The organism is Plantactinospora sp. GCM10030261 (genome assembly GCF_042666615.1).
Taxonomy (GTDB): domain Bacteria; phylum Actinomycetota; class Actinomycetes; order Mycobacteriales; family Micromonosporaceae; genus KBS50.
Genome location: NZ_JBHTDD010000001.1, coordinates 451414 through 508575 on the forward strand (window position 1 = coordinate 451414; position 57162 = coordinate 508575).

51 protein-coding genes (2 of these 51 cut by a window edge) are annotated in these 57162 nt (G+C 70.8%); 21 read left to right on the plus strand and 30 right to left on the minus strand.

Going from position 1 to position 57162, the window contains the following annotated elements:
- A protein-coding gene (folP, locus tag ACFQUZ_RS02255) for a dihydropteroate synthase (RefSeq protein WP_377437113.1) crosses the window boundary here: on the plus strand, window positions 1–470 show its 3' portion. The gene continues 400 nt to the left of window position 1, outside the view; 470 of the gene's 870 nt are visible here — the last part of the coding sequence; its start codon lies beyond the left edge, outside the window; its stop codon occupies window positions 468–470.
- A gap of 95 nt (window positions 471–565) precedes the next feature.
- Here the strand turns inward: folP and ndhC are convergent, their stop codons facing one another.
- Window positions 566–943, minus strand: coding sequence for an NADH-quinone oxidoreductase subunit A (ndhC, locus tag ACFQUZ_RS02260; RefSeq protein ID WP_377437114.1), 378 nt, complete (start codon window positions 941–943; stop codon window positions 566–568).
- A 178-nt stretch (window positions 944–1121) separates the two neighbouring features.
- Here ndhC and ACFQUZ_RS02265 point away from each other — a divergent pair, with 178 nt between their 5' ends.
- The 4 genes from ACFQUZ_RS02265 to ACFQUZ_RS02280 all read left to right on the plus strand — a co-directional run bounded on the left by ACFQUZ_RS02265 (window position 1122) and on the right by ACFQUZ_RS02280 (window position 6490).
- Window positions 1122–2546 carry a hypothetical protein gene (locus tag ACFQUZ_RS02265; RefSeq protein WP_377437115.1) on the plus strand — a complete coding sequence of 475 codons (1425 nt, stop codon included), beginning with the start codon at window positions 1122–1124 and terminating at the stop codon, window positions 2544–2546.
- Window positions 2547–2735: 189 nt separating this feature from the next.
- Window positions 2736–4583, plus strand: a complete 1848-nt coding sequence (locus tag ACFQUZ_RS02270; protein ID WP_377437116.1) for a 2-oxoacid:acceptor oxidoreductase subunit alpha — start codon at window positions 2736–2738, stop codon at window positions 4581–4583.
- Window positions 4576–5610: a 2-oxoacid:ferredoxin oxidoreductase subunit beta gene (locus ACFQUZ_RS02275; RefSeq protein WP_377437118.1), complete on the plus strand. Its 1035-nt coding sequence runs from the start codon at window positions 4576–4578 to the stop codon at window positions 5608–5610. Before ACFQUZ_RS02270 ends, ACFQUZ_RS02275 begins: the two co-directional genes overlap by 8 nt.
- A 151-nt stretch (window positions 5611–5761) precedes the next feature.
- Window positions 5762–6490, plus strand: coding sequence for a hypothetical protein (locus tag ACFQUZ_RS02280; protein ID WP_377437120.1), 729 nt, complete (start codon window positions 5762–5764; stop codon window positions 6488–6490).
- Here ACFQUZ_RS02280 and ACFQUZ_RS02285 read toward each other — a convergent pair.
- From ACFQUZ_RS02285 to ACFQUZ_RS02295, 3 genes are all read right to left on the minus strand, one after another.
- A complete protein-coding gene (locus ACFQUZ_RS02285) occupies window positions 6394–6639 on the minus strand; it encodes a DUF488 family protein (protein WP_377437121.1) in 246 nt (81 codons plus the stop codon). The genes ACFQUZ_RS02280 and ACFQUZ_RS02285 overlap by 97 nt on opposite strands.
- On the minus strand, window positions 6639–6908 hold the full coding sequence (locus ACFQUZ_RS02290) for a DUF488 family protein (RefSeq protein WP_377437123.1): 270 nt from the start codon (window positions 6906–6908) through the stop codon (window positions 6639–6641). The genes ACFQUZ_RS02285 and ACFQUZ_RS02290 overlap by 1 nt, the downstream gene beginning before the upstream one ends.
- Window positions 6909–7013: 105 nt before the next feature.
- Window positions 7014–7610: a TetR family transcriptional regulator gene (locus ACFQUZ_RS02295; RefSeq protein ID WP_377437124.1), complete on the minus strand. Its 597-nt coding sequence runs from the start codon at window positions 7608–7610 to the stop codon at window positions 7014–7016.
- 88 nt (window positions 7611–7698) lie between these two features.
- Between ACFQUZ_RS02295 and ACFQUZ_RS02300 the strand changes: the two genes are divergently transcribed.
- Window positions 7699–8853: an FAD-dependent oxidoreductase gene (locus ACFQUZ_RS02300; protein ID WP_377437125.1), complete on the plus strand. Its 1155-nt coding sequence runs from the start codon at window positions 7699–7701 to the stop codon at window positions 8851–8853.
- Between the two features lie 44 nt (window positions 8854–8897).
- Here ACFQUZ_RS02300 and ACFQUZ_RS02305 read toward each other — a convergent pair whose 3' ends face one another.
- The gene (locus tag ACFQUZ_RS02305; RefSeq protein ID WP_377437126.1) at window positions 8898–9944 is read right to left on the minus strand and encodes a potassium channel family protein; all 1047 of its coding nucleotides are present in this window, start codon (window positions 9942–9944) and stop codon (window positions 8898–8900) included.
- A 246-nt stretch (window positions 9945–10190) separates the two neighbouring features.
- Between ACFQUZ_RS02305 and ACFQUZ_RS02310 the strand changes: the two genes are divergently transcribed.
- The 3 genes from ACFQUZ_RS02310 to ACFQUZ_RS02320 all read left to right on the plus strand — a co-directional run bounded on the left by ACFQUZ_RS02310 (window position 10191) and on the right by ACFQUZ_RS02320 (window position 12940).
- Entirely contained in the window at window positions 10191–10421 is a 231-nt protein-coding gene (locus ACFQUZ_RS02310; RefSeq protein ID WP_377437127.1) for a hypothetical protein, read from the plus strand.
- 126 nt (window positions 10422–10547) lie between these two features.
- The gene (locus ACFQUZ_RS02315; protein ID WP_377437128.1) at window positions 10548–12212 is read left to right on the plus strand and encodes a glycoside hydrolase family 10 protein; all 1665 of its coding nucleotides are present in this window, start codon (window positions 10548–10550) and stop codon (window positions 12210–12212) included.
- Between the two features lie 185 nt (window positions 12213–12397).
- A complete protein-coding gene (locus ACFQUZ_RS02320; protein WP_377437129.1) occupies window positions 12398–12940 on the plus strand; it encodes a phospholipase in 543 nt (180 codons plus the stop codon).
- 105 nt (window positions 12941–13045) lie between these two features.
- Here the strand turns inward: ACFQUZ_RS02320 and ACFQUZ_RS02325 are convergent, their stop codons facing one another.
- Window positions 13046–13732 carry a dienelactone hydrolase family protein gene (locus ACFQUZ_RS02325; RefSeq protein ID WP_377437130.1) on the minus strand — a complete coding sequence of 229 codons (687 nt, stop codon included), beginning with the start codon at window positions 13730–13732 and terminating at the stop codon, window positions 13046–13048.
- A 156-nt stretch (window positions 13733–13888) separates the two neighbouring features.
- On the opposite strand from ACFQUZ_RS02325, the gene ACFQUZ_RS02330 reads away from it, so the two are divergent.
- Window positions 13889–14092: a hypothetical protein gene (locus ACFQUZ_RS02330; protein ID WP_377437131.1), complete on the plus strand. Its 204-nt coding sequence runs from the start codon at window positions 13889–13891 to the stop codon at window positions 14090–14092.
- Between the two features lie 171 nt (window positions 14093–14263).
- Window positions 14264–15301: a coiled-coil domain-containing protein gene (locus tag ACFQUZ_RS02335; protein WP_377437132.1), complete on the plus strand. Its 1038-nt coding sequence runs from the start codon at window positions 14264–14266 to the stop codon at window positions 15299–15301.
- A gap of 123 nt (window positions 15302–15424) precedes the next feature.
- On the opposite strand, the gene ACFQUZ_RS02340 is transcribed toward ACFQUZ_RS02335, so the two are convergent.
- The 5 genes from ACFQUZ_RS02340 to ACFQUZ_RS02360 all read right to left on the minus strand — a co-directional run bounded on the left by ACFQUZ_RS02340 (window position 15425) and on the right by ACFQUZ_RS02360 (window position 22665).
- Window positions 15425–17791, minus strand: coding sequence for a glycoside hydrolase family 65 protein (locus tag ACFQUZ_RS02340; RefSeq protein WP_377437134.1), 2367 nt, complete (start codon window positions 17789–17791; stop codon window positions 15425–15427).
- Complete coding sequence (locus tag ACFQUZ_RS02345) at window positions 17788–18546, minus strand: beta-phosphoglucomutase family hydrolase (RefSeq protein ID WP_377437135.1); 759 nt, start codon at window positions 18544–18546, stop codon at window positions 17788–17790. Before ACFQUZ_RS02345 ends, ACFQUZ_RS02340 begins: the two co-directional genes overlap by 4 nt.
- A gap of 202 nt (window positions 18547–18748) precedes the next feature.
- Window positions 18749–19216: a DUF4442 domain-containing protein gene (locus ACFQUZ_RS02350; RefSeq protein WP_377437136.1), complete on the minus strand. Its 468-nt coding sequence runs from the start codon at window positions 19214–19216 to the stop codon at window positions 18749–18751.
- A 71-nt stretch (window positions 19217–19287) separates the two neighbouring features.
- Complete coding sequence (locus ACFQUZ_RS02355) at window positions 19288–20577, minus strand: ABC transporter ATP-binding protein (RefSeq protein ID WP_377437138.1); 1290 nt, start codon at window positions 20575–20577, stop codon at window positions 19288–19290.
- Window positions 20578–20712: 135 nt separating this feature from the next.
- Complete coding sequence (locus tag ACFQUZ_RS02360; protein ID WP_377437140.1) at window positions 20713–22665, minus strand: hypothetical protein; 1953 nt, start codon at window positions 22663–22665, stop codon at window positions 20713–20715.
- Window positions 22666–23052: 387 nt separating this feature from the next.
- Here ACFQUZ_RS02360 and ACFQUZ_RS02365 point away from each other — a divergent pair, with 387 nt between their 5' ends.
- Window positions 23053–24588, plus strand: a complete 1536-nt coding sequence (locus ACFQUZ_RS02365; protein ID WP_377437141.1) for a glycosyltransferase — start codon at window positions 23053–23055, stop codon at window positions 24586–24588.
- A 33-nt stretch (window positions 24589–24621) separates the two neighbouring features.
- On the opposite strand, the gene ACFQUZ_RS02370 is transcribed toward ACFQUZ_RS02365, so the two are convergent.
- The 6 genes from ACFQUZ_RS02370 to ACFQUZ_RS02395 form a co-directional block, all read right to left on the minus strand.
- Window positions 24622–26940 carry a glycosyltransferase gene (locus ACFQUZ_RS02370; protein ID WP_377437142.1) on the minus strand — a complete coding sequence of 773 codons (2319 nt, stop codon included), beginning with the start codon at window positions 26938–26940 and terminating at the stop codon, window positions 24622–24624.
- A gap of 16 nt (window positions 26941–26956) precedes the next feature.
- Window positions 26957–29152 (minus strand): CDP-glycerol glycerophosphotransferase family protein, encoded by a 2196-nt coding sequence (locus ACFQUZ_RS02375; protein ID WP_377437143.1) that lies wholly within the window; start codon window positions 29150–29152, stop codon window positions 26957–26959.
- Window positions 29153–29192: 40 nt separating this feature from the next.
- The gene (locus ACFQUZ_RS02380; RefSeq protein ID WP_377437144.1) at window positions 29193–31196 is read right to left on the minus strand and encodes a DUF5941 domain-containing protein; all 2004 of its coding nucleotides are present in this window, start codon (window positions 31194–31196) and stop codon (window positions 29193–29195) included.
- Window positions 31193–31939, minus strand: coding sequence for an ABC transporter ATP-binding protein (locus ACFQUZ_RS02385; RefSeq protein WP_377437145.1), 747 nt, complete (start codon window positions 31937–31939; stop codon window positions 31193–31195). Before ACFQUZ_RS02385 ends, ACFQUZ_RS02380 begins: the two co-directional genes overlap by 4 nt.
- On the minus strand, window positions 31940–32752 hold the full coding sequence (locus ACFQUZ_RS02390) for an ABC transporter permease (protein ID WP_377437147.1): 813 nt from the start codon (window positions 32750–32752) through the stop codon (window positions 31940–31942).
- 264 nt (window positions 32753–33016) lie between these two features.
- Window positions 33017–34384 (minus strand): L-serine ammonia-lyase, encoded by a 1368-nt coding sequence (locus ACFQUZ_RS02395; protein ID WP_377437148.1) that lies wholly within the window; start codon window positions 34382–34384, stop codon window positions 33017–33019.
- A gap of 306 nt (window positions 34385–34690) precedes the next feature.
- Between ACFQUZ_RS02395 and ACFQUZ_RS02400 the strand changes: the two genes are divergently transcribed.
- Entirely contained in the window at window positions 34691–34894 is a 204-nt protein-coding gene (locus tag ACFQUZ_RS02400) for a PspC domain-containing protein (RefSeq protein WP_377437149.1), read from the plus strand.
- 46 nt (window positions 34895–34940) lie between these two features.
- Here the strand turns inward: ACFQUZ_RS02400 and ACFQUZ_RS02405 are convergent, their stop codons facing one another.
- The 7 genes from ACFQUZ_RS02405 to pdxH all read right to left on the minus strand — a co-directional run bounded on the left by ACFQUZ_RS02405 (window position 34941) and on the right by pdxH (window position 42249).
- Window positions 34941–36926, minus strand: coding sequence for an arabinofuranosyltransferase (locus ACFQUZ_RS02405; protein ID WP_377437150.1), 1986 nt, complete (start codon window positions 36924–36926; stop codon window positions 34941–34943).
- Between the two features lie 137 nt (window positions 36927–37063).
- A complete protein-coding gene (locus ACFQUZ_RS02410) occupies window positions 37064–37885 on the minus strand; it encodes a DUF4230 domain-containing protein (protein ID WP_377437489.1) in 822 nt (273 codons plus the stop codon).
- A gap of 167 nt (window positions 37886–38052) precedes the next feature.
- The gene (locus ACFQUZ_RS02415) at window positions 38053–39273 is read right to left on the minus strand and encodes an acyl-CoA dehydrogenase family protein (protein ID WP_377437151.1); all 1221 of its coding nucleotides are present in this window, start codon (window positions 39271–39273) and stop codon (window positions 38053–38055) included.
- A 53-nt stretch (window positions 39274–39326) separates the two neighbouring features.
- Window positions 39327–39635: a type II toxin-antitoxin system VapB family antitoxin gene (locus ACFQUZ_RS02420; protein ID WP_377437152.1), complete on the minus strand. Its 309-nt coding sequence runs from the start codon at window positions 39633–39635 to the stop codon at window positions 39327–39329.
- A 100-nt stretch (window positions 39636–39735) separates the two neighbouring features.
- Window positions 39736–40383: a nitroreductase family protein gene (locus tag ACFQUZ_RS02425; RefSeq protein ID WP_377437153.1), complete on the minus strand. Its 648-nt coding sequence runs from the start codon at window positions 40381–40383 to the stop codon at window positions 39736–39738.
- Window positions 40384–40468: 85 nt separating this feature from the next.
- Window positions 40469–41398: an aldose 1-epimerase family protein gene (locus tag ACFQUZ_RS02430; RefSeq protein WP_377437155.1), complete on the minus strand. Its 930-nt coding sequence runs from the start codon at window positions 41396–41398 to the stop codon at window positions 40469–40471.
- Window positions 41399–41580: 182 nt separating this feature from the next.
- Window positions 41581–42249 carry a pyridoxamine 5'-phosphate oxidase gene (gene pdxH, locus ACFQUZ_RS02435; RefSeq protein ID WP_377437156.1) on the minus strand — a complete coding sequence of 223 codons (669 nt, stop codon included), beginning with the start codon at window positions 42247–42249 and terminating at the stop codon, window positions 41581–41583.
- A 277-nt stretch (window positions 42250–42526) separates the two neighbouring features.
- Here pdxH and ACFQUZ_RS02440 point away from each other — a divergent pair, with 277 nt between their 5' ends.
- From ACFQUZ_RS02440 to ACFQUZ_RS02460, 5 genes are all read left to right on the plus strand, one after another.
- Window positions 42527–43633: a citrate synthase 2 gene (locus tag ACFQUZ_RS02440; RefSeq protein WP_377437158.1), complete on the plus strand. Its 1107-nt coding sequence runs from the start codon at window positions 42527–42529 to the stop codon at window positions 43631–43633.
- 229 nt (window positions 43634–43862) lie between these two features.
- Window positions 43863–44990 carry a phosphoserine transaminase gene (serC, locus tag ACFQUZ_RS02445; protein ID WP_377437159.1) on the plus strand — a complete coding sequence of 376 codons (1128 nt, stop codon included), beginning with the start codon at window positions 43863–43865 and terminating at the stop codon, window positions 44988–44990.
- Between the two features lie 190 nt (window positions 44991–45180).
- A complete protein-coding gene (gene sepH / locus ACFQUZ_RS02450; protein ID WP_377437161.1) occupies window positions 45181–46248 on the plus strand; it encodes a septation protein SepH in 1068 nt (355 codons plus the stop codon).
- A gap of 152 nt (window positions 46249–46400) precedes the next feature.
- The gene (locus ACFQUZ_RS02455; RefSeq protein WP_377437162.1) at window positions 46401–47444 is read left to right on the plus strand and encodes a hypothetical protein; all 1044 of its coding nucleotides are present in this window, start codon (window positions 46401–46403) and stop codon (window positions 47442–47444) included.
- 62 nt (window positions 47445–47506) lie between these two features.
- Window positions 47507–48493 (plus strand): aldo/keto reductase, encoded by a 987-nt coding sequence (locus ACFQUZ_RS02460; protein ID WP_377437164.1) that lies wholly within the window; start codon window positions 47507–47509, stop codon window positions 48491–48493.
- Window positions 48494–48782: 289 nt separating this feature from the next.
- Here ACFQUZ_RS02460 and ACFQUZ_RS02465 read toward each other — a convergent pair whose 3' ends face one another.
- The 5 genes from ACFQUZ_RS02465 to ACFQUZ_RS02485 form a co-directional block, all read right to left on the minus strand.
- Window positions 48783–49421, minus strand: a complete 639-nt coding sequence (locus ACFQUZ_RS02465) for a 2'-5' RNA ligase family protein (RefSeq protein ID WP_377437165.1) — start codon at window positions 49419–49421, stop codon at window positions 48783–48785.
- A 6-nt stretch (window positions 49422–49427) separates the two neighbouring features.
- Window positions 49428–49925 (minus strand): hypothetical protein, encoded by a 498-nt coding sequence (locus tag ACFQUZ_RS02470; protein WP_377437166.1) that lies wholly within the window; start codon window positions 49923–49925, stop codon window positions 49428–49430.
- Between the two features lie 88 nt (window positions 49926–50013).
- A complete protein-coding gene (locus ACFQUZ_RS02475; RefSeq protein ID WP_377437167.1) occupies window positions 50014–51279 on the minus strand; it encodes an MFS transporter in 1266 nt (421 codons plus the stop codon).
- A gap of 72 nt (window positions 51280–51351) precedes the next feature.
- Window positions 51352–51801, minus strand: a complete 450-nt coding sequence (locus tag ACFQUZ_RS02480) for a MarR family winged helix-turn-helix transcriptional regulator (protein ID WP_377437168.1) — start codon at window positions 51799–51801, stop codon at window positions 51352–51354.
- Between the two features lie 71 nt (window positions 51802–51872).
- Window positions 51873–53372, minus strand: coding sequence for an NCS2 family permease (locus ACFQUZ_RS02485; RefSeq protein ID WP_377437170.1), 1500 nt, complete (start codon window positions 53370–53372; stop codon window positions 51873–51875).
- Between the two features lie 132 nt (window positions 53373–53504).
- Between ACFQUZ_RS02485 and ACFQUZ_RS02490 the strand changes: the two genes are divergently transcribed.
- On the plus strand, window positions 53505–53744 hold the full coding sequence (locus ACFQUZ_RS02490; RefSeq protein ID WP_377437490.1) for a DUF2530 domain-containing protein: 240 nt from the start codon (window positions 53505–53507) through the stop codon (window positions 53742–53744).
- Between the two features lie 27 nt (window positions 53745–53771).
- On the opposite strand, the gene ACFQUZ_RS02495 is transcribed toward ACFQUZ_RS02490, so the two are convergent.
- Complete coding sequence (locus ACFQUZ_RS02495; RefSeq protein ID WP_377437171.1) at window positions 53772–54611, minus strand: DUF3027 domain-containing protein; 840 nt, start codon at window positions 54609–54611, stop codon at window positions 53772–53774.
- A 143-nt stretch (window positions 54612–54754) separates the two neighbouring features.
- Here ACFQUZ_RS02495 and ACFQUZ_RS02500 point away from each other — a divergent pair, with 143 nt between their 5' ends.
- Together ACFQUZ_RS02500 and ACFQUZ_RS02505 are read left to right on the plus strand one after the other, a co-directional pair.
- Entirely contained in the window at window positions 54755–56638 is a 1884-nt protein-coding gene (locus tag ACFQUZ_RS02500) for an MFS transporter (protein ID WP_377437173.1), read from the plus strand.
- On the plus strand, window positions 56635–57162 hold the 5' portion of the coding sequence (locus ACFQUZ_RS02505) for a futalosine hydrolase (RefSeq protein ID WP_377437174.1). The gene runs 132 nt beyond the window's last position; 528 of the gene's 660 nt are visible here — the first part of the coding sequence; it begins with the start codon at window positions 56635–56637; its stop codon lies off the right edge, out of view. Before ACFQUZ_RS02500 ends, ACFQUZ_RS02505 begins: the two co-directional genes overlap by 4 nt.

Genomic DNA, 57162 nt, shown 5'->3' on the forward strand with positions numbered 1-57162 from the left:
CCGGCGCGGGGCTGGTCTGCTCGCACGCCGGCGGCCTCCCGCCGCGTACCCGCCCGCACCGGATCGGGTACGCCGACGTGGTGGCCGAGGTGGTGGCCACGGTCACCGGACTCGCGGCGCGGGCGGTACGGCTCGGGGTGCGACCGGACGGCATCCTGATCGACCCGGCTCACGACTTCGGGAAGAACACCCGGCACTCGCTGGAGGTGACCCGGCGACTCGCGGAGTTGACTCGGACCGGCTGGCCGGTCCTGGTCGCGCTGTCCAACAAGGACTTCATCGGGGAGAGCCTGGACCTGCCGGTGGACCAGCGGCTGGAGGGCACCCTGGCGGCCACCGCGGTGTCGGCCTGGCTCGGCGCCCGGGTCTTCCGTGCCCATCAGGTGGGTCCGACGCGTCGGGTGCTGGACATGGTGGCCACGATCAGGGGCGATCGGCCACCGGCGGTCTCCCGACGCGGTCTCGCCTGACTGGGAGCCCCGACCCCTTCCTGTTGATCAAGAGGTTCGCGTCATGGGAGGGCCCGCGGACGACGCAAACCTCTTGATCAACTCGGGACAGGGGATCAGGTCCAGCGCAACACGTTCTTGCGCCAGGCGTAGAGGATGCCCAACGCGACGATCGCGATGAAGATGGCCATCTCAACCGCCGTCGTCGCCCCGAATCCCGGCCGGTCGAACACCATTGCCCAGGGGAACAGGAACACCGCCTCGACCGCGAACAGGACGTACAGGTAGGCGTAGACGTAGTAGCGGATCTGCATCTGGGCCCAGTCCTCGCCAACCGGGTCGAGACCGCACTCGTACGTGGACCGCTTGCCCGGTGGTTCCGCGGGCTGGCCGGGCCGCAGCAGGCGGTTGGCGGTGAAGGCCACGACGAAGACCGCGGCGCCGGCGAGCAGCAGCAGCCCGAGCGTGGCGTACGACCCGAGGTAGCCGGTCATGCCCGAAGCCTACCGCTCCCGGCACAGCGCGGAGTCACCCTGCGCGACCCATCAATGACACAACGATCCGTTACGAAGTTGTTTCGTCTGCCGACTAGTGCTGGATGGCAAGTATCCCCGAATAATGAGGGGCCGTGCTCGACCCGGGTGCAGGCTCGTTCAGCGTGCGGGGGGATCCATGGCAGGTGACGACGTCCGGACGGCACGCCGGCCCGGAGCGGCACGCCGGCCGGTGCCGCGCGGCCGATCGGCGGCCCTCGTCGGCGTCATCGTCGCTGGCCTGCTTGTCGGTGCCGCGCTGATCCAGCCGGTCGACACCGTTCACCTCCAGCCGGTCGCGGCACCGGACACCGCCGGGCCCGAGGGAACCCCCGAACCGGAGACGCCCACCAGCCCGCCGCAGACCGAACCGGCCCCGTCGGACACCCCGAGCACGCCACCGACGAACCCGTCGCCAAGTACGCCGCCCCCGGTCACCGAGTCGCCGACGAGTCCGCCGCAGGGTGAGCCGACCACGACTCCGCCGGTCGCCACCCCGACGACGAGGAGCCCGGTGCCGCCCCGGCCGCCGAGCCAGCCCGGCCCCGGCCGTCCCAACCAGCCCGCCCGCGGCGTCTCGGTGACCACCGACGACCTCACGCTCAGCCCGCAGTACTGGTCTGCTCCGGCGACCGTCGTCGACCTGCGGATCACCGTGGCGAACACCGGCGAGGTGGCCGAGTCGATGCGGCTCGGCTACACGATGCCCCCGGGGTTGACCGACGCCGGAACCCCCGGCTGCGCCACCGCCGGCGCGGAAGGCTGGCAGTGCGCGGCGTGGACAGTCGCCCCCGGAGACCGGTTCAGCACCCGGGTCCGGGTGCGGGTGGCCGGTGACGCGTGGCGCCGGATGCCGTTGAGTGGGTCGGTCCGGGTCAGTTCCACCGTGCCGAATGACCCGGGGGCCCAGCCTATTAGCGACGACCAGGGCTTCGCGGTCCTGTTCCCGCCCGGTCCACCGGTGCCCGGGATCTCGCTGGCCGCCAGCGAGGTCAGCTTCGACATCACCGGCCAGCCGACGACACTGGAGGTGCGGCTCGGCAACACCGGTGCCGTCGACGCGGCGGGCGCCATCGAGGTCGTGCTGCCGCGGGGCGTCACCGTCCCGACCATCGCGGCGGGCTGTGCCGCCGCCGGTGACGACCGCACCCGCTGCGATCTGGGCCCGATCGCGGCGGGCGCCACCGGCACGGTTCGGCTGCCGGTCGCCGCCACCGAGGAGGCCCAACGCAACGCTCCGCTCTCCGGCGCGGTGATCGGCACGATCACGCCACGTGTCGGCGGCCCACGGACCGTCCAGATGAGCTTCCGGATCGTCGCGGTGGCGGCGCTTGTCACCCCGCCAGCCGGCGTCGGCCCCACCGGATCCCAGGGTGCCCTGCCGTCGCTTACCAACGCCGGGGACGGGGACGGCCTGTCCAGCGTGCAGAAGACCGCGATCGCGTTGATCGGCGCGTCGGTGCTGCTGGTGGTGCTGGCCCTCGGCCTGGCCACCACCTCGCTGCGGCGGCGGATGGGCGGCGCGCCTCCCGCGATCCGCGAGGAAGCCGTTCCCAGCGAATAGCGTGATTCCAGTTACTGCTGAGCCGGGTGCGGCGCCAACCGCGCGGTATGTCCGGATAGTGACCCCCAGTCCCACCCACCTTGCCGGCGGATCCCTGGCCGATCCGACGTAGGCTCTCAAGGTGAGCAGGTTGGCCGGACGCGCCCAGGCGCGCACCCGCCGCCGGTACGTAGGGAGGGGAACGGGACCGTGACCAAGCAGGTCCGTCAACTCGACCGAGTGGTGATCCGGTTCGCCGGCGACTCGGGCGACGGGATGCAGCTGACCGGTGACCGGTTCACCTCGGAAACGGCGCAGCTGGGCAACGACATCTCCACCCTGCCCAACTTCCCCGCCGAGATCCGGGCGCCAGCCGGCACCCTGCCCGGTGTGTCGAGCTTTCAGGTCCACTTCGCCGACTACGACATCCTCACCCCCGGCGACGCCCCCAACGTGCTGGTGGCGATGAACCCGGCGGCGCTCAAGGCCAACCTGGGCGACCTGCCGCGCGGCGCGGACGTCATCGTCAACACCGACGAGTTCACCAAGCGCAGCCTCGCCAAGGTGGGCTACCAGACCGACCCGCTCGGCGACGGGTCGCTCGACGGGTACGCCGTCCATCCCGTGGCGTTGACCTCCATGACCGTCCGGGCCCTGGCCGAGCACGACGTGTCCAAGAAGGACGCGGAACGGGCCAAGAACATGTTCGCGCTGGGGCTGCTGTCCTGGTTGTACTCCCGCCCGTACGCGTCGACGTTGCGGTTCCTGGAGCGCAAGTTCGCCGCCCGGCCGGAACTGGTGGCGGCCAACGTCGCGGCGTTCAAGGCCGGCTGGAACTTCGGCGAGACCACCGAGGACTTCGCCGTCCGATACCAGGTCAAGCCGGCGAAGATGACCCCCGGTACCTATCGCAACATCACCGGCAACCAAGCGCTCTCGCTCGGCCTGGTCGCCTCCGGGGTGCGCTCCGGCCTGCCCGTTTTCCTCGGCGCCTACCCGATCACCCCGGCCTCCGACATCCTGCACGAGCTGAGCAAGCACAAGCGGTTCGGCATCACCACCATGCAGGCCGAGGACGAGATCGCGGCGATCGGCGCGGCGCTGGGTGCGTCGTACGGCGGGTCGCTCGGCGTCACCACCACGAGCGGACCGGGTGTGGCGCTCAAGGGCGAGACCATCTCGCTCGCCGTCGCCCTGGAACTGCCGCTGGTCGTGATCGACGTGCAGCGCGCCGGGCCGTCCACCGGCATGCCGACCAAGACCGAGCAGGCCGACCTGAACATGGCGCTCTTCGGCCGGCACGGCGAGGCGCCGGTCGCCGTGGTCGCGCCCCGCTCCCCGTCGGACTGCTTCCACGCCGCGCTGGAGGCCGCCCGGATCGCGCTTAGCTACCGCACGCCGGTGATCCTGCTGTCGGACAACTACGTGGCCAACGGCTCCGAGCCGTGGTTGCTGCCCGAGGTGGACTCGCTGCCCGACCTTCGGGTCGAGTTCGCCACCGAGCCCAACGGCGAGGATGGCAAGACCTTCCTGCCGTACCTGCGGGATCCCGAGACGCTGGCCCGACCCTGGGCGACCCCGGGCACCCCGGGCCTGGAGCACCGGATCGGCGGCCTGGAGAAGGCCGACAAGACCGGCGACATCTCGTACGACCCGGCGAACCACGACTTCATGGTGCGCACCCGGGCCGCCCGGATCGAGGCCATTCCGGTGCCGGACATCGAGGTCGACGACCCGGACGGCACCGCCCGCGTGCTGGTTCTCGGCTGGGGTTCGACGTACGGCCCGATCGGCGCCGCCTGCCGCGGCCTGCGGCAGCGCGGGCTGCCGGTGGCCCAGGCCCACCTGCGGCACCTGGCGCCGATGCCGGCCAACCTCGGCGACGTGTTGCGCCGCTACGAACGTGTCGTGATTCCGGAGATGAACCTCGGCCAGCTCGCCGGTGTGATCCGGGCCCGCTACCTGGTCGACGCCATCGGCTACAACCAGGTCCGGGGCCTGCCGTTCACCGCGGCGGAGCTGGAGTCCATGCTGGAAGAAGTGGTCAAGAATGCCTGAGCCCGTCGCTGTCAAGCTCACCGCCAAGGACTTCAAGTCCGACCAGGAGGTGCGCTGGTGCCCCGGCTGCGGCGACTACGCCATCCTGGCGGCCGTCCAGGGCTTCATGCCGGAGCTGAACATCCCCCGCGAGCGGATCGTGTTCGTCTCCGGGATCGGCTGCTCGTCACGCTTCCCGTACTACATGAACACGTACGGGATGCACTCGATCCACGGTCGCGCCCCGGCGATCGCCACCGGCCTGTCGACCACTCGCCCGGACCTGTCGGTCTGGGTGGTGACCGGCGACGGCGACGCGCTCTCGATCGGCGGCAACCACCTCATCCACGCCCTGCGCCGCAACGTCAACCTGAAGATCCTGCTGTTCAACAACCGGATCTACGGGCTGACCAAGGGCCAGTATTCCCCGACCTCGGAACTGGGCAAGATCACTAAGTCGACGCCGGTCGGTTCGGCGGACTCGCCGTTCAACCCGCTGTCGCTGGCACTCGGCGCGGAGGCCACCTTCGTGGCCCGGACCATCGACTCGGACCGAAAGCATCTGCAGTCCGTCCTGCGGGCCGCCGCCGAGCACGAGGGATCCGCCTTCGTGGAGATCTACCAGAACTGCAACATCTTCAACGACGGCGCGTTCGAGCAGCTCAAGGAGCCGGCGACCCGGGACGACTACCTGATCCGGTTGGAGCACGGGCAGCCCATCACGTTCGGGGCCGACGGGCAGTTCTGCGTCGTCCACCCACCGGGCGGCTTCGGCCTGGAGGTACGCGAAACCACCTCCGTCGCCGCGGGCGACATCGTGGTGCACGACGCGACGGTGGCGGAGCCGGCGTACGCCTTCGCACTGTCCCGGCTGCCCGGCTTCGACCTGCGCAACACGCCGATCGGGGTGTTCCGCGACGTCGCTCGGCCGTCGTACGACAGTCTGGTTCAGGAGCAGCTCGCCGCCGCGAAGGACAAGGCCGAGGGCACCCCGGACGAGCGGTTGTCGGCCCTGCTCAACGCCGGCGACACCTGGACCATCCTGTAAGTGCGAGTAAGGCCGCCTATCACCGCGCGGTGATAGGCGGCCTTGCCATGCTGACGATTCGGGTGTGGGTCGACGTCCGCACCGCCTCTGTCGACATCAGGGTAACGTGAAGTAGTGTCATCGTTACTCATCGAGATCGTCGGAGGCTGCGGTGACCCAACTGTCGTTGTTCGGCCCGGATGGATCCGACCCCGACCCCAAGCCGGCCAGCGATCAGGTGAACCGTCTTCGACTACTCGTAACCGTCAAGGCGGCACCCAACCCGTCCGAACGCTATGGCGAGACGGTTTGCGTGGCGGGACTCAGCCTTGACCTGCATCGCCGTGGCTGGATCCGGCTCTACCCCATCAACTTTCGTGAACTGACCGACGAGGGACGGTTCCGCAAGTACGACATTGTTTCCGTGGCAGCCAAACCCGCACGCCAGGACCAACGTAGGGAGAGCTGGAAACCGATACTGCACAGCTTGACGAACGAAGGACACCTGGCCCCCTGGAAGCACCGCAGGAAGTGGCTGGATCCACATGTCGAGGAATCGATGTGTCGCCTCAACCGAAGCTCCCGTGACGACCCATCCGCACAGTCTCTGGCGCTCGTCCGCGTCATGGACGTCAGCGGCCTGATCCTCGAACCTCATCCCGGCTGGACGCCCGAGGAACAACGGAAGATCAATCTCTACGTCAACCAACTCGATCTTTTCGCCAGCCATGACCGCACCCCGTTGGAGGCACCGCGATTCCGTTGCGCCTACCGTTACCGGTGCTGCGACCCGACATGCCGCGGTCACCGCCAAGGCGTACTCGACTGGGAGCTTGTCGCGTTACAGCGCAGGCTCGGCCGATCGGACGCCGAAGCGCTGAACAATCGCCAGGCTTCCTGAAGCACAACCTCGCGATGGCACCGATGCTGTTCCGCCTCGAAACACAACACCGCGACGCGTTCCCGATTACCTGCCGCCGCCAGCGCCGCGAGCGCGGCCTCGGATTCGGGGCGTTGCAACAAGCTGGCGAAGGTCGACCGCGCACGCATCAGTTCGGCCGCCGTGCCTCCGAAGCCCGCCGGTTACTCTTCGGGTTACCTAGCTCCCGGCGATGCTCGTAGCTGATCCCCGCCTCGGACATGGCCCGCATCAGCGCGCCCTTGCTGAGACCCGGCTTGCGGGAGATCGCGTTCAACCGCACATCAACCAATCGGGAGACCCCCGACGCAACCAGGTAAGCCGTCAACTCTTCGGCCGTTCGCCCCTCGTAACCGACACCGGTGAGGCCGACCGGTCCGTCGAAGGCGTCATCAAGCATGGCGTCAGCCTCTCACGGCTCATCACAGCAGTACGAGGAACCTCGCGGAACGAGGACCAGGAAAGCACCGGAGCGAGGGTGGTGGAGAAGCGCCAGGCCGCGTCGTCAGGAAGCGACGCCCTGGACGCTGTCGATAAGCGCGGTAATGGCGCGGCGAATGCGGTCGTCCGCCGCCGGGTCGGTGCCATCGGTGAGTGCGACGTGCTGGAGAACGCCGATCACGGCCAGGGCCAGCGCTTCGGGGTCGGCGCGTGACGATATCCGCCCGTGCCGTCGTTCGGCGGCCAGGTAGTCGACGGTGGCGCGTTCCAGCGGGCGCAGGGCGGCGGTTCCCGTGCCGAGAACCGCTTCGACCGCCGCCACCAACCCGGGGCGGGCGGCGAACAGCCGGGTGACGGCCAGCCGGGTGATCGGTGGCGTGGCGAGGACGGCCTCGCCCAGATTAGCGGCGACGACGGCGGTGCCGGCGCGCTCGGGCAGCCCGGCCGCCGCGGCGGCGATCTGGAAGCTCCGGTCGACCGCGTAGCCGATCAGGAAGTCGTCGACGTTCGCGAAGTGGGTGAACAGCAGTCCCGTCGCGACGCCGGCTTCGTGGGTCACGGCCCGGCTGGTGAGCTGACTGGGGCCCGCCGTGGCGATCACCCGTTCCGCGGCGGCGAACAGGTGCTGCCGAGGTTCGGTGATGGCGACTCCGCGTGGCATTCCCCGAGTCTAAGCGGCTTGCGCCGGGATGAGCAGCCGCTCATACTGCTTTGAGCATCTGCTCATTCTCATTATCGGGAGCGCACGCATGACACGAGCGGTGATCGTCGGCGCCGGCATAGCCGGGCTCGCCACGGCCCTACGACTGGCCCAGGATGGATGGGACACGCTCGTGGTGGAGCGTTCCCCGACCCGGCGCAGCGGTGGCTATCTGGTGAATCTGCTCGGTGCCGGATTCGACGCCGCCGAGCAGCTCGGGCTGGTCCCCGCCCTCTCCCCCCGCGCATTGGGCCTGTTCACCACCGTGCTGGTCCGTGCGGACGGCCGGCCGAAGCTCACGGTGCCCGCCGCGGTCGCCGAGGCGGCACTGGGCCCCCGCACCATGACGGTGTTCCGGGCGGACCTGGAGACCGCACTGTTCGAAGCGGCACGCGACAACACCGAAATCCGGTTCGGCACCACGGTCTCGGCCATCCACCAGGACGCCGATCGGGTCGAGATCAAACTCAGCGACGGCGCCACCGAGGAGGCCGACCTGCTGGTCGGCGCCGACGGCGTCCACTCCGCGACCCGGACGGCGATGTTCGGCCCAGATCACCGGGTCGATCTGCCTTATGTGGTGGCCGCGTTCCCGCTCGCGCACCCGGTGGCGGCCGTGCCGGAGTCCGCCGCCACGACTTTCATCGGTCCCGGACGCACGGCGGCGGTGGTCAACCTGGGCCCGCACCGGTCCTCGGCCTTCTTCACGTACCGGTGCGACGACCCGACCCGGGACATGGAACGCGGTCCGGTGGAGGCGCTTCGCACGGCGTTCGGAGACCTCGCCGCGGGCGTGCCCGAGGCGCTCCGGCACCTGGAGACCGACCCGGGCAGCGCCTACTTCGACCGGGTCAGCCAGGTGCGCGTGCCGCGCTGGAGCACCGGCCGCACGGTGCTTCTCGGCGACGCCGCCTGGTGTGTCACCCTCTTCGCCGGGCACGGCGCGGCCCTGGCGCTCGCCGGCGCCGACCAACTCGGATCCGCCCTGCGACGACACGACGACATCCCGTCAGCGCTGGCGGAATGGGAGACCGGTCTGCGACCCGAGGTGGTCAAGCGGCAGGCGCTCGCCCGTCGCGGGATGTACCAGTACGCGCCACCGAGCCGGTTCCACGTCTGGATGAACGACGTGACAATCCGAGCGATCACCCTCCCCGGCATCCGCGGCCTCGTCCGACGCGGCATCGAGCGGCAGAACCGCTGAGGTGCACACCTGGGAACCGGGACACCTCCAGCGACGGCGCTGCGTCAGCGGTTGTTCGGGGCCAGGCCCGGCCCCGGCGGCGCGCCGGTGGCGGCCGGATCGCGGTCGTCCCGGACATAGACGAGCATGTCGCCGGTCTCCACCTCGACGCCCTCCGGGTCGGCAAGCGGCACCACCTTTCCCCGGCGAACCAGCGCGATGACAAGTGTGTTGAGTTCGCGCGGGCCGAGCCCGACCTCGTGGCGCTCGGCCGACCGCATGGCCAGCGCCATCCCCTGACCCGGGGTGAGCAGGTCCTCGACGACGTCGATCAACGGTGGCGCGGAGGTCGACAGGCCCAACAGCCGGCCGGCGGTGGCGGACGAGACGATGACGTGGTGGGCGCCGCTCTGCTTGAGCAGCGGGGCGTTCTCGGCCTCGCGGGCGGCCGCGATGATCCGGACCTGGCCCGCGGTGAGCTGCCGGACGGTAAGCGTGACCAGAACCGACGCGTCGTCGCTGTCGGTCGCGATGATGACGGTCTTGGCGGACGTGACGTGCGCCTGCTTGAGCACGCCGGACCGGGTGGCGGACCCCTCCACGGTGACCAGCCCCGCCGCGGTGGCCTGCCGGATCGCCGACCCGCTGCTCTCCACCACAACGATCTTGCTCTTGTCGAAGCCGGTCTCCAGCAGAGCGGAGATGGCGCTGCGGCCCTTGGTGCCGTAGCCGCAGATGATGACGTGACCCTTCAACTTGCTCCTCCAGCGCGACAGGCGCAGCCCGGTCCGGTACTGCTCGGTCAGCACCTCCAGGGTCGTACCGACCAGGATGATCAGGAACAGCACCCGGGCCGGCGTGATGACCAGCACGTTCACCAGCCGGGCCGACGCCGAGGCCGGGGCGATGTCGCCGTACCCGGTGGTCGACAGCGACACGACCGCGTAGTAGAAGCAGTCGAGCAGGTCCACGCCGTCCCCGTTGACGTCCCGGTAGCCGTCGCGCCCGATGTAAACGATCGCGACGACGAGCAGGACCAGCGCGATCGCGGCGCCGATCCGCAGGGACAGCGCGCGCAACGGGCCGCGTCGCACGGCGGGAAAATGGATCACTGTCGATCCTGCTCAACCCCGGCCCGTCGGCACACGACCCACACGATAGCGGGTGGCCATCGAGCCTTCCCGCCCGAACGCATGAATCCGTGATGTTCGATTCATTTGAACATCTTTCGGTACCTGAAAACTTTCTCGGAATGGTTGTGCGGCGCGCCGGCGAGCCGCAGGCTGACTCACCGGCGACACTCGGAGCCGGGACCCGGGATGTTGCGACGTCCTCCCCCGTCTCTCCCGGAGGTGCCGGTGAACGCCCGCCTCGACGTCCCCGCGGGGACGATCGTCACGCTGCGCAAGAACGATTGGCGGTGCGGCGGATATCCGCTGTCGCTGCGCGTCGAGCAATTGCGACACGACCTGTCCCGGTACTACGACAACCGGTGGATCTGGGTCATCGGCCAGTCCCTCGACCCACAGGGCGCCCCGATCGGCGAGGTCAAGGTGCTGGTCCGGGTCGACGCACTGCGTTCCGCCTGACCAATTCCCGCCCAGGGCTTGCGCTCGCCGCGCCGGTTGTGAAACTTTCCTTCCTACAGTAGATCCCCCTCGGCGAATCTTGCCGATCTGCTGCCGACCCGGCCCTGACGAAGGGACGCACGTCGCATGAAGGCACCACGACTGTCCGCCGCCGCGCTCGCCGTCGCCCTGCTCGGCGCGCTCGCCACACCGACCCCCGCCGCCGCGGACCCCGGCCCCACCGGCCCGGCCGCGTCCGGCACCGACACCAGCCAGAACTGCACCACCGATCCGGCCGCCCCCAAACGACAGTTCCGGGCGATGTGGATAGCGTCGGTGGTCAACATCGACTGGCCCACCGCGGCCTCCCGGACCTCGCCCGACCGGATCGCGGTCCAGCAAGCCGAATACCAGGGCTGGCTCGACCTGGCCAAGCGACTCAACCACAACGCCGTGGTCGTCCAGGTCCGACCGACCGCCGACGCGTTCTGGCCATCGCCTTACGAGCCGTGGTCGGAGTACCTGACCGGGGTCCGGGGTCAGAACCCCGGTTGGGATCCGCTGGCCTACCTGGTCAGCGAGGCCCACAAGCGCAACCTCGAGTTCCACGCCTGGTTCAACCCGTACCGGATCTCGATGCCGGCACCGGGCGGCGCGGGCGCCGACATCAACCAACTCGCCCCCGGCCACCCCGTCCGGGAGCATCCCGAGTGGGCCGTGGCCTATCCGGTGAATGCCGCCGGTTCGCGGCTCTACTACAACCCGGGAATCCCCGCCGTACGCGAGTTCGTCCAGACCGCGATGATGGACGCCGTCCGGCGGTACGACCTCGACGGGGTGCACTTCGATGACTACTTCTACCCGTACCCGGCGGCCGGTCAGGACTTCCCGGACGACGCCACGTTCGCCGAGCACGGCGACGGGTTCGCCGACAAGGCCGACTGGCGCCGGCACAACATCGACCTGCTGATCCAGGAGATGGGCCAGAAGATCAAGGCGGCCAAGCCGTGGGTGAAGTTCGGCGTCAGCCCGTTCGGCATCTGGCGCAACAAGGCCGCGGATCCGCTCGGCTCGGACACCAACGGCTCCCAGTCGTACGACGCCAACTTCGCCGACACCCGCAAATGGGTGAAGGAGGAGTGGGTGGACTACATCGTGCCGCAGATCTACTGGAACATCGGCCTCCCGGTCGCGGACTACGCCAAGCTCGTCCCGTGGTGGGCCGAGGTGGTCCGCGGCACCCGGGTGCACCTGTACGTCGGTCAGGCGGACTACAAGATCGGTGAGCCGGGCCAGCCGGCCGCCTGGCAGGACCCGGCGGAGATGTCCCGGCATCTGACCTTCAACCGGGACCATCCGGAGGTGCTGGGCAACGTCCACTTCAGCGCCGTCCAGGTGCGCGCGGACAAGCTCGGCGCCACCACGCTGTACGCCGCCGAGCACTACTCGCGCCCGGCGCTGATCCCGACGATGAGCCATCTGCCGGCGAAGCCGCTGATCTTCCCGCTGGTCACCGCGGCCACCCGGACCGATGACGGGGTACGGCTCAGGTGGCAGCCGGTGCTCGACGGGGTGGGACCGCTCGGCACGGCCGCCTCCTACGCTGTGTACCGCTTCGACGGTCGGGTCGTGCCGGACCGATGCGGCTTCGCCGACGCCCGGCACCTGATCGCCACGGTTCGCGCCACCTCCGGCGAGCAGACGTTCCTCGACCCGACGGCGGTTGCGGGTCAGCGGTACACCTACGTCGTGCGCTCGGTGGACCGGCTCGCCAACGAAAGCCCGGTCGGTCTCCCGCACTTCGTGAACTGACCGAGAAACGAATGCCCCGGGTCGGGTCAGCGGCCTGGGGCATTCGTTCGTTTACGCACCAGGCGCGAAAAGATGGCTTCCATCGGTAGATCGTTAACTACCGATTGCCGAAGACTGGACCCCCACCGGACGACCCCGCCGGTGCAACCACAGTCCGGACCCGGACCCCCACCCCGGAGGTACCCATGCCCCGCCGGATCGCCACCCTGCTCGCCTCGGGTTTCCTGGCCCTGCTCACCCTGCTGTCCGCCGCCGCACCGGCGTCGGCGGCGGTAAGCCAGGAACAGAAGCTCTCGGTGCTGTCGAGCTGGACCCAGACCAGTGTCAGCAGCTACAACGCCTGGAACTCCGGCCGCGCCAACCAGGCGGCCTGGGCCGAGTACAACTTCGACTGGTCCACCGACTACTGCTCGTCGAGCCCGGACAACCCCCTCGGCTTCAACTTCACCCTCTCCTGCTACCGGCACGACTTCGGCTACCGGAACTACAAGGCAGTGGGCCTGTTCTCGGCCAACAAGTCCCGCGTGGACAGCGCGTTCTACGAGGACATGAAGCGGTCCTGCGCCACGTACAACTCGTTCGTGCGCCCAGCCTGCTACAGCCTGGCCTGGACCTACTACCAGGCGGTGCGAGCCTTCGGCTCCGTGGCCGTGAGCCAGGCCGACCTGGACCGCGCGGCGAAGATGAAGGCTGACGGCGAACGGCGGATGGCCGCCGCCGCGCGGTAGGGCTGGCTTTCTCCCGTAGCGTCCTGGCGGGTATGCCTCTCGGGCATGGACATGCCGGAGGGGCATACCCGCGACGTGCCTGATCACCTCCGACGGCGAACCGCGTCAGGGCCGGGTACGCGTCGTTGACTCGGGAATCGGCGCGGCCAGATGGCCGCCGAACCAGCCCGCCGCGTGCCGGGCGACCTCCTCCAGCGTGCCCGGCTCCTCGAACAGATGGCTCGCCCCCGGGACCACCCGCAGCTCGGCCCGACCCGACAACGATCGCAGCGCCCGCTCGTTCAACTCCAGAACTTCCCGGTCCAGGCCGCCCACCAACAACAGCGTCGGCGCCCGCACCCGGGTGAGTTCGGCACCGGCCAGGTCAGGCCGGCCGCCCCGGGACACCACCGCCGCGACGGCCCGGGACCGGGCCGCTGCAGCCACCAGCGCGGCCGCCGCGCCGGTGCTGGCACCGAACAACCCGATCGGCGATGGTTGCCCCCCGTTCCCCTCGGCGAGCCAGTCCACGATTCCGGACAGCCGGCCAGCCAGCAGGGGAATGTCGAAGCGCAGCTCGGCCGTCCGCAGATCGACGACCTCCTCCTCGGCCGTCAGCAGGTCAACCAGCACGGCGGTCAGCCCGTGCTCGGCGAGCGCACCGGCCACGGCGACGTTCCGGGGGCTGCGCCGGGAGCTGCCGCTGCCGTGGGCGAACAGCACGAACCCGGTCGACCGGGGTGGGGCCAGCAGGTCGGCCGGCAGCCATACGCCGGACGTCGGAATGGTGGTTTCGGTCCTTCGCGCGTCCATCTGCCACCTCCTCGGGTCGGGATACCCGAAACCGGCGCGAGCAGTCCCGTACCGCCGACCGCGACGCGTCGGGTTTGTCCGTCCGGGCTCCGGGAAGGCGCCGGTATCCGCGACCCGGGCAGCCGCGTCGCGTCGTCGACGATCGCGAGGAGCGCCATGAGTAGCACCGAACCCGGCCCGCACGCATCGCCGCAGGGCAACCAGGACCCCACCGCCGAGGGACGCGGCCGGAACCGGAAGAAGCCGGCCAGGAAGGAGAGCTGGGCGGACCGAGCCGCTCAGGCCCGCACCGCGGACGACGAGCGAGCCGTCGCCCCGCACGACAGGGCCGGCGTGCCGTCCACCGGCGATCAGCGCTGAACCCGTATGCCATATTTCGGGTCGAGATGGGCGTGGGACGCGCCGACATCGATGGATGTTCCACTAGCCTGACTCCCGGTCACGTCCATGTGGCATCCCTCGACGTGCGGCGCCGGTCACCGGCGCCCACGTCGCGAGCCGTACGGGCGACGGCCGACGGGAGGGGCACGGATGTCCTCGATCGCAGGTCCACGAACGGCGCGGCGGCTCGTCCTGCTGCTCGCCTCGGCCCTGCTCGCGCCGACTGTCATCCTGCCCCAACCAGCCATCGCCGGACCTCGGCCGGTCAGCCCCAGCCCCGCCAACGAGGGTGGCACCCCGTTGCTGCGTGACGTGCTGGAGGCGACCGGACGCGGATACGTGCGGGCCAACGCGGCTGCGGCCGCCTCTCGGACGCGCCAGCGGACCCTCGATGCCGAGCTTCGGGCGATAAACGATCGCCTAGCCGCGCTCGCCCCGCAGGTGGCCGAGGTGACCGCCGAGGCTTACCGGCTGGGTCGGATCGGACCCACGACGATGCTGCTCAACAGCGCGTCGCCGGACCAGTTCCTGGCCCGGGCCAAGAGCCTTGAGGTGTTGGCCCGACGCAACGACGCCCGGCTGAGCGCGCTGCACGCCGCCCGCTCGCGCGCCATCCGGGCGAAGGCCCGGATCGACGCCGAGGTGGCCGAGGAACAACGACTGCTCAGCGTGATGGCCAGGCAGAAGGCCGACGCGGAACAGGCCCTGCGGCTCGTCGGCGGTGAGAGCACCCGCGGTTTCGTCAGCGCCACCTCGCCGATCGCCCGGCAATCCCCGCGGGGCAGCGACGGCTCCTGGCCGCGGCAGTCGTGCACGGAGAACGACCCCACCACCACGGGATGCGTCACCCCGCGGCTCCTCTTCGCTCTCAACGAGGCCAACCGGGCCGGGTTCACCCGGTTCGTCTCGTGCTTCCGGCCCGTCGGCCCGTACGAGCACCCCAAGGGCCGAGCCTGCGACTTCTCGTCAAGCCGGCGGGGCTTCAGCGGCGACGCCGGCGGTGCCGAGCGGCTCTACGGCAACAACCTCGCCGCCTTCTTCGTACGCAACGCGGACAAGCTCGGGGTGCTCTACGTCATCTGGTACCGGCAGATCTGGTTCCCGGCCACCGGCTGGCGGTCGTACGGTGGCGCGTTCGGCGACCCGTCCAGCGACCACACGAACCACGTTCACCTGTCGGTGCTGTAACCCGAACCCGAGGTTGATCATGAAGTTAGCGGGCGTTCTGGAGATCAAAGTCGCTGCCAACTTCATGATCAACCGGGCTGGGGTCAGCTGTGATCGTGCTGGCGAAGCCCAGGATCCGCCGGATCAGGCGTGGGCCGCGCGCCGGACCGGGGCCCGACCGGGCGGCTGCTGCGGCGGTGGACCGGCCGGCGCCAGATGCGGGTTCGGCCGGGTCTCCGGCTTCCCACTGGAGATCAGCACCAGCTCACCGTGGTGGTGCAACTCCAGGGCTGCGTCACCCTCACCGTTACGCAGGGAGTAGGTCGTTTCGTCCTGCCGCACGTCGACCCGGAGCCGGAGGCCACGCCACATCAACGAGAACTCCAACCGATCGATGCGGCTCGGCAGGCGGGGGGCGAAGGACAGCATCTCGTCGTGGTCCCGCATTCCCCCGAAGCCGCCGACCAGCGCGATCCAGGCGCCGGCGAGCGACGCGACATGCACGCCGTCGCGGGTGTTCTGGTTGAGGTCGTGCAGGTCCATCAGGGCCGCTTCGCCGAGGTAGTCGTGCGCCAACTCCAGGTGGCCCACCTCGGCCGCCATCACGGACTGCGTGCAGGCCGACAGCGACGAGTCGCGCACCGTCCGTCGCTCGTAGTAGGCGAAGTTGCGAGCCTTCTGCTCCGGCGTGAACGCGTCACCCCGCCAGTGCATGGCCAACACCAGGTCGGCCTGCTTGACCACCTGCTTGCGGTAGAGATCGAAGTACGGGTAGTTCAGCAGCAGCGGATACTGCTCCGGCGGGGTGTTCGCGAAATCCCACTCCTGGAACCGGGTGAAACCCTCCACCTGCGGATGCACGCCCAGATCCTCGTCGTACGGGATGTGCATGTCCGCGGCAGCGTCCCGCCACGAGGCGGTCTCCTCGTCATCCACGCCGAGCCGCCAGGCCGCCTCGCTGTGCCGGCCGACGGCCTCCGCCGCGGCGAGCAGGTTCCGCTGCGCCATCAGGTTCGTGTAAACGTTGTCGTTCTTGACCGCGGTGTACTCGTCGGGGCCGGTGATGCCGTCCAGGTGGAACTTCCCGTACCGGTCGTGGTGCCCCAGCGACCGCCACAGCCGAGCCGTCTCCACCAGCAGCTCCAGCCCCACCTCGCGTTCGAACTCCAGATCGCCGGTCGCCTGCACGTACCGCCGGACCGCGTCCGCGATGTCCGCGCCGATGTGGAAGCCGGCGGTCCCGGCCGGCCAGTACGCGGAACACTCCTGACCCCGGATGGTGCGCCAGGGGAAGGCCGCTCCGCGTAGACCCAGCGTGCGGGCCCGGTCCTGGGCCAGATCCAGGGTGGCGTGCCGCCAGCGCAGCGCGGAAGCCACCGCGTCCGGCTGGGTGTACGTGAGCACCGGCAGCACGAAGGTTTCGGTGTCCCAGAACGTGTGCCCGTCGTAACCCGGGCCCGTCAGACCCTTAGAACCGATCGGCCGCAGTTCGGCCCGGGCACCCGCCTGGAGCACGTGGAACAGCCCGAACCGCACCGCCTGCTGCACCTCCGAGTCGCCCTCGACCCGGACGTCGGAAGCATCCCAGAAGGTGTCCAGAAACTCCCGCTGCTCGGCCAGCAGCCCGTCCCACCCGGAGTAGCGGGCACCGGACAGCGCCGCCGCCACCTGGTCCCGCAGACCCGGCAGCGACCGCTGGCTGGACCAGCCGTACGCGAGGTATTTGACCAGCCGCAGCTTCTGCCCGGGTTGGAGATCGCAGGTGACCGTGGTCCGCGCCCAGTCCTCGAAGCCCTCGGTGGTCACCGAGGTTCGCGGGGGCCCGTCGATGTCGTGGCTCATCGCCGCCACCACCCGCAGGCCGCTGGCCTTGGTGCGGTGGATCAGCAAACCGCCGTTGGGCTGGATGAGCCGTTCCTCGGCCTGCAACGGCTTGTTGAGCACGGCCGCTACCCGCGGGTCCTTGCTCTGCGGCGGCAGTTCCTCGTTGGCCACCAGTTCGGACTGCAGGATCAGCCGAACCTCCGCGTCGACCGCCTCCACCTCGTACTCGATGGCGGCGATGGCCCGCTGGGTGAACGACACGACCCGGGTGCTGCGGACCCGGATCCGCCGACTGGCCGGGGAGCACCACTCCACCGACCGGTGCAGCGTGCCGGCGCGCAGGTCGAGCACCCGCTCGTGGGCGAGCAGGTTGCCGTATCGCACGTCGAACGGTTCGTCGTCGACGAGCAGCCGGATCGGCTTGCCGTTTGTCACGTTGACGACGGTCTGACCCGACTCGGGGAACCCGTAGCCGGCCTCGGCGTACGGCAGCGGCCGCAACTCGTAGAACGAGTTGAGATAGGTGCCGGGTAGTCCGTGCGGTTCCCCCTCGTCGAGGTTGCCGCGCAGCCCGACGTGCCCGTTGGCCAGGGCAAACACCGACTCCGACTGGGCCAGCACATCAAGATCCAACCGGGTCTCCCGGACGTGCCAGGGCTCGACCGGGTAGGCGCGTTCCCGAATCATGGGGTTACTCCTTGCTCGGACGCGAGCAGCTCGGCCAGGTCCTCGACGACCACGTCCGCGCCGTGCTCGCGCAGCGCGTCGGCCTGGCCCACCCGGTCGACGCCGACCACGTACCCGAATCCGCCGGCCCGCCCGGCCGCCACCCCGGCCTGGGCGTCCTCGAAGACCGCGGCCTGCTCCGGAGCGACGCCGAACTGCTCGGCGGCGGCCAGGAAGGTGTCCGGGTGCGGCTTGCCGCGCAGCCCGCGTTCGCGGGCGACGACGCCGTCGACCCGCACTTCGAGGAAGTCCGCCAGACCGGCCGCGGCCACCACGTCGGCGCAGTTGGCGCTGGCCGAGACGACGGCCCGACGCAGGCCGGCCCGGGTCACGGCCTGGAGGTAGGCCACCGACCCCGGGTACGGCTGGACGCCGTCCGTGTGGATGCGGTCGAGCAACACGACATTCTTACGGTTACCCAGCCCGTGCACGGTGTCCGCGGTTGGCGGATCGTCCGGGGCCCCCTCCGGCAGGCTGATCCCCCGGGAGGCGAGAAAGGTCCGCACTCCGTCGGCGCGCGGTCTGCCGTCGACGTAGCGGTGGTAGTCCGGCCCCGGGTCGTACGGGACGAACGGCACGCCGGTGGCGGCGGCGCGCTGGCGGAGGAAGACGTCGAAGGTCTGCGCCCAGGCGGCGTTGTGCACCTTGGCGGTCTGCGTCAGCACGCCGTCGAGGTCGAACAGGCAGGCGGTCACGTGCTCGGGTAGGCCCAACACGTTGCACACTTAACCACGCCGGGTACGCCCGAAACGCGCGGGGCACGCCACCGAAACAGTCGGATCGACAACCGATGCCAGCGATGCTGGTCAAGCCGCCCGCGTGGCGCGCTTATCACCCCCGCGTGGCGCGCTTATCACCCCCGCGTGGCGACGCTTATCGCCCGGCGTGGCGACGCTGGCTCAGCGCGGCGACGCCGACTCAGCCCCGGTCCGTGGGGCGCAGCGTCCAGACCACTGTCATCTCGCCGGTGACGGTGCCGTCCTCCATCGCGATCTCGACGGGCACGTCGAACTCGGGCCGGCGTCCGGCGTCGAGTTCCGCCACCACATCGGCGGCCGGGCGGCCGAGGCGGGCGGTCGCCCGGACCGGGCCGCGAGCCACCTTCCGGTACGCGACGTCGGCGCGGACGGGCAGCGGCAGCGCGCGGTCCAGCAAATGACCGAAAGCGGCCAGGACGACCGCGCCGGAGGCCGACTCACCGAGGCTGAACATCGCCCCGGCGTGCGGCCCGCCGAGATGATTGTGGACGCCTGGACTGTCCGGGAGCCGGGCCACCACTCGCGCGCCATCGTCAGTGGTTACGTCGAGGAACTCAAGGCCGAGCGTCCGGGCGAACGGCACGGCGTCCAGCATGCCGGCGGCAACCTGCCGCGCGTCGATGGTCATAGCGACACGTTACTAGCGGGTAACTTCGCCGGTCAAGGCCGCCGATGGCGATCAGGGAGAGGGCGGCGCGGTCAGCGCCAGCCGACGTCGATCCGGTCGCCCCGCTCGTCGAAGAAGTGCAGCGCGTCCACGCGTACCGATACCGCCAGCCCGTCACCGGCCGAGACGGCCGGGTACGGCGCCAGCCGCACCACCAGCTCGCCCGGGCGCCGGTGGTGCCGACCCTGATCGGTCAGGACGCTCGTCTGCGCGGCGGCGGCCGGCGAAGGCTGGGCGGATCGGCCGGCCAACCGCTGCACGAGCTGCCCGAACCGGCCCCGACGGACGAACTCGTCCGGATCGGCCGGATCGGCGCCCACCTCGTCGATCACCACAGCGGTCGCCCCGATGTCCAGGAACGCGAGCGACTCGTGTCCGTGGTGCTCCAGGAACCGGATTCGTCCCCGCAGCACGTCACCTCGATGATCCGGAGGCACCGGGGTGAGCGCCTCGGCGCGCACTCCCACCACGATCCGCTCGCCGTGGTAGTGCGCCACCACCCGGGACCGGATGTCGTCCCATGGCAGGTGGATCACCTGCGAACCGAGATCGATGGCGACATACCGGTCGAGGTGGGCGTACACCGACGCCTCCAGCAGGTTCATGCGCGGGCTGCCGAGGAAGGCCGCGACATAGAGAGTCGCCGGCCGGCCGTACACCTGGGTGGGTGTGCCGACATCCTGCAGCACGCCGCGCCGCATGATCGCCACGCGATCGGCCATGGTGAGCGCCTCCGCCTGGTCGTGCGTCACGTAGATCGTGCTCACGCCCAGCTCCCGGACCAGGCCCGAGATCTCCGCCCGCAGCTCGGCCCGCAATCCGCTATCCAGATTGGACAGTGGCTCGTCCATGAGGAACAGGCCGGGCCGTCGCACGATCGCCCGTCCCATGGCAACGCGCTGCCGCTGGCCACCGGAGAGCTGGCTGGGCCGGCGGCCGAGCACCTCGCCGATACCCAGCGCCCCAGCCACATCGGAGACCCGCTCGCCGCGGTTGTCCGGATCGAGACCGGCCAGTTTCAACGGGAACCCGATGTTGTCCCGCACGCTCATGTGTGGATACAGCGCGAAGTCCTGGAAGACCATGGCGATCCCCCGGTCCCGCGGCGGCAGGTCGTTGGCGAGCGCCCCGTCGAGGAGGACGGCGCCGCTGGTCGGGTCTTCCAACCCGGCGACGATGCGCAACACGGTCGACTTGCCGCAGCCGGACGGTCCCAGGAGCACCAGGAACTCGCCGTCGGCGACGTCCAGACTGACCGCGTCGACGGCCCGCGTGCCGTCCGGAAAGACCTTGCTGACGTCCCGCAGCCCGACGGTACTCACCCTCACCCCCCGAAAAACATGTGCCGTGCCGATCCCGAATGAGAGTGGCGATCGTCACCCCTCAGCAACATCGGTCAAACGTCCCGTATCACGGGCGTAACAGGATGATGAAGCTCGCGCGGGTAGGTGGTGGCGTCAGGCGCGCGTCGTGGCGGACCGGCCCACGACCTGACCGTCCACGTCGAGCCGGTCGGCCGACGGTCCGCCCGGTTCCACCGAACCGGCCGCCGCCGGAACCGTGCCGAACTCGCTGTGCCGGATCAGGCCCGACCACTGCATGCCGCCACCGCGCAGGAAATACTCCAGCCCCGGATCCCAGGTGTGGCCGTCGGACCGCCGGTGGTAGACGTAACCGAGGGCATGCGTCCGGTAGACCAGGCCACCCGCGCGGTGCACCCGATCGATCAGGCCGCGGTCGATGGATCGTGGCACCGGCCGCCAGCCGCCCACCGCCTCCAGATCACCCCGGCCGATCAGCATCGTCCCCCCGGCGGTCACCCAGCCGTAGCACTCCGGCATCCCCGCGTCCCGCCGTACCGTCAGGTCCAGGCTCTCCAGGTAGACGAACTCGGCGCCCTTCCCCACCAGCATCGCCCCGGAGTAGTGCCGGGCGAGCACCAGGTCCCAGACGTGTTCGGGTCCGTACGTGTCGTCGTCGTCCACCTTGGTGACCAGCGAGCCGCGGGCCCGCGCGGTGGCCGCCCCGATCGCCTCGCCGAACCCGTACCCCGCCGGTACCTCGAAGATCTCCATGGGTAGCCGGCTGCGCAGCAGTCGCTCCCGCAGCTCCGGCGGAAGCTCCACGCCGTGCAACCCAAGCACGATCTCCAACGCCGGATACGTCTGCGCCTCCACCATGGCGACCGCGTCCATCACGTGCTCGAGCCGCTTGGTCACCAGGACCACGCTCACCGACGGCGGATGCACCAGGCCCGGGAACGCCCCGGCGGTCAACCGGGGAAGGGCGAGGCCGCGCGCGTGCTGGCGCAGTGCCGCCCGCTTCTGGCGGACGGTCCACACCTCCCAGTCGAAGACGTCGCTCGACGCGGTCGGCGGCGGCGCGACGACTGCCTCCCGCACCTCCTCGGCGAGCACGGCGGCGCAGACCTCCGGCAGGTCCGGCACATGAACCGCGATGCCGGCCGCCATCAACCGCACCAGCAGCGCGGCCTCGGACGTCGGGTTCCGGGCGGGCAGCGATCGGCAGGTCACATGGCTGATCTCGGCGAGTTTCCCGACCGCCTCGGCCGGCAGCACGACGTGGTCCAGCCGGCCAGCGCAGAGCACCCCATCCGGGCCGGACACCTGCCAGCCCAATCCGTCCTCGGCGGGGAAGGACAGCTCACCTGCCGGTCGCGGACCGAACGGCCCATACCGGCCGACGAGGGTGGCCTGATCGACGTCGATCAGCACGAAGCCGGGCTCCCCGACCGATGCTCGGCCAGCGGTCTCGACGGGCGCGACGCCGGCAGCCTGCCCCGTGACGCCAGCCGCCTCGACCGGCGCGACGCCGGCAGCGTCGGCCGGGACGACGGCGCCGTAGCTGGCCGGCCCGGGGGTGTCGACCGGCTCCTCACCGACGGCGGGCGGAGGCTCGCCGGGGGCGGTGAGCACCACATCGTACGGGCGGACGTCCTTGTTTTCCGGCAGCGATCCGGAGCGCGCGGAGGTGTTCAGTCCGGCCCCGAGCCAGTTCGGCCATACGTCGAACGCCGTCACGTCCGCACTGGCCGGGGTCGGCAGCGGCCGGTACGGCTGGAGCACCGGAAGGACCGCGGCGATGATCTCGCGGAGCGGGCGGGACCAGCGGACGGTGACTTCCACAGTGACCGGTCCCTCGTCCTCGTCCGGTAACCGGACCTGGTGCGCGAGCAGATGGCGCAGGGGCCCGATCCGGCCCGACCAGCCCCGTGCCGGATTCTGCCAGTCGCGCACCTGGACGGTGACCCGACGGACCTTCACCAACGCGGCGGGATCGTCGAGGACGTGCTGGAGCCAACCCACCGTGTCCGCCACCACCCACACTCGGCTGGCGAAGCTGCCGTCGCCCGGACCCACGGTCCCGGCCGCGCGAGGCAGGTGCGTCACGGCGGCGCCCACGCTGCCCGCGGGCGTCCGCCCATGAGACTTGGGGCCGGCCGTCACGCGCCAGCGATGGTAGCGGTGCGGCGAGGCCTTGCTCGACAACCCAGATCCCCTCGGACGGTCGCGGACGGTCCGCCGCCCCGGCGTGGACGCTCGGCTCGGCGTCGCCAGGATAGCGTGCCCCGCTGAACGGTCTGGCCGAACAACGCCCTCCGAGCGGTCGGCACACCTGCCTCCCGGCGGCGCATTCGGCGCGAATCCGCTCGGTAAACTGGCGTCGTGTCCAGACCTGACAGCGCTTCCCGTGCCGCCGCGCGCCCTCGGACCCGGCTCCGCCGCAACGACTGGGGGCCGCTGTCGCCAGGGCGGATCGGCCAGTGGAGTCCCACAATGTCGGTTTCGGTCATCATTCCGGCCTATAACTGCCAACCGGCTCTGGACCTCACCCTCGCCGCGCTCGCCCACCAGACCTATCCCGAGGACCTGCTCGAGGTGGTGGTGGTCGACGACAGCAGCGAACCGGCGATCGAACTGCCGAAGATCCGTCCGGCCAACTGCCGGATTGTCCGGGTCGCCGAGCACTCCACCGGTTGGGGCCGGTCCAACGCGTTGCACGTGGGAGCCGTCAACAGCACCGGCGAGATCCTGCATTGGCTGGACGCCGACATGGTGGTGTTCCCCGAGCACGTCGAGGCCCAGGTGCGCTGGCACCACACCTCCGACGAGGCGGTGACCCTGGGCTACAAGCGGTTCGTGAGCGAGGAGTGGCCCACCCCGGAGGAGGTGGCGGAGCGGTCCGACGCCGGCACCCTGGACCGGCTGTTCCGGATCGAGGACAGCGAGACGCACGACTACGTCGAGAAGATCATCGACGAGACCGACCAACTGCGGGGCGGCGACCACCTGAACTTCCGCGCCCACGTGGGTGCCACCGCCGCGCTCACCCGTAGCCTCTACGAGGCCGCCGGAGGGCTCGACACCGAGCTGCGGCTGGGCGAGGACACCGAGTTCGGCTACCGACTTACCCAGGCCGGTGCTGTTTTCGTGCCCGAGCCGGCGGCCCGGAGCTGGCACCTGGGCGCCTCACACATGATGACCAAGGGCCCGGCGCTGCGTCGCTACAACCATCCGTACCTGGCTGACCGGATGCCACACCCCCGATGGCTGCGTGCCGGAGCCAACCGGTCGTGGGCGGTCCCGCTGGTCACCGCGGTGGTGCCCGCCGACGCCGGATTCGAGATGGTCCGGGTCTGCGTGGACCGGCTGCTGGCGAACGACCTGACCGACCTGCGGGTGCTCCTGGTCGCCGACTGGGCGGAGATCACCGACCATCGGCGCTCCATCCTCGACGATCCGCTGCTGGACCGGCGCCTCATCGCCACCACCTATCGCTCGGAGCCCCGGGTGGAGCTGGTTCAGGAGGTACCCGAGACCGTATTCCCCTCGCCCTACCTGCTGCGCCTCACGCCGTACGTCGGTGTCGACGCCGACACCGTTCGCCAGTTGGTCTCGATCGCCGACGAGTGGCAGGTGGGGCTGGTACGGCTACTGCCGGTCGGTGCCAGTTCGCCGGACGAGGCGGTGAGCCTCTGGCGTACCTCGGCCCTGAGCCGGGCCGTTCGGGTACGCGAGCCAGACGAGCCACTGCACAAAGTGGTCGCCGAGGTGGCTGGCGAGCGGTGGGTCAGCGGTGCCGATCTCGGGGCGACCGACCTGCGGCTGCTGCCCGAGAAGGAACTCACCTCACCCCGCCCCCGTCTGGTCGTCCGGCCGGACAAGCGCAGCAGCCGGATCACCTCACCCGACGGCAAGACCATCCCCGTCGGTGGACTCCGCTCGCTGGCCGGTGCCACCCGGTTCGTCGCCGAGCGGTACGCGCGAGGGGCGGCCGGCCGGGTCAAGCGCCGGATCGACCGACGCGGCTGACCCGACGAACGGTCGGCGATGAGCTTGCCGCCGTCAGCGGCGGCCGAACGCCGGGCCGAGCCGCAGCACCTCCCGATCGCGGTCGGGCAGGGTCTCCAGGCGCCGTCCGGCCACCGTCACGTCGCGGGGCAGTTCCTGCCGGGCGGAAACGGTGAACGGCAGATCCACCGGTTGGACGTCGGGACATGCGTAGAGCGGCTGCCAGTCGCCGTCCACCGGGCCGTCGGAGCCCAGGTCAACGCCGACCGTCCAGCGCCGACCGGTCACCTCCACGGGCAGCACCACGTCCGGCGGCGGCAGCACCGTCGGATCGCCCGGATCGCGGGCCCGCAGCAGGATGCGCAGGTCGCGCCAGTCGCCGTGTTCCGGCAGGTCCCCGCCGAGCCGGAGGGTCGTCCCGGTCAGCTCCGCGTGGTCCACCACCGGGCCGACGGGCAGCAACCGTAGCCACAGGACGTCGTCATCGGCCGGACGAGCGGTCAACTCGACGCCGCCGGCCACCGGGTGCCGCAGGTCGGTGAATCCGGGCAGCACCGGCACCTCCGACGGCTCGCCCTCGTCGTCGTCCAGCAACACCCGCCAGCTCGTCCCCGCCTCGCCGACCAGGGTCCGCTGGCCGTCGAGCGGTCCGGCCGCGGCCAGGTCCGCCACCGGGATCCGGGCGGACCAACCGGCACCGCTCAGCTCCACCGGACAGCAGAACCCGTCGACTCCCGCCACTCGCCGCAGTCGCAGGAGCGCCGTGGCGCGAGGCCGGTCGACCTCGCCCGACACGACGAGGTCGGCGCCGTCGATCCGCACCGCGGTCACCCAGGCGCGGGGGTGCTCCACCCGTAGCCGGAGCTGACCCCCGGCCAGGTAGGTGACGACGCGGACGCCGGGAGCCACCCAGGACGCGGGCAGCACCGGCCGGGACTCGCCGGTGCCCAGCGTTCGCCGGGAGATCCCGTCCATCCGCAGCACGGCGACGTTGACGCTCCAGTCCCCGGACTTCCAGCCGTCCCGATCGCGAAGCCGGGAAGCCTGCAGCACGACCTCGAAGCCCGCCCAGCCGTACGGCACGGAACTGGGCGTCTGCGCCACTCGCCGGGGACGGACGGGCAGCGGCAGGACCCGCCGCCGGCCGCCATGTTCACGTAACCAGATCAGCTTGGGTGCTTCCCAGGGTCGGTTGGCGCCACGGGTCGCGTCGTACGCCAGGCCACGCAGGTGCAGCCCGCCGGCCTCCCAACGCACCTCGTGCAGTTCGGTGCGCACCCCGGTGGCCAGCCGGTATGCCTCCCGGGGCACCGCCGGATGGTTGGCGTCGAGCAAGGGCAGGTCCAGGTAGCGGCCCAGCCCTCGACGGGCCACCGACGGGACGGCTCCGGCCCGGCTCGCGGCCACCACGGCGACTACCTCAGGCAGCGCCCGGTGGGTGGCGAGCCGCCAGGCGACCCGCAGCCGGGGAGCCAGCCGGTCGATGACCCGGGAATCCACTCGGGACAGGAAATCCGCGGCGAGGTCCGCGAACCGCTCGCGGTAGGTGTCGTCGACGTCGGGCAGCAGGTCGAGGAACATCCGCAGGTCGCTCTGCAACGCCGTTCCGTCGTACAAGTCTTTGATCTTTGGATCGCCGAGGGCCGCGAGCGACCGGCTCGCCCGGTCCACCGCGGCGAACCGGTCGACGAGGTTGCCGAGTTCCGTCTGGCGCTGGCTGATCGACTGCTCGCTGCCCGCCTCCCGCTGCCGCCAGTAGTACACCGGAAGGTCGAGCACGTCCACCGAATCGGCGAGGGCGGACGCGGGGACCGTGACCGGGATGTCCTCGTAACGGACGCCCTCTGGGAAACGTAGGTCGTGTTTATCCCAGAAGGACCTTCGGAACACCTTGTTGCAGGCCAACCGGTCATAGACCAGGTTGCGCTGCCGAGCGAGGCTGATGGCCAGCCGGGTGGTGCGATGAGTGCCGCGATGCAGCGGCGACTGGCGTAGGCCCCGACTCGTCATCAGGGCGACGTTGCCCGAGGCGAAGTCGGAGCCGGTCCGCTCCAGCGCGCCGACCAGCACCTCGAACGCGTACCTCGGCAGCACATCGTCGCTGTCCACAAAGGCCAGGTAGTCGCCCGTGCCGGCGGCGATCCCGACGTTGCGGGCGGCACCCAACCCACGATTGGCCTGGCGGATCAACCGGAACCGGGGATCGGTCGCCGCGTACGCCGCGGCCACCGCACCGCTGCCGTCGAAGGACCCGTCGTCGACCAGCACGACTTCCAGATCGCGGTAGGTCTGGTCGCGCACCGAGTCGAGACACTCGGGCAGGTACCGCTCCACGTTGTAGATCGGCACGACCACCGTCAGCAGCGCACCCACCGATCCTCCAGCCCCGTCAGCCCGATTCGCCGAGCAACACCCTGCGTACCACCCGCTCCGCCGCCCGGCCGTCCTCCAGCGCACAGAACCGGCGCCGGAACTGGGCGCGGGCCTTGGTCGCCGCGTCGTCGTCCACCCCGTCGGCGCGGAACAGATCAACCAGGTCGGCGAACGACGTGACGACCGCGCCGGGCGGCTCGGCCGTGATGTCGAAGTACACACCTCGGGCCGCTCGATAAGCGTCCCAGTCGGGAGCATAGATGACGACCGGCCGATCCAACGTCGCGTAGTCGAACATGGCGGAGGAATAGTCGGTGACAAGTACGTCGGCGGCAAGATAAAGATCCTCCACCGACGGATGGCCGCTCACGTCGAGAATCTGACCATCGCTGGCCCGTGTTACGTCGGCCGCCTCCCGATCGTGGAAATAGTGGCTGCGCATCAGCAGTCGGCCGGCCGGTCCGAGCGTCGCGACGAACTCCTCCGGGTCGAACGGCGGACGGTATCCCGGCAGGTGTTCCCGGTGGGTGGGCGCGTACAGGACGACGTGGTCGGCCGGCCCGACCCCGACCCGGGACCGGGCCTCGGCCACCTCCGTGACGGTCGCCGTGACCAGTCGGTCGTTACGCGGGTAACCAACCTCCAGGCTCTCGTATTGCGCCGGGTACGCGCGTTCCCACATCTGCGTGGAAAAGGTGTTCGAGCTGATGCTGAAGTCCCATCGGTCGACCCGCCGAAGCAGCTTGGCGAAGTCCATGCCCACCGCACCGGTCGGATACCGCTGCTGGTCCAGGCCCATCACCTTGACCGGCGTGCCGTGATGGGTCTGGAGGTGCACCGTCCCCGGCCGCTTGACCACGAAGTCAGGAAAGTTGACATTGTTGATCAGCCAGGTTGCCCGGGCCAGCGCCCGGTAGTAGGCCGGTGTGCCGGCGACCACGTAATCGACGCCGGGCGGCAAGGTGGCGACCCGGTCCCGGCGGACCACCCAGATTCCCTTGATGTGCGGGGCGAGTTCGCGCGCCTTCTCATAGATGGCGGCCGGATTGCAGGTGTAACCCCGATACCAGTACGCGGCGTACAGGGCCAATCGCGGATCCGTCGGCAGCCGCAGCTGGGCCTGGTAGTAGGCGCGGAGGGCGGCATCCCGGTTCGGTCGCACGGGCCGCCGCACGGTTGGCTCCGCGACCGTCCGGCGGGCCCGGACGGCCGTCCGGCGCACCTTCCCCCGGGTCCGCTGGACGCTTCGTAGGGTGCTGAAGGTGCGCCAACGTCCGGCGGCTACCAGTCTGTGCTTGACGCCCTCGGCACCGCCGGGCACCGGGTAACCGCCCGGCGGCAACCACCGTCGGTAGTCCTCCACCATCCTGGTGAAGAACGCCTTCCGCATCTCGGCGGGAAGTCGCTCACCGTGGCCCAGCACGGTCAGGTAGTGCCAGATCATCCGCTGGAACATCAGCGGCCGAAGGTCGTCTGTCCGGGGAGCCCACTCGTCCATCAGCTCGAAGACCCGGCGCCAGTGCGGGAAGATCTCGAAATGGCGCTGCCCCCGGGTGCTCGTGATGGCACCCGTGCGGCGCTGCCGGTAATTGACGCAGACCCGGTCCAGCACCGTGATGCGCTCAGCGGCCATCAGCACCGGATAGGTGAACGACACATCCTCGTACCACCCCGGGCCGAACCGAAGGCCCAGGTCGACCAGGAACTGCCGACGCACCAATTTGTTCCACGCGGTGTGCAGGATGCGAACCAGTTCGGGACGCCCGCGCAGGTCCGACACGGTGTCCCCGGCACCCGACGGAAAGACCTCAGCCAGCGCGCTGGGCACAACGCGGTTGTCCCAGTGCACCCGCACGTGATCGACGATCAGGACGTCCGGCGTGGTGTCCCGCAGCCGCTGCACCACCGCCGGCAGGCAATCCGTGGCCAGCCAGTCGTCACTGTCCACAAACCAGACATATTCCCCTGTCGCGGCGTCCAGCCCGACGTTACGCGCCCGGCCGAGGCCGACGTTCTCCTCGAGCGTGATCACCCGTAACCGCGGGTCGCGGGCCGCGTACTCGGCGAGGATCTCGCCACTGTGATCGGGTGAACGGTCGTCGATCGCGATCACCTCGATGTCGGTCACCGACTGGGTGAGCATCGAGTCCAGGCACTGCCGCAGGTAACCCTGCACCTGGTAGACGGGCACGACGAAGCTGATGAGGGTCATCTGTCCGTTTCCCGGCCGCACCTCTGGCGGCCACGCTGAGTTAACCGGCCTGTTGCCGCTGACTCACTAGACTATCGTTCGCCGCTTCCCACTCCGCCGCGCGGCGGGTCCGGGCCGCCGCGGTCCAGCCGATACCGGCGCCGACCAGAAGGACGCCGATCAGGTACCCCGCCAGCACCGCGAAACCGACACTCGGCACGCCGGCCAGCAGGGTGCCGGTCAGCAGGATGATCCGCCCGTCCCAGCCCAGACCGAACGACCGCAGCGCGGGAGCGCTTTCCCGCTTTTCCAGGCGGGCCGTCAGGTCGTAGTGGTGCAGCGCCAGCGCCAGCAGCGCCAGGTAGATCAGCCAGGGCGGCACCCCGCCCCCGACACCGGCGGCGATCACGAACAGGTACTCGGCCGCCCGCAGCGCGGCGGGCACCAACCAGTCCAGCGGACCGGCGTGCGGGCCGGCGGCCGGCAGCGCCGCGGCGAGCACCGCCAACGCGGCGAGCGCCGCCCACCAGCGGGCGCCCTCCGGCTCGGCCAGGGCCGCGACCAGCAGGGCGGCGCTGGCCGCCACGGCGAGCAACGCGCCCGGCAGGGGGCCCGGTAGCCGGCGGGCGGCGGCACCGAGTGATCGGGCCACCGGGCCGTCGTCCCGGTGCAGCGACGTGTCCACGGTGCCGAGCACCGGCACCCGCATGGCCCGGGACCGCACCGCCCGCAACGCCAGGGTGTACGCCGCGGCGAGCCCACCCCACACCAGCACGGCGAGCAGGGCGATCCGCTGGTCGAACAGGGCGGCGGCGAGGGCGATGAGGGCCCAACGCTCGCCGATGGGGAAGACCACGGTGCGCTTCAACCAGTAGGTCACCGAGCCGGTGTCGGCCTGCACCCGGTTGGATGCCCGGCTGAGCCGAGCACCGAGCCCACCGGGTGCACCTGCCCCGGCGGGCCGGCGCACCGCCTCGTCGTGCAGCACCCCATACCAGGTGTCCGTCATGTGCCGGACGGTCTGCAGCGTGATCGCGGCCATCGCCAGCGGCCAGCCGTCGCCCAGCCCGGCCCGCTCCACGCCGACCGCCAGGCCCGCGTACACCACGTATTCCTTGGCCCGGTCGGCCATCGTGTCGAGCCACCCACCCCAGGCGCTGAAGTTCCGGGTGAAGCGGGCCACCTGCCCGTCCACGCAGTCCAGCACGAACCCGAGGTAGAGCAGCAGCGCGCCGATCACCAGGGCCGGTCGGCCGCCGAACGCGAACAGACCGGCCGCCACAACGGCGAACAGCACCGACACGACGGTGACCGCGGTCGGGCCGAGGCCGAGCCGGGCGGCCAGCCGGGTGACCCACGGCGACCAACTGCTGACGAAATAGGTGGTGAAGAAGTCGTCCCGTTCCTTGACGGCGAGCCGCAGTTCCGCCGGCTCGGAGGGCACCGCCGCCACCGCCGCCTCGGCGGCGCGGACCGCGTCGGGGTCGGCCGCCCGGCGCGCCACCAGCAGCCGTACCCGGTGCGTGAAGATCGTCAGGTCGGCCGTGGTGAGGGCCCTGAACAGCCGGTCCACCGGATGTTCCGGCGGGTGCCCGGCCGCGCCGGCGACCGCCCGCGCGGCGGCACCGTCGTGTCCGGCCGCGATCCCATCCGCGGCGGCGGCGAGCGTCGGCAGGTCGGCGACGCCCACCCGGATGACGCCCCCGAAGGTGGCGGTGGTCTCCCCGGCGGCCTCCGCCCCGACCACCCGGCCGCGATCCTCGACGATCCCCGGCCGGCCGGCCGGCGGCGGGTCGGGCAGGAGCAGCGCGACTGTCGGCCCGACGGGGCTGGTGGCCAGGTGACGTAGCACCGCCGTGTGCGCCACGACGTCGTCGGCACAGAGCAGCAGCGGCGCTCGTGAGCCGGTGGCCAGCCGGGCCACCTCGGCGAGATCGTCGGTGACGGTCACGCTTGTCGCCCCGGCCTGCCGCAACTGGTCGGCCAGGTGGTCGGCGAGCGGTCGCCCGTCGACCAGGGCGGAGGCGGCGGTCCCGCCTGCGGTGAGCAGGACCGCCCGGGTCACGTCCGGACCACGTTGTTGTACGCGTCGAGCGCCTCGCGGACCGTGCCGTCCACCTTGAGCCTGCCCCGGTCCAGATAGAGCCCCCGGTTGCAGAACCGGGTCAGGTCGTTCTCGTTGTGCGAGACCAGCACCAGGGTCCGCCCCTCGGCCAGCAGCCGCTCGATTGTCGCGTAACACTTCGCCCGGAACTCGGCGTCGCCGACCGCCATCACCTCGTCGACAAGCAGGATGGGATGGCTCAGCTGGGCGATCACGGAGAACCCGAGCCGGACCTTCATGCCTGACGAATAGTGCCGGACCGGTGTGTCGATGGCCGCCCGCACCTGGTCACCGGCGAAGTCGACGATCTCGTCGAACTTCTGCTTGAGGAACTGGGGCGTGAGCCCGTGCAGCGAGCCGACCAGATGCACGTTCTCCCGACCGCTGAGGTCGTTGGAGAAGCCAGCGGAAAGCTGGAGCAGCGGCGCCACCTTGCCGCGGACGGTGATCGATCCTTCGTCCGGGATGAGCACTCCCGCGATCAGACGCAGGGTGGTGCTCTTGCCGGTGCCGTTCTTGCCGATCACACCCACCGCGTCACCCGGCTGGATGTCGAAGGTGACGTGCCGCAGTGGCCAGAACTCCTCGGACTTCGGCTGCCGGCCGCCGCGGTGGATGAACATCTCGCGGATCCGCAACTGACGGCGACGGTTGCGGACGAACTGGATTCCGAGGTCGCGGGCCTCGATGATGGGCTGACTCACTCACAGCTCCTTGAGCACGGCCGGCTCAAGCCGGCGGAACACCCAGAAGCCGGCGAGCAGCAGCCCGAGGCTGCCGATCACCGACGCGGCGAGCACCCCGGTGCCGGGGAACTCGCTCGGGTACCAGACGGCCCGGAACAGCTGGAAAATGCCGACCAGCGGGTTGCACTCGTAGAGTGCCTTCACCCAGCCCGGCATGCTCGACTCCTGGACCAGGGAGAGCGGGTAGATGATCGGTGTCGCGTAGAACAGGAATCGGGTGATCAGCCGGGTGAACCGGTCGATGTCGCGGAGCAGCACGTTCAGTGACGACAGCAGCAGCGCCAGCCCGATCAACAGGGTGAACTGAAGCAGAATGGCCAGCGGCAGGGCCAACAGGTGCCAACCGAACGTGAGCTGACCGTAGAAGATCGCCACGACGATCAGGATCGGCAGGCCGGCGACGTACTCGGCAAACCGCCCGATCACCCGGCCGAACGGGAAGACCTCCCGCGGGACCTTCATCGTGGTGATCAACCGAGCCTGTCCGGTCAGCGCGTTGGTGGCCTCACCGATCGCGGAGTTGACCCACTGCCAGGCGAAGATGCCACTGACAACGAAGAGCGGGTACGACTCGGCCGCCGCCCCGAGGTGCCGGCCGGTGCCGTAGAGCACCCCGAAGACGAACCAGTAGATGGCGCCGATCGCCAGCGGTTCGATGAGGGACCAGAAATAGCCGAGTACGGATGCCTGGTATTTGACCGCCAGGTCACGGCGAACCAGGAGACGCAGAGCGTTTCGATGCGACCAGACCGCACCGACGGCGGTCGTCATCGACCCGCCTCCGCTCGGGCGGTCGGCGCTCCACCGGCGCCGAGCACCGGCAGGCCGATCCGATCGGACCAGATCACGCACTGACTCCTTCCGGCCACCACGGACGACCGCCGTGGACGGGATCGACCCGTACGGCCAAGTGCCGGTAGCGACACGGCACCTGTCGCGGGGTCGAACTCACCGGACGGGCCGCTGACGCGCTTAGGTTAGCAGTCGATGAATGGGTCGGGTAAGCGGTGCCACACGTCACGCGGGGTCGTCACCTCAGCACTCGATCACGTTGACGGCCAGCCCGCCACGGGCGGTCTCCTTATATTTGATCTTCATGTCGGCGCCGGTCTCCCGCATGGTCTTGATGACCTTGTCCAGGGACACCGCGTGGACTCCGTCGCCCCGCAGCGCCAGCCGAGCGGCCGTGATCGCCTTGATGCTGGCCACCGCGTTGCGCTCGATGCACGGGATCTGGACGAGCCCGCCCACCGGATCACACGTGAGCCCCAGATTGTGTTCCATCCCGATCTCGGCCGCGTTCTCCACCTGGGCTGGAGTGCCGCCGAGCGCCTCGGCCAGCCCTCCGGCCGCCATCGAGCAGGCGGAGCCGACCTCACCCTGACACCCGACCTCGGCCCCGGAGATCGAGGCGTTCTCCTTGAACAGCACGCCGATCGCCCCGGCCGCGAGCAGGAAGCGCACCACACCGGCCGGGGACGCCTCGGGGACGAACCGCACGTAGTAGTGCAACACGGCCGGGATGATGCCGGCCGCACCGTTCGTCGGTGCGGTCACCACGCGGCCACCGGCCGCGTTCTCCTCGTTGACCGCCAGCGCGAACAGCGTCACCCAGTCCATCACCCGCAGCGGGTCGTCGCCGGACTCCGCCGCCAGGCTCCGCCGCAGTTCGGCGGCGCGCCGACGCACCCGCAGCCCGCCCGGCAGGACACCGTCACGGGAACAGCCACGCTCGACGCACTCCCGCATCACCCGCCAGATCTCCAGCAGGCCGGCCCGCACCTCGGCCGGTGACCGCCACGCCGACTCGTTGGCCAGCATCACGTCGCTTATCGACAGCCCGGTTTCGCGGGTGACGTCGAGCAGTTCGGCTCCGGTGCGGAACGGGTGCCGGACCGGGGTGTCGTCGGCCTTGATCCGGTCCGCCCCGGCGGCGGTCTCGTCGACCACGAAGCCCCCGCCGACCGAGTAGTACGTGCGCTCCCGGATCGTCGCGCCGGTCCGGTCGTACGCCGCGAAGGTCATCCCGTTCGGGTGGAAGGGCAATGATCGGCGGCGGTGTAGCACCAGGTCACGGTCGACCTGGAAGTCGATCTGGTGTGCGCCCAGCAGATTGATCCGGCCGGCGGCCCGGACGCCGGTGAGCCAGCCGTCGACCCGGTCGGTGTCCACCGTCTCCGGCGCCTCTCCGGCCAGGCCGAGCAGCACTGCCCGATCGCTGCCGTGCCCGTGCCCGGTGGCGCCCAGCGAGCCGAACAACTCGGCGCGAACCCGCGTCACGTCCGCCAGACAACCGTCAGCCTTGAGCCCGAGGACAAAGGTGCGCGCCGCCCGCATCGGACCGACCGTGTGCGAACTCGACGGGCCGATGCCGACCGAGAACAGATCGAAAACGCTGATCATGCCGCCACTCCTCCTCGCCGCGAGGTCCACGCTGACCGGGCGGCAACCGGCAACAGTACCGGGTACCCGGTCCGGTCCCCGGCAACGCCGGATCGGTCCTGTCACCGGTCACGATGTCACCGGCCGGTCCGGTGTCACCGGCCGGGTCGCGCTGTCACCGGCGGGGGAGCTTTCCGGACGGGACGCGGGGGTAAGTACCTACGGGAGGCGCCGGCCCGAATCCGTCCCGGGACGGACGGCGGGCTGGCCGCCGGATCGTACCGTCGACTACGACAGCGGCGAGCGCCGCGGATATGGGGAGAAACTATGACACGCAAGCTGGTACGTCCGCGGGACGGTCGCATGCTCGCCGGTGTCTGCGCCGGCCTGGCCCGCCGGTTCGGCATGTCCGCCGGCATGGTCCGCCTGCTCTTCGTGTTGTCGCTGCTGCTCCCGGGCACCCAGGTGATCGTCTACCTGGCTCTCTGGATCATCATGCCGAACGAGGACCGGTACGCCGCCACCTACTGATCCGCCACGTCACGCCACCGCACGGCCGCCACCCCGGGACCCGCGCTCACTCCCGGCGGACCACGACGACGATGTTCTCCGGCAGATCATCAACCACGGCCCAGTATCGGGGGTCGAACTGTTCGGGCTGGAAGCTGAGGTTGCTCCACGCCCAGTCCGACTCGCGCTCCCGGAGCACAAAGACGTCGATGGATCCGAATCCGGTGTCGGCCGAGCGGCGGGCGAAGGCGTCGGGATCGTCGGTGTCGGCCAGCTCGCGCACCGCCTTGCGACGGTCGCTGCCGAAGGCGAGCGTGGCCGAGGCGATGGGATCCGTGTCCAGATACCCCGGCCACGGCAGGTACGCGTAGAGGCGGCTGTCGACCGACAGGGTGAGCCGTCGCGGGTCGGGTCCGAGGACGCCCTCCACCGCGTCCCGTACCTCGTAGACCGGGAACCACCGGGGGCGGTCCTCCTCCGGTGCGAACACCGGGTAGCCGCCGCCCGGTAGCGGCTCGGCGTGCGCCTGCACCGCGTACCTGCTCTCGTGTTCCGGCATCCAGGACCTGGTGAAGCCGGTGGCCGACCAGGCGAGCAGCACCGCCATCACGCCGACTCCGACAAGGCGGGGCGGGGTGATCCGCAAGGCGCGCGTCACCAGGGGCGCGACGTGCACCACGGTGAGCACGCCGGCCACCGTGAACAGCACGGAGTAGAACCGCGTCGTGTAGTGCAGGAAGCCGGTGTGGTCGGTGAGGACGTACCGCACCAGCGACAGCAGCCGGTAGGCGTAGACGGCCGCCACGAGCAGCAGCAGCGGCCGGGCCCACCACACGGTGCGGAACAGGAAGATCATCCCGATCAGACCGGCGAGCTGGAGGAGCCCGATCGGGGACACGTCGAGGAAGGGAAACAGTCCAGCGTTGATCGACGTGGACGCGTACAGGTCGGAGATCTGCTCCCCGCCCTTGGTGAACGATGTCCACACGAACGGGACGATGTACCACGACGACACGATGAACGCCACAAGTGCCGCCAGGCCGATCCGGCGCAGGTAGGCCCAGCGGTCGGGCTCGGTCCGCCAGGCGACCACCATCAACGCCACGAGACCCAGCGCGGCGTAGACCACCCACGCCTGGTAGACCACCGCGATGATGCCCCCGAGCAGGCCGGCGGGCAGCCAGTGCAGCCGCTTGGCGGGCGTACGGGCGAAGAGGTCGAGCGCCCACGGCACGAAGATCGCCAAGGTCAGCACCTCGTACGCCTTGCGGGGGTCGGACCAGGTGATCACGCCGAGCACGGTGATGGCCAGGGCGAGCCAGCTGGGCACGAGTCGCCGCCACAAGACGAATCCCGCCACCAGTGCGGCCGAGAAGAAAAGCACCTCGAAGTCCGCGAGCAGCCGCCACCCGGGCTGATCCAGCAGCACCCCCGCCCGGCCGATGAGCCAGGTGTAGAGCGGCGGGTACTCGGACGGGAGCCGGGGGTCCAGCGCGTCGGCGCTGGCGATCGTGGTGGTGTACCGGGTGGCCGACGCGGCCATCCGACCCGAGTCGCCTTGCAGGCCGCCGAACCCGAACGGCGTGCCGACCAGGGCGAGCCGCAACATCAACACCGTCCACGCCGCGGTGAGACCAGCGGCGACACCCGCCACGACCTCGCCCGACCAACGGACCGCGAGGAGCCCCAGTCCGACGATCAGACACAACGCCGCGGCGATCGGAACGCTCGACGCGCCCACCGAGAACGGGTCGCGCTCGGTCAACGTCGGCAGCCAGAAGGCGACCGGCGTGGCCAGCAGCCAGGTCAGCACGGCGATGGTCCCGCTGTTGGTCAGCCAGCGCCAGCGGGACGGCCGTCCGGTGGACCGCCCGGGATCCGACGCACCGCGCGGATCGTCCTGGTCGGCTTGCTCCCGGATGCCGTCCTGGTCGGCTCCCTTCTGGATGCCGTCGGCGGACGCCGCCCGCCCCACGCCGGTCGGCGCCTCCCGAGCCGGATCGGTATCCGTCCCGGTGATGTCAGCCTCGTCCCTGGCGACCGAGTGGGCCACAGCGATTCTCCCCGATGGCAGGCGTGACCGCGGCGGCTCGGCAGCGGCTTCCGCATGATACCGATGACCGTCGGCGCCAGCGGGCAACGGTCCGGCATCGCCAGACGTCACCGGCCGAGCGCGTCGGCGGCGGGCTGTCAGGGGGCGGCGTAGCTGACCGTGATCTTCTCGTATCCCAGGGAGCGCAGGAGTCCCTCGAGCATCTTGCGGGTGTTCTCCCGGGCCCGGTCGGCCAGCCCACTGTCCCGCGCAGCGGCGGTGATCCGCTCCTCGGCGGTCTGGTAGACCTCCTTCTGCCGGTTGGGGTCGCCGCCGAACACGTCGCCGATCCGGTTCAGCAGTCCGCGCTTCTCCGCGAAGACGTAGCTCTTCTCCAGGTCGAGGTTCGCCTTCCCGAGCTCCGGGGCGGGCAGCTTGACCTCGACACTCTTACCGTCCGCCGACTCCACCACGGCGCCCTCGGAAATCTTGGCGAAGTCCACGTACGCCTCGACGGTGCCGGCGCCGACGAACAGGGTCCGGTCGTTAAGCAGGAACTCCGGCACGTATCGCCGGTCGTTCTGCAGGTCGATGACGACCTGGAAGTTGCCCTCCGCCGCCACGTACCGGCTGAGGTCCCGGATCGAGGTGAGCAGCGGGGGCTGGCTGCGGTCGGTCTGCTCCTTGGCGAACGGGTTGCGCCAGTCCGGCCAGATTCCCGCCCCCTGCAACCCGAGCACTAGCACGAGGGCCAGCACGATGCCACCGAGCGCCGGCAGCAACCCCCGGACCCAGCTCGATCGCCCGGGGGGCGGCGGCTCGGCGGGCGGTCCGTCCGTGACCTGGTGGCCGTCGTCGAACCGGTCATCGGCCGCCGCGAGCGCGAGATCGGTGTCGTCCCGTGCCGGTGGTCGTGCCCGACCCGCCGGATACTCCGGGAACTCACGGGTTGGTTCGTTGACGTCGCCGCTCGGGACCATCGCCCTCACCGCCCTCATCCGACAGCCGGCCGCACCTGACACAAGACGCCGCACCCCGGCAGGCTCCACCCGCCGGTGATTGTCGATGTACCCGACCTGTGCCCGATTGAACCGTACAAGGCGGGTACGACACGCGCGCGCCGGGCGCGAGGTTCCACCGACCTGGTTCAGCCGAACGCGTTCACTCCGGTGAGCCGCTGGCCGATGATCAACTGATGGACCTCCGAGGTCCCCTCGTAGGTCAGCACACTCTCCAGGTTGTTGGCGTGCCGGAGCACCGGGTACTCCCCACTGACGCCGTTCGCCCCGAGGATCGTGCGGCACTGTCGGGCGATCGTCAGGGCCTCCCGGACGTTGTTCAGCTTGCCCATGCTGACCTGCTCGGACCGCAGGGCGCCACGATCGGCCAACCGACCCAGGTGCAGCGCCAGCAGCTGGCCCTTTTGCAACTCCAGCACCATGTCGGCGAGCTTCGCCTGGGTGAGCTGGAAGCCGGCCAGCGGGCGACCGAACTGGTGCCGCGTGCCCGCGTACGTCAACGCGGTGGCCAGGCAGTCCCGGGCCGCCCCGAGCGCTCCCCAGACGATGCCGTGCCGGGCCTCGGTCAGACAGCTCAACGGCGCCTTGAGTCCGACCGCCTCGGGCAGCCGGGCATCGGCCGGCAGCCGCACGTCGTCCAGCACGATCTCGCCGGTCGACGACGCCCGGAGCGACAGCTTCCGCCGGATCTCACGCGCCGTCACCCCTGGCGCGTCCATCGGTACGACGAAGCCGAGCACCCGGCCGGCGTCGTCGCCGTCCGCGGCGGCCCGGGCCCACACCACGGCCACGTCGGCGACCGGCGCGTTGGTGATCCACATTTTGCCGCCGGTGAGCACCCAGTCCGAGCCGTCCCGGCGGGCCCGCGTCACCATGCCGGCCGGATCCGACCCATGGTCCGCCTCGGTGAGCCCGAAGCAGCCGATGGCGGCACCGGTCGCCATCGACGGCAGCCAGCGGTGCTTCTGCTCCTCGCTGCCGTACCGCCAGATGGCGTACATCGCCAACGAGCCCTGCACGGACACGAGCGACCGGATCCCCGAGTCGCCGGCCTCCAACTCCTGGCAGGCCAGTCCGTACGCCACGGCGGACGAGCCGGCGCAGCCGTACCCGGTCAGGTGCATGCCGAGCAGGCCGAGCTTGCCGAACTCCGTGGCCAGCTCGCGGACGGGGGCGCGCCCATCCTCATACCAGGCGGCGACGTGCGGGCGCACCCGGTCGTCGACCAGCCGGCGCACCACGTCGCGGATCTGCCGTTCCTCGTCGCTAAGTGAACCGCCGAGTTCGAGCAGGTCGAGCGGGTCGGCCGGACCGGTGGTTGTCCGCGCGGCAGCGGAACGCTCAGTCATGCCGTCACCCTAACGACTGCTCAGCGCCAGCCACCGTTCGGAACGCCGCCCGCTCAGCCACCCATCGCCTGGGACAGGACCAGCACCCGGGCGTGGATCTGGTTGCGCTGCTGCAACGCGGCGCGTAGCGCGCGGTGCAACCCGTCCTCCAGATAGAGCCCGCCGTTCCACTGCACCACGTGCGGGAAGAGGTCACCGTAGAACGTGGAGTCCTCGGCCAGCAGCTTGTCCAGTGCCAGCTCGCGCTTGGTCGTGATGAGCTGGTCGAGCCGCAGGGGCCGGGGTGGAATCTCCGACCACTGCTTCAGGGTCAGCCCATGTTCCGGATAGGGACGCCCGTCCCGGACCGATTTGAAGATCACGGCGGTACGCTCCCCTTCCCGTCGCCGACTGGGTCAGCCTAGCGACCGGTCGCCAGGCCACACTTTGTTCCAGGATGTCAGTTTCGTTACGGCTGTTCGGTCACTCAACCGTCCGATCATCCTGGCCGGTCGGCTCCTCGACCGGCCGGCGCCACCGGCCGTGGTGTACCACCTCGGTCGCCGGCCGGCGGCCCCGTCGCAGGGACGGGGACCTGTGGTCGGGGGCCCGGTAGCCGATGGTGATGGCCCCGATCGGGGCATACCGGTCCGGCACGTCGAAGGCGGCCCGGAACCCGTCGACCCGGTCCGGCGGGATGCCGAAGAAGCACGCGCCGAGCCCCTCGTCCACCACCGTGAGCAGGATCAGCAAGGTCGCGAATCCGGTGTCGATCTGCCAGTACGGCACCGGCCACCGGCCTTCGTCGCGATCCGCCCAGCCCTTGTCCGGCTCGGCGTACCGGTCCAGGTAGGCCGACTTGTTGGCGAGCGGTACGACGATCAGCGGCGCCCGGCGCATACCGGTGAGCCAGCGGTTCTCCTCTGCCGACGGCGGGGTGGTCGCCGCCCAGAACCGCTCGCGGTCGGGCTGCGTCGACAACACGAGAAACCCCCAGCCCTGGGAGAAGCCGGCGGACGGGGCACGCAGCGCGTGGTCGAGCAGCCGATCCACCACGGCCGGGGGCACCGGCCGATCCGGGTCGTAGTTCCGCACCATCCGCCGCCGGCGGACCACCTCGCCGAACTCCACGTTCCTCCCCCTTTCGGCGGCCGGGTCGGGCGTCGGCCGGTCGAGCGTCGGCCAGGTCACGCGTCGGCCGCCGGGTCGACCCGGGTCAGGTCGCCGTCCGGATGCCCCAGCTCGCCGACCACGGTTCGCCGGGCGCCAGCACGATCACGTCCCGCCCGGAACGGAACGCGTCGGCCGGACAGGTCATCGGCTCCACCGCCACCGACCGCCGGTGCCGGGCGCCCGGGAGCGTATCGCCGGTGAAGACCTGCCACCAACCGAACGCCTCGTCCGCCCATATCGTGATCTCGTGGTCGCCGCCGGTCATGGTGACCGACGAACCGCCGTCCGGGTCCCGGTCGACATCGCCGAAAGCCATGTCGAGACGCAGGTCACCGATCCGCCGCGGATCGGTGAAGTCGTACTCGGTGCCGGCCACCTTGGCCGCGCCGATGGGCAACCCACGCCCGTCGACCAGCAGCCGGGTCCGGCCCGGGACCCGCAGCACCAGGTCGTCGACGGGGGCGGCCGGGATGCGCAGGTACGGGTGGGCGGCGAGGCCGAACGGCGCCGGAGCGGTCCCGGTGTTTGTCACCTCGTGCCGGGCCCGCAACCCCCTCGCGTCGATCCGCCAGCTCGTGCGCAGGTCGAGCGACCAGGGATAACCGGGCTGGGCCGGCAGTTCACACGCCACGGTGACCGAGTTGGTGCTCCGCTCGACCAACCGCCACGGCAGCCAGTTGACCAACCCGTGCATCGCGTTGTGCCGGTCAGGCTCGGTAAGCGGCAGTTGCCGGGACTCGCCGGCGAAGGTGTACCGGCCGTCCCGGATCCGGTTCGGCCAGGGTGCGAGCACCTGGCCGGCGGATCCGGCGCAGATCTCGTCCACCTCGTACCCGTCGAGATAGTCCACCCCGTCCGCCCGGTAACCGCGTAGCCCACCACCGATCTCGACGACGACCGCCTCCTGCCCGTCGCCCTCGATCGTCCACTGTGTACCCGACGGAGGTCGACCACCCCGCTCGACGTTGTCCATGACGGGACGATAGCGGTTACCGATCCGTACCGCTGCGTGCCCACCGGCGCCCACCCCCACCACCCGCGGCCAGCCCGCCACCGACCCACGCGAATCCGACGCCGAACGCGGCGGCGGTGATTCCGGCCCGCAGATCACCGAGCCGGGGGCCACCGGCCGCGCGGTCCCGGGATCGAGCTTCGTCACGGCGCCAGCCGCTCGACCACCCAAGCCTCCGATCCGGTACGCCGGAAGCGCAGCCGGTCGTGCAACCGGCTGGCCCGGCCCTGCCAGAACTCGACCGTCTCGGGGACGATCCGCAGGCCACCCCAGTGCGGCGGGGTGGGGATCGGCCCACCGTCGAACCGCTGCCCGGCGGTCCGGTAGGCCTCGTCCAGCGCCGCGCGGTCCGGCAGCACCCGGGACTGCGGACTGGCCCACGCGCCGAGCTGCGAGCCGCGTGGCCGGCTCGCGAAGTAGGTGTCGGTCTCCGTACGGTCCACCCGGGTGACCGCGCCGCAGACCACCACCTGCCGGTGCAGGGCGATCCACGGAAACAGCAGGCTCGCGTACGGGTTCTCGCTCGCTTCGGTGCCCTTGCGCGACCCGTAGTTGGTGTAGCAGACGAGCCCGCGGGCGTCGTAGCCCTTGAGCAGCACGGTCCTGGTGCTGGGCCGACCGGCGGCGTCGGCGGTGGCCAGCACCATCGCGTTGGGCTCGGGCAGTTCCGCGGCGATCGCGTCGGCGAACCACCTGTCGAACTGGCTCACCCAGTCGGCGGCGAGGTCGGCCCGGTCCAGGCCCCGCTCGGCGTACTCGTTGCGCATCGCGGCCAGATCCGGCGAGGGTGGTCGCGGCTCGTCCGTGCTCATCCGCCCATCCTGATACAGCGATGACCCGGCCCCGTCGCCGGTGTCGCGCCGGCGTGGCTGCCACCCCGCCAGGGCCGGCCGCGCCGACGGTGGTGCCGCGCCGCCGGTGCCGTGCCGTGGCCGCCGGTGTCGTGCAGCACACCCGGGGAGGGTCGCGGTTGTTGCCCAACCGGGGGCAAGATGTCTCGAAATACTCGCCAAGGATTGCCAGTGGAGCACCATCCGGTCACGTCGGATGACGCTCACCGCGCCGACAACGAGATCCAGGAGAGCGCACATGTCCGACTTCAAGCCGGGGCTGGAGGGCGTCACCGCCTTCGAAACCGAGATCGCCGAGCCTGACAAGGAAGGCGGTTCGCTGCGCTACCGCGGCGTCGACATCGAGGATCTCATCGGCCAGGTGTCCTTCGGCAACGTCTGGGCACTGCTGGTCGACGGTCGGTTCGGCCCCGGGCTGCCGCCGGCGGAGCCGTTCCCGGTGCCGGTCCACTCCGGGGACATCCGGGTGGACGTGCAGTCTGCCGTGGCCATGCTGGCGCCCTACTGGGGCCTGCAGCAACTGCTCGACATCTCCGACGAGCAGGCCCGTGAGGACCTGGCCCGGGTCTCGGTGACCGCGCTTTCCTTCGTCGCCCAGTCCGCGCGGGGCCTCGGCCTGCCGGCGGTGCCGCAGAAGGAGATCGACAAGGCGTCCACAATCGTCGAGCGATTCATGAAGCGGTGGCGTGGTGAGCCGGATCCGCGGCACGTCAAGGCGGTCGACGCGTACTTCATCTCGGCCGCCGAGCACGGCCTGAACGCCTCCACCTTCACGGCCCGGATCGTCGCCTCCACCGGTGCCGACGCCGCCGCCTGCATCTCCTCGGGCATCGGCGCGCTGTCCGGCCCGCTGCACGGCGGAGCGCCGTCCCGGGTGTTGAGCATGCTGGAGGCGGTCGAGCGCGGCGGCGATGCCGAGGGGTACGTCAAGGGCGTCCTCGACCGGGGAGAGCGGCTCATGGGCTTCGGGCACCGGGTGTACCGGGCCGAGGACCCGCGGGCGCGGGTGCTCCGCCGCACCGCCAAGGAGCTGGGCGCCCCCCGGTTCGAGGTGGCCGAGGCGCTGGAGAAGGCCGCGCTCGCCGAACTCCAGGCCCGCAAGCCGGACCGGGTGCTCGCCACGAACGTGGAGTTCTGGTCCGCGGTGGTGCTCGACTTCGCCGAGGTGCCGGCGCACATGTTCACCTCCATGTTCACCTGTGCCCGGATGGGGGGATGGAGCGCGCACATCCTGGAACAGAAGAAGCTCCGGCGGCTGGTCCGCCCCGCCGCCCGATACGTCGGCCCCGGTTCCCGCAAGCCCACCGCCGTCGAAGGTTGGGACGCCGTACCGCACGGGATGTGAGGAGGACCCCTGTCGGCGCCCGTCAGCCCGCCGCTGTGGCCGACGCCTCACCCCGCCGGGGCGCCTCGCGCGCGGGGTGACCGGCGGCGGGTGCGAGGATGGGGGCACGGCAACGTCGCCGGTCACCGCCCGGACCAGGGGCGCGGCGCGCGACGCCGCCGCTGGAGTCCGGGTACGCCCGCCGTGGGCCGCCGACCAGCGGTCCCGTCCGGAAGGAAGTCCGATCACCGTGGTTGACGTCTCGACCATCCGGATCCCCGACGACCTCAAGCCCGCCGACGGCCGGTTCGGGTCCGGCCCGTCCAAGGTCCGCCCGGCCTCGGTCGCCGCCCTGGCCGACGCGGCTCCCGGCTTCCTCGGCACGTCCCACCGGCAGCAGCCGGTACGCGACCAGGTCGCCCGGCTCCGGCGCGGCATCGCGGAGTTCTTCGCTCTGCCCGACGGATACGAGGTGGTGCTGGGCAACGGCGGGACGACCGCCTTCTGGGAGATCGCCGCCTTCGGGCTGATCCGCGACCGGGCCCAGCTGGCCAGCTTCGGGGAGTTCGGCAGCAAGTTCGCGGCGTCGGTGGCCGCGGCCCCGTTCCTCGGTACGCCGAGCGTCCGCAAGGCGGACCCGGGCTCCGCCCCGGCGTTGACCGCCGAAGCGGGCGTCGACACCTACGCGACTCCGCACAACGAGACGTCGACCGGGGTCGCCGTGCCGGTACGCCGGGTGCCGGGCGCCGACGAGGGGGCCCTTCTGCTGGTGGACGCCACGTCGGGCGCGGGCGGCCTGGAGGTCGACGTCCGGGAGTCGGACGTCTACTACTTCGCGCCGCAGAAGTGCTTCGGCTCGGACGGCGGCCTGTGGATCGCGCTGATGTCGCCGACCGCCCTGGAACGCGCCGCCGAGATCAAGAGATCGGGCCGGTACATCCCGGCCTTCCTCGACCTGGTCACCGCTATCGACAACTCGCGGCTGGAGCAGACGTACAACACGCCGGCGCTGGCGACGATCTTCCTGGCCGCCGAGCAGACGGACTGGATGAACGGCCAGGGCGGGCTGTCCTGGGCCGCCAAGCGCACCGCCGAGAGCGCCGCCATCGTGTACGGCTGGGCCGAGCGCTCCGAGGTCGCGGCGCCGTTCGTGATCGACCCGGCGCTGCGGTCCACCGTGGTGGCGACGATCGACTTCGTCGACGGGGTGGACGCCTCGGCGATCTCCAAGGCCCTGCGCGCCAACGGGATCGTGGACACCGAGCCGTACCGGAAGCTGGGCCGCAACCAGCTACGGATCGCCCTGTACCCGGCGGTGGAACCGGCCGATGTCGAGGCCCTCACCCGCTGTGTGGACCACGTGGTCGAGCGACTCTGAACGGACCCGGGTGTGATCCGCGCCACGCGCGCTCCTGATCGACGTACCAGGAAAGCGGTGTCTCGGCGGACGGCCGCGACATGCGGGCGCGGATCCCCCCATCGGTGGTGAGACCGGCGTACCGTGTTCGGGAACGCCCGGGTGACCGCCCGGGCGCGTTGGCCAGCGAAGCGGGACGGAGGCAACGCGAATGCGCCCAGTACGCTTCGTCGCCCTCTCCGAGGACGGCCAGGCCATGGTGCTCACCGACGAGGTGGGCCGACTGCTCGCGCTGCCCATCGACGAGCGGGTCGCCGTGGCGCTACACACCGAGCCGGGCGGGCCGCCGCTTGCGGTGGCACCGGCGACCGCCGAACCGGCACCGACCCTGTCCCCGCGCGACATCCAGGCCCGCATCCGCAGTGGCGAGTCAGCCGAGGACGTCGCGCGGATCGCTGGCGTGCCCGTCGACCGGGTGCTGCGGTACGCCGGGCCGGTGTTGCAGGAGCGGGCGATGCTGGCCCAGCATGCCCGGCGGGCCCGGCTCAAGTCGGCGGAGAAGCCGACCCCGCTGGCCGAGGTGGTCGACGGCCGGCTGGCCCAGCACGGCATCGACACCGAGAAGATCTCCTGGGACGCGTACCGGCGGGACGACGGCACCTGGCGGATCATCGCCACCTGGCCGTCCGGCAAGGCGACCGCGCAGGCCATCTGGGACCTGGACAAGAGCCGACAGACCGTTTCGCCGTACGACGACATGGCGCAGTACCTGTGTGCCGAGCGGCCCACCCCGATCCTCGGCCAGGAGCCGCCGCCCGAACGCGGCGGTCACGCGCTGCCCGGACCGTCCCGGGGCGAGCCGAGCCGGGGTGGACACGGTCTGCCGTCCGTGGCGGCCGACAGCAACCGGCCGGGTCGCGACCCGATCCGCGCCGGGCGGGACGCGTTGCTCGCGTCGCTGGACCGTCCCCTGGGCTCGTCCGGCCGCGGGCTCGACCCGGCGGCCAGCTCCGGGCCGGAGACGCCGCGCCAGCGACCAATCGGTGGCGGCGCCGCGGCGTTGCTCGGCGGCGGTCAGGGATCGGCCTTCGACGACGACGCCGACCTGCCCAAGGAGGTGCCGGCGGTGCCGTCGCTGGCGGTGCTGCGGCCTCGCCGGGCGGCCGGGCAGCCCGGGGGGACGGATTCCGGCGAGACCTCGGGCAAGCCCCGCAAGCGGCTCCCCAGTTGGGACGATGTGCTTTTCGGCGGCGGACCGGCGGCCCGCGAGTCGTCCTGACCCGTCCGCGGGTCGTCATCCGCTGACATCCGCCCCCGTGGGGGGACGTCCACGGCGACCGGTTCCATCTACCGTGCATGTGGCGTCGATGGTCGGCGCCATGGACGCGGGGGTGTCGGGTGTCGACGAGACTGTCAGCAGTCAATCTTTTCGTGACCACCGCATTGGCGGTGACCGGCGCGGTCGTCGCGGTCACCGGGACCGCGGTGGCCGAGCCGGGCGCGGTCCGGGCCGAGGCCGAGCTTGACACGGTCGCCGAGGTCGGGCTGGACGCGGTCACCACGGCGGCCGCGCCGGAGTTCCGCTACCAGGTCACCCGCAACGCGACCTACCAGGACGTGCCCGGCAGCACCATCACCTTCACGGCGACGTCCGCCGGCGACCAGTCGTACCTGTGGACCCGGAACCTGTCCACCGGGAACGTGACGAGCCTCGGCTCGGGGGACAACATCGGCAACACGTTCGCCATCCGGTGCCGGGACGCCGCCGGCGTCGCCCTCCCCGGAGAGTCGGGCGCGTACTGGGCGACAAACCTGGTTCCACCCGGCGAGACGTCGGTGACCCCGACCCTGCGCTGGCTGTTCGTCGCGCCGTCCGCCGGCACCTACACCTGCCGGATCAGCATCTCCAGCTACTCGACGATCATCGTGAACGGGCGCTCGGTGACGATGCGGATCCCGGCCGGTGCCGAACTCGCCCGCGCGGTGTACCCCAAGTCGGGCCGCTGGACCCTGCAATCGGCGGATCTGGCGTTGGTCGGCCGGGGAAACACGCTCACCACGCTTGGTGCCAACTTCGCTCCGAACGTCGCGGGCGCCGACCGTATCGCGATCACTCAGGACGCGGCGGTGACCACCTGCAAGCAGGGCTCCACGATCACCGGGTGCTCGGGAGGATCGAGCGGCTACTCCGGTAGCACCGTGACCACGTGGATAGAGGCGCAGCCGCAGACCAGCACCGGCGCCGCCTGCGGGACCGTGCAGCGGAGCAGTGCTGTCACCCGCGGCATCTCGACCGCGAAGCACCATCTCTCGGTGACCAACACCCTCTATCTGACCGAGTCCCAACTCGGCGGATGCGCCAAGGTACGCGTGTCGCTGAAGCTGCGTAACGACGCCGGAAACCCGGTGGTCGTCCATGCTGGCACGGTCGGCGGGATGGCCGCGACCCACGGTGTGGCCTTCGAGTACGTCTGACCCGACGGACGCCGTTCGGTCGGGGAGGAGCACTTCCCGACCGCCCGTGGCAGGGTGAGGTGATGGAGTACATCAACCTTGGCCGGACCGGCCTGTCCGTGAGCCGCCTCTGCCTGGGCACCATGAACTTCGGCCCGCAGACCACCGAGCCGGACAGCTACGCGATCATGGACCGCGCCCTCGACCACGGGCTCAACTTCTTCGACACCGCCAACGTCTACGGCTGGCAGACCGGCGAGGGGATCACCGAGCAGATCATCGGGCGCTGGTTCGCCCAGGGTGGCGGCCGGCGCGAGAAGGTGGTGCTGGCCACCAAGGTCTACGGCAAGATGGGTGACTGGCCCAACGACCAGGGCCTGTCCGCCCGGCACATCATCCGGGCCTGCGAGGACTCACTGCGTCGCTTGCGGACCGACACCATCGACCTCTACCAGATGCACCACGTCTCCCGGGCCACGCCGTGGGAGGAGATCTGGCAGGCGATGGAGACGCTTGTCGCCCAGGGCAAGGTGCTCTATGTCGGCTCGTCGAACTTCGCCGGCTGGCACCTGGCGGCCGCGCAGGAGTCGGCCTCCCGCCGGCACTTCCTCGGGCTCGTCTCCGAGCAGTGCATCTACAACCTGATGGAACGCACGGTGGAACTGGAGGTCATTCCGGCCGCCCAGCACTACGGGCTCGGCGTCATCCCCTGGTCGCCGCTGCACGGCGGGCTGCTCGGCGGTGCCGTCCGCAAGCTGGCCGAGGGCGGCGCCGGCCGGGCCAAGAGCGGCCGCGCGGCCGACGCGCTGGCCGAGCACCGACCGACAATCGAGGCGTACGAGAAGCTCTGCTCCGAGCTGGGCCACGATCCCGCCAATGTCGGCCTGGGCTGGCTGTTGACCCGACCGGGAGTGACGGCGCCGATCATCGGTCCGCGCACCACCGAACAGTTGGACGCCTCGCTGGGCGCGCTGGATGTGACGTTCGACGACGCGGCACTGGGCCGGCTCGACGAGTTGTTCCCGCCGGTCGGCAAGGGTGGCCCGGGTCCGGAGGCGTGGGCCTGGTAGTCGGTGACCTGGTGGCCACCGTCGGCGAATCCGCCCGCAGCCGATACCGGAGAGTCATCAATATGTCGCTGAGGTACACCCAACAACCGGAAGTCCGGTTCCAAGCCCCTCGGAGGCTGCGCACTCCAATCAGATGGACCGTTTCTGGTGGATCGTGGATTCCTGAGGCCCGTCCGGGGGCAGCAGGAATCCACGATCCACCAGCAGCGCGCTGGTTCAGCTAGCGGGTTGGGCGAACCGCAACACGTTGCCGTACGGATCGATCACCGCGAGCGTCGGGCCGCTCGGATCAGCTACCCAGCGGCCAGGCGTCGATGCGGTGATACACCGGCCGGGGGCCGAGGTGACTCCGCACCAGCACCATCTCGGTCACCGGCCACAGTGGGCCCTGATATTCGTCCAGGGCCGCCCGGTCGGCCGTGACGTCCTTCGAGGGAATCCGGTCCCCCGGCCGGGCCACCGTGAGGTGCGGTCGCCACGGGCGTTGGTCGTACGGCAGCCGGTGCGCGCGAAGTTCGCGACGGATGCCGGCGGTGAGCCGGCGGACCGGCTCCACCTCTCCCGCCAGTCCCACCCAGAGGATGGTGAAGCGACCGCGGCCGAATCGACCGCCGCCACCGAGCCGAATCAGCGGGGCGGCGCTCGGTGACCCGCCGGACTCCCTGAGCGTCGCCGGGCTCGTGCACACGGCCTGGCTCCGCTGCGCGGACCATCGCTCCGCCACCCGCCCGAGAGCGGTCCGCACCCGCGGCAACCGGTCATCGTCGACATCCCCGAGAAAGGCCAGGGTGATGTGGATGGTGTCGCGTGCCGGCAGCCGCACGTTGACGCCCCGCGCGGTAGCCGCTCCGATCCTGAGCCGGGCCAGTTCGGCCGCGAGATCGTCGAGCGCCGCCGGTGGCGGATAGAGCGCCACGAAGAGCCGCACGGACGGTCAGCTCCGACCGCGCGGCTCGACGACAGTCGGTACCGACATCCCGGCTGCGTGCAGCTCGCCCTCGACGCGCACCCGCTCGATCTCCAGATCGACTCCTTGCAGCCCGCTCAGATGCTCGGTGATGCCGAGGGCGTGGCTGGCCAGCCGGAGCTGGCCGTCGTACGCCTCGTGGACCGCGCGCTGCCAGGTCGCGGACCGACTCGCCACGGTAAGCCGCTGGTGGCCGAGCCGGCGCAGGTCTGCGGCGATCCGCTCGATGGCCGGCTGCTCGATCCGGTCGAACGCGGTCGGGTCGACTCCCCCGGTCACCTGAGCGCCGGACACGGTCCGGTCCAACCGGCCGATGACGCGCCGCTCCCGGCGACGGTCCCGCCACTCGTCGACCGAGCACACCAGCCGATCGATCAACTCGTCGGCGCAGACGATCGCGGCCACGACAGCGGGCAGGCAGGCGACTCCCAGAATTGAGAGCGCCAGCACTAACGCGTCGGCCACGTCATCGACGCTATGCGCTGCGAGGGGCGGCTGCCACTGATTTCGATGCCGGCCGCCGAACCGTTACTGGGTGGCCGGCTGCCTTCCCCTATGCGGAAAGCGACAAGAACGGGCCCTTCTTCGCCAGGCGGAGTCGGGTGCCGCTGCGCCGGAGTTGCCAGGCCAGCGCGACGCTGGCGGCGGTCAGCGAGATCAGGCCACCCATCCAGATGCTCGCCCCGGCGCCGAGGTGCTCGGCGACCCAGCCGATGATCGGCGCGCCAACCGGGTTCGTGCCGAGGAAGACCAACACCCACAGCGCCATCACCCGGCCCCGGAACGAGGCGTCCACACCGAGCTGCACCCGCTGGTTGGACGCCTGCGCGAAGAACACCATGAAGAACCCGGTCGGCAGCAGCAGCACGACCACCAGCCAGTACGCCGTGGCCAGGCCGACCGCGGTGCCGAACGCCGAACAGGCAAGCGCCGAACCCAGCACCAACCACACCGACGGCCGGCTGCGCCGGCCGCTACCGGCGAACGCCCCCACCAGTGCCCCGACGGCGAGCGCGGTGGTGAACAGGCCGAAGGTGGCGGCCGACGTTTTGAAGACCGTCTTGGCGAGCGCGGCGAGAGTGAGCTGGAAGTTGAACAGGGTCATTCCGATCACCGACATGAGCGCCATCGGCAGCATCAGGTCGGCTCGCCGGGCCACGTACCGCAGACCGTCGATCACCTTCGCCGAGTCCCGCTCGCCCCGCGGCGGCAGTTCGTCGCGATGCAGTTCCGCGGTGCGCATCCGGGCCACGCTGAACAGCGGCGCGATCGAGCTGACCGCACTGATCATGAAGACGGGTCCCACGTCGAAGGCGGCGATCGCGAGACCGGCCAGGGCGGGGCCGAGGATACGCGCGGAGTTGAACACCGCCGCGTTCAACGACAACGCGTTGGGCAGCAGCGACGTCCCGACCAGCTCGGATACGAACGACTGCCGGACCGGCGTCTCGACCGCGCTGGCCGTGCCGAGCAGGAGGGCGAACACGTACACGTGCCAGAGCTGGACCAGGTCGGTGAGCACCAGCATGCTCATGCCCAGCGCGAGCACCGTCCAGAGCGCGTTGGCGATGAGCAGCAGCAGTCGCTTGTCGTACCGGTCGGCGAGCCGCCCGGAAAGCAGGGTGAGCAGCAGCACCGGAGCGAACTGGCAGGCGGTGACGATGCCCAGGTCGGTCGGGGAACCCAGGCGGAGGACGAGCCAGTCCTGGGCGATGAACATCATCCAGGTGCCGATCAACTTGATCAGCTGGCCGCTGGCGAAGAGCCGGTAGTTACGGACCTGCAAGGACTGGAACGTGGTGGTCAGCTTCGCCCGCACTCGCGGTGCGCCTCCTTCGGGTCGTACGCGTCATCCACGGCGTGGACGAAGCGGACCCGAGGTGCGCGCCGGTCAGGCGCGGGCCACCTTCAGCAGGATCTCCGCGGCCCGGGTGAGCGTGTCCCGCTCCTCGTCGGTAAGCGCTTCGAGCCGTTGCGCCAACCACTCGTTGCGGACCCGCTCGTACCCCACGAAAACCTCGTGGCCCGCCTCGGTCAACGCGAGGATGACCTGACGCCCGTCCGTGGGGTGCGGCGAACGCCGCACCAGACCGCGCTCCTCCAGCTTCGCGACGATCTTTGTCATCGTCGGCGGCTGGACCCGTTCCAAATCGGCCAGCTCACGGGGCGTCAGCGCGCCCGCCAGCTCAAGGCTGGTCAGGGCGGAGAGCTGGGTCCCCGTGAGTTCGCCGACCGGGCGGGTCTGCCGGACCCGCCGGTTGAGCCTGGTGATCGCGTCGCGCAGCTGCGGAGCCAGCTGCGCGGGTGGCACGCGCACTGCCATCACCGTCCGCTCCGTCACGATCGTTAGCCTAACTAATAAGCCAGGCTAACGACCACCCATATGACCACGATCACCCCGAGCGCCCGCGCTCAGAACAGCAGGTTCTCAAGAGGTCCGCGCAGGAAGTAGACCACGAAGAGAGCCGCCACCGCGTACAGCAGCGGGTGAATTTCCCGCGCCTTGCCCCGGGCCAGCTTCACCACGACGTACGAGATGATTCCGGCGCCGATGCCGTTGGAGATCGAGTACGTGAACGGCATCAGCACGATCGCCAGGAACGCCGGAATGGCGATCTCGTAGTCGGACCAGTCGATGGTGGTCACCGCGGTCATCATCAGGAAACCGACGATCACGAGCGCCACCGACGCCGCCTCGAACGGCACCACCAGGGTCAGCGGGGCGAGGAACATGGCCAGCAGGAACATCGCGCCGGTGACCAGGTTCGCCGCACCGGTCCGGGCGCCCTCGGCCACCCCGGCCGCGCTCTCGATGTAGGACGTGTTGCTGGACACGCTGGCCGCACCGCCGGCCGCCGCGGCGACCGAGTCCACAAGCAGGATGCTTCCGGTGCGCGGAGGCATGCCCTGCTCGTCAAGCATCCCGCCCTCCTGGCCGATGGCGACCATGGTGCCCATGGTGTCGAAGAAGTCCGTGATCATCAGGGTGAAGACGAACATCAGCACGACCAGCCAACCCGCCCGGCTCCACGAGTTCAGCACGTTGAACTGGCCGAGCAGCGACAGGTCGGGCAGGTCCACCACCGTGTCGGGCAGGGTCGGCACGTTCAGCGACCAGCCCGACGGATTCGCCTTGCCGTCGACGAAGGACGGGCCGACGTTGGCGACCGCCTCGACGATGATCGCGAGCACCGTCGAGCCGAGGATGCCGATCAGGATCGCTCCGCGTACCCGGCGGACCACAAGCACCAGGGTGAACAGCAGGCCGAGCACGAAGACCAGGGCCGGCCAGGAGACCAGCCTGCCGTTGATGCCGAGGCCGACCGGGACGGTGGTGTTGGCGGCGTCCGGCAGCCGCCGGACGAAACCGGCGTCGACCAGGCCGATGAGCGTCAGGAAGAGCCCGATGCCGACCCCGATCGCGGTCTTGAGCTGGGTGGGCACCGACCGGAACACCGCGGTACGCAGCCCGGTGAGCACCAGGATCGCGATCAGGACACCCTCGATCACCACGAGACCCATCGCGTCCGCCCAGGTCATCTGGGGCGCGATCTCGTACGCTACCAAGGCGTTCACGCCGAGCCCGGCGGCCAACGCGAGCGGGAACCGGCCGACAACGCCCATCAGGATGGTCATCAGACCAGCCACCAGCGCCGTCGCCGCGGCGATGGCCGGAATGGCCAGCCGCTTGCCGTCGCCGTCGACAGCACCGCCCAGGATCAGTGGGTTCAGCACCACGATGTAGGCCATCGTGAAGAAGGTCGCGAGGCCGCCGCGCACCTCCCGGCTCCACGTCGAGCCGCGGGCGGAAACCTCGAAGTACCGGTCGAGGCCGGTACGCCGATCAGTCGAACGGGTCGGGTCGTCGGTTGGTCCTGTGGCCGGAGTTGTCTCGCCGGTGGTGTTGTCCATCGGATCCTCGCTGGCGATCTTCGGTTGACCGGCGCATCGTCGCAGATCACGACCGGCGAGGAAAACCCGGTCCCGTATCCTTACCAGGTGCCCCCGACCCCACGCACCCAGACCGAGCCGATCGACCCGCCGATGGTGCCGTTCGCGCTCGCCGGGATCGCGATCTGGGCCGTCGTCGGGCTGGTTCTCCTGCTCTTCTTCCGGGACTGGCTGGTCGAGCACGATCGGCAGAACTGGTTGTGGATCTGCCTGGCCGGGGTGCTGGTCGGGCTGCCTGGCCTGGCCACGATGCTCCGGTACGACGCCAACCGGGCCCGCCGCCGGGCCGGCCGTGAGACCACCGCCGGCCGGGAACCCACCGCCGACCGCTGAGGCCACCGCGCGGAGCCCGGCAGCCAGTCAGCCGTGCCCGTACGGCTCCGCCGGCTCGCCCACCTCGATCGAACCGGCGGCGCGGCTCACCGAGATGGCTTCCACCGCGCTGTCATCGTAGATCGTCGGCATCTCGTCGACGGGCGTCTCGGCCGACTCGGTAAGCGTCTCCGAATGAGCACCGCACCCATGATCGCTGGTGACCACCCGGCCGTCGTCCGGGGCGTAGAAGTTTCCGCACACCCCGAAGGTCTGGCGCAGCACACCGGCCAACGGCAGGTAGAACCCGCAGGTGCCGCACCGGGCCGCCGGCGGCGCGGCCATCGAGATCGGCGCACCGGGACCGTGGTCACCGTCGTACCAGCGCTGCGCGGTGTCCTGCCGGCCCTCGCGGGACATCACCCGGGCGCGGCCGAAACCCAGCTCCCAGGAGGTCTCCTCCACCGCCGGGTCATCCGAGAGAAGGTATCCGGGGGCGAGGCGTTCGTCGTCCGGCGGAGTGGGCAGCAGGTCACCCACCCCCAGGTCACCCGGCTGGAGCCGTTCCTGCCAGGGCAGCCAGCCCGGGGCGAGCAACGCGTCCGGACCCGGCAGCAGCACCGTCTCGCAGATCGTGACCTGCTTACTACGCGGCACCCGGGTCACCGTGACCGCCCAGCGCCAGCCCTGGTAGCCAGCCAGTCGGCACTCGAAGAAGTGGGTGACGAGCCGATCTCCCTCGGCCACCACCGAGAGGTGATCACCGACGTCCGAGGGCTCGACCTCGGTGATCCCGGTCCGCGCCACCTCGACGGCGGCGGCGCACACCTGATCCAAGCGGGGGGCACGGGTGGAGGTCGACCTGCTCACCAGTTCATTGTCTCGCATCCCTCCGGACACCCCGCACGCACTCCCTCCGCTTTCGGCGGCACCCGGCGCAGCGACGGGCGCGCTGTCCAACGAATGGATCGCCGGGATCGTTATGCGGGCAGTTCCGACGGTCCTCGGCCGGATCGGAGAGGATGGGTGGCATGCCGCTGTTCTCCCGCTCCGCTCGGCCGCGCCGGTCGTTCCTCGGGCGTACCGTCGGCACGACGGTCCGCGGCGCCCGGCTGCTCGCCCGCGGTGGATTCCGCGGTGGGCGGTGGGTGACCCGGCAGGCCGGTCGGGCACGTTCCCGCGGCGCCGGCGGCGAGACCGGCATGACGAGGCTGTTCGACCTGCACGCCGCCTCCTGCGCGGGTGACACGCTTATCGCGATCGGGCTGGCCGGCACCATCTTCTTCAACGTGCCGCTCGGTGAGGCGCGCACCAAGGTCGCCCTCTATCTGCTGGTCACCATGGTTCCGTTCGCCCTACTCGCGCCGGTGGTCGGCCCGTTGCTCGACCACTTCCGGCATGGTCGCCGGTACGCGATGGCGGCGACCATGCTCGGCCGGGCGTTCCTCGCCTGGTTGATCGCGGATCAGATGGACGGCTTCGGCCTCTACCCGGCGGCCTTCGGGGTGCTGGCGCTGTCTCGCGCGTACGGGGTGGCGCGGTCGGCGGCGGTGCCCCGGCTGCTCCCCGCCGGCCTTGGGCTGTCCCAGGTCAATGCCCGGGCCAGCGTCTACGGCACGGTCGCCGGCGCGCTTGTCGCCCCGCTCGGCCTGGCCGCGATCTGGTTCGGCCCACAGTGGCCGATGCGGGTCGCCTCGGTGATCTTCCTGGTCGGCATGGTGATCGCCCTGCGGTTGCCACCGCGCGCCGACTCCGATCCGCCAGAGGCCATGGCCCGCCCGTGGCGGTCGGTGCTGATGGGCCGGCGGGCCGGTGCCGTACTCTCTGGCCGCCTGGTGACCACGACCCTGGTGGGCAGCGCGACCCTGCGGGCCGGGTACGGCTTCCTGCTGCTCTTTCTCGCCTTCGCGGTGAAGGCCGGTGACCTCCCCACCTCCGCGTTCGGCCGGAACCTCGGACCCGAGGTGGCCCTCGGCGGCATCGGCGCGGCCCTGGCCACCGGCACCTTCCTGGCCACCGCGGCCGGCACCCGGATCCGGATCCACCGGCCGGCGGCCGTGCAGTCCGCCGGCCTGGTGATCGTGGCCGCCGTCGGCCTGCTCACCGCCCTGAGTTTCTCGTTGCCGATGGTGGCGGTGCTCTGCCTGCTCCTCGCCGTGTTCAGTGGCATGGCGAAGCTGGCGGTCGACGCCACCATCGCCGAGCGGATCCCGGAGCGGCAGCGGGCCAGCGCGTTCGCCCACTCGGAGACGGTGCTGATGCTCGCCTTCGTGCTCGGCGGCGCGCTGGGGCTGATCCCGGTGCCCGGCCGGGTCGGGGTCGCGGTGTGGACCGGCCTGACCGTGCTGCTCGCCATCCGGACGACCGCGTTGGCTCGCCGGCTACGTGCCGAACGGCTCAACGGGCGGGCCAGTGAGGAGGAGCCTCCCGGCGCCGGGCCGGTCGACCGCGGGGCCGGTGGCGGTGACCACACCGACCCCACCCGGCCGGACCGCGATCTGGACCTGGACGCCACGCTGGACCAGGGGATCACGCCGACCGGGCCGACCCAGCCCACGCCGGCCGATCCCACCCAGCGACTCACTCCGACCCCACCGGATGCGGCGGCCGGGCCGGATCGGGACCCCGCCTTCGCCGGTCGGTCTCGCTGGCCCGGACCGTTCCGCCGCCAGCGGCGTCGGACCGGGCCCGTCCCGCAGCCGGCACCCGGACCGAGTCCCGTGCCACCGCCGCCGGCCCCGCCGAAGCCAGCGCCCCGGCCCGGCCCGACCGGTCACCACCCGAGCCAACCGCCCCCGGACGAGCCGACCGTCGAGGAGCCGGCGGCGCCACCCGGCTTCCACATCTACCGGCCGTCCGGCTCCCTGACCGGCGACGAGCCACCCCGCCGGGGGGCCAACGGGCAGCCCGGATGACCGGCGCGATCCTGGTCGCCACCGCCGTGTCGGCGGAGGCGGAGGCGGTACGCGCCGGGTTGCCACCGGATGCCGCCGTGACCGTCACACCGGTGGGGGTCGGCCCCGCCGCGGCCGCCGCCGGCACCGCCCGGTTGCTCGCGCTGGCCGAGGCAGGCGGCGCCCCGTACACGGCCGTCCTGAGCATCGGCATCGGCGGTGGCTTTCCCGGCCGCGCGGCGGTGGGGACGCTGGCGCTGGCCACCCGGAGCGTCGCCGCGGACCTCGGCGCGGAGTCCCCCGCCGGGTTCCTCCCGCTGGACCGGCTGGGCTTCGGCGATCCGGTCGCAGCCGTCGACCAGGGCCTACTCGCCCGGCTGCGAGCGGGGCTGCCGGCGGCCTCCGCCGGTCCGGTTCTGACACTGGCCACGGTGACCGGGACGGTGGCCACCGCCGCCGCGCTGACCTCCCGGTTCCCGGACGCGGTGGCCGAGGCCATGGAGGGGTACGGGGTCGGCGTGGCGGCCGGCCAGGCCGGGGTGCCG

Coding starts and splice junctions, on each gene's coding strand:
- sepH (WP_377437161.1), top strand. CDS start 45,181: ATGCGCCCAGTACGCTTCGTCGCCCTCTCCGAGGACGGCCAGGCCATG.
- ndhC (WP_377437114.1), bottom strand. CDS start 943: ATGACCGGCTACCTCGGGTCGTACGCCACGCTCGGGCTGCTGCTGCTC.
- ACFQUZ_RS02290 (WP_377437123.1), bottom strand. CDS start 6,908: ATGCTTGATGACGCCTTCGACGGACCGGTCGGCCTCACCGGTGTCGGT.
- ACFQUZ_RS02440 (WP_377437158.1), top strand. CDS start 42,527: ATGTCCGACTTCAAGCCGGGGCTGGAGGGCGTCACCGCCTTCGAAACC.
- ACFQUZ_RS02335 (WP_377437132.1), top strand. CDS start 14,264: ATGTCCTCGATCGCAGGTCCACGAACGGCGCGGCGGCTCGTCCTGCTG.
- ACFQUZ_RS02375 (WP_377437143.1), bottom strand. CDS start 29,152: ATGACCCTCATCAGCTTCGTCGTGCCCGTCTACCAGGTGCAGGGTTAC.
- ACFQUZ_RS02265 (WP_377437115.1), top strand. CDS start 1,122: ATGGCAGGTGACGACGTCCGGACGGCACGCCGGCCCGGAGCGGCACGC.
- ACFQUZ_RS02330 (WP_377437131.1), top strand. CDS start 13,889: ATGAGTAGCACCGAACCCGGCCCGCACGCATCGCCGCAGGGCAACCAG.
- pdxH (WP_377437156.1), bottom strand. CDS start 42,249: ATGAGCACGGACGAGCCGCGACCACCCTCGCCGGATCTGGCCGCGATG.
- ACFQUZ_RS02295 (WP_377437124.1), bottom strand. CDS start 7,610: ATGCCACGCGGAGTCGCCATCACCGAACCTCGGCAGCACCTGTTCGCC.
- ACFQUZ_RS02365 (WP_377437141.1), top strand. CDS start 23,053: ATGTCGGTTTCGGTCATCATTCCGGCCTATAACTGCCAACCGGCTCTG.
- ACFQUZ_RS02485 (WP_377437170.1), bottom strand. CDS start 53,372: ATGGACAACACCACCGGCGAGACAACTCCGGCCACAGGACCAACCGAC.
- ACFQUZ_RS02410 (WP_377437489.1), bottom strand. CDS start 37,885: ATGGTCCCGAGCGGCGACGTCAACGAACCAACCCGTGAGTTCCCGGAG.
- ACFQUZ_RS02490 (WP_377437490.1), top strand. CDS start 53,505: ATGGTGCCGTTCGCGCTCGCCGGGATCGCGATCTGGGCCGTCGTCGGG.
- ACFQUZ_RS02495 (WP_377437171.1), bottom strand. CDS start 54,611: ATGCGAGACAATGAACTGGTGAGCAGGTCGACCTCCACCCGTGCCCCC.
- ACFQUZ_RS02415 (WP_377437151.1), bottom strand. CDS start 39,273: ATGACTGAGCGTTCCGCTGCCGCGCGGACAACCACCGGTCCGGCCGAC.
- ACFQUZ_RS02460 (WP_377437164.1), top strand. CDS start 47,507: ATGGAGTACATCAACCTTGGCCGGACCGGCCTGTCCGTGAGCCGCCTC.
- ACFQUZ_RS02275 (WP_377437118.1), top strand. CDS start 4,576: ATGCCTGAGCCCGTCGCTGTCAAGCTCACCGCCAAGGACTTCAAGTCC.
- ACFQUZ_RS02500 (WP_377437173.1), top strand. CDS start 54,755: ATGCCGCTGTTCTCCCGCTCCGCTCGGCCGCGCCGGTCGTTCCTCGGG.
- ACFQUZ_RS02285 (WP_377437121.1), bottom strand. CDS start 6,639: ATGCGTGCGCGGTCGACCTTCGCCAGCTTGTTGCAACGCCCCGAATCC.
- ACFQUZ_RS02320 (WP_377437129.1), top strand. CDS start 12,398: ATGCCCCGCCGGATCGCCACCCTGCTCGCCTCGGGTTTCCTGGCCCTG.
- ACFQUZ_RS02400 (WP_377437149.1), top strand. CDS start 34,691: ATGACACGCAAGCTGGTACGTCCGCGGGACGGTCGCATGCTCGCCGGT.
- ACFQUZ_RS02300 (WP_377437125.1), top strand. CDS start 7,699: ATGACACGAGCGGTGATCGTCGGCGCCGGCATAGCCGGGCTCGCCACG.
- ACFQUZ_RS02390 (WP_377437147.1), bottom strand. CDS start 32,752: ATGACGACCGCCGTCGGTGCGGTCTGGTCGCATCGAAACGCTCTGCGT.
- ACFQUZ_RS02430 (WP_377437155.1), bottom strand. CDS start 41,398: ATGGACAACGTCGAGCGGGGTGGTCGACCTCCGTCGGGTACACAGTGG.
- ACFQUZ_RS02340 (WP_377437134.1), bottom strand. CDS start 17,791: ATGATTCGGGAACGCGCCTACCCGGTCGAGCCCTGGCACGTCCGGGAG.
- ACFQUZ_RS02395 (WP_377437148.1), bottom strand. CDS start 34,384: ATGATCAGCGTTTTCGATCTGTTCTCGGTCGGCATCGGCCCGTCGAGT.
- ACFQUZ_RS02325 (WP_377437130.1), bottom strand. CDS start 13,732: ATGGACGCGCGAAGGACCGAAACCACCATTCCGACGTCCGGCGTATGG.
- ACFQUZ_RS02350 (WP_377437136.1), bottom strand. CDS start 19,216: ATGACCATCGACGCGCGGCAGGTTGCCGCCGGCATGCTGGACGCCGTG.
- ACFQUZ_RS02315 (WP_377437128.1), top strand. CDS start 10,548: ATGAAGGCACCACGACTGTCCGCCGCCGCGCTCGCCGTCGCCCTGCTC.